The sequence below is a fragment of the Thermoactinomyces sp. CICC 10522 genome (genome assembly GCF_016055075.1).
In the GTDB taxonomy this organism is placed as follows: Bacteria; Bacillota; Bacilli; order Thermoactinomycetales; family Thermoactinomycetaceae; genus Thermoactinomyces_A; species Thermoactinomyces_A daqus.
Genome location: NZ_JAECVY010000001.1, coordinates 1 through 56,468, shown reverse-complemented (window position 1 = coordinate 56,468; position 56,468 = coordinate 1). Strand labels below are relative to the sequence as shown.

General features: G+C 50.2%; 57 protein-coding genes, 7 tRNA genes, 1 rRNA gene and 2 riboswitches (1 of these 67 running past the window's edge). Of the genes, 17 read left to right on the top strand and 48 right to left on the bottom strand.

What is annotated here, in order from left to right:
- From cbiB to cobT, 7 genes are all read right to left on the bottom strand, one after another.
- On the bottom strand, positions 1–691 hold the 5' portion of the coding sequence (gene cbiB / locus I8U18_RS00325) for an adenosylcobinamide-phosphate synthase CbiB (RefSeq protein WP_052153836.1). The gene continues 311 nt to the left of window position 1, outside the view; the window shows 691 of its 1,002 coding nt (coding positions 1–691); it begins with the start codon at positions 689–691; its stop codon lies beyond the left edge, outside the window.
- A gap of 19 nt (positions 692–710) precedes the next feature.
- A complete protein-coding gene (locus I8U18_RS00320; protein WP_052153837.1) occupies positions 711–1,403 on the bottom strand; it encodes an adenosylcobinamide amidohydrolase in 693 nt (230 codons plus the stop codon).
- Entirely contained in the window at positions 1,403–2,014 is a 612-nt protein-coding gene (locus I8U18_RS00315) for a histidine phosphatase family protein (protein WP_198064376.1), read from the bottom strand. Before I8U18_RS00315 ends, I8U18_RS00320 begins: the two co-directional genes overlap by 1 nt.
- Positions 2,002–2,757, bottom strand: a complete 756-nt coding sequence (gene cobS, locus I8U18_RS00310; protein ID WP_198064375.1) for an adenosylcobinamide-GDP ribazoletransferase — start codon at positions 2,755–2,757, stop codon at positions 2,002–2,004. The genes I8U18_RS00315 and cobS overlap by 13 nt, the downstream gene beginning before the upstream one ends.
- Positions 2,754–3,284, bottom strand: coding sequence for a bifunctional adenosylcobinamide kinase/adenosylcobinamide-phosphate guanylyltransferase (gene cobU / locus I8U18_RS00305; RefSeq protein ID WP_033099103.1), 531 nt, complete (start codon positions 3,282–3,284; stop codon positions 2,754–2,756). Before cobU ends, cobS begins: the two co-directional genes overlap by 4 nt.
- Positions 3,285–3,288: 4 nt before the next feature.
- Positions 3,289–4,404, bottom strand: a complete 1,116-nt coding sequence (cobD, locus tag I8U18_RS00300; protein WP_033099104.1) for a threonine-phosphate decarboxylase CobD — start codon at positions 4,402–4,404, stop codon at positions 3,289–3,291.
- A gap of 75 nt (positions 4,405–4,479) precedes the next feature.
- On the bottom strand, positions 4,480–5,529 hold the full coding sequence (gene cobT, locus I8U18_RS00295) for a nicotinate-nucleotide--dimethylbenzimidazole phosphoribosyltransferase (protein WP_033099105.1): 1,050 nt from the start codon (positions 5,527–5,529) through the stop codon (positions 4,480–4,482).
- A gap of 224 nt (positions 5,530–5,753) precedes the next feature.
- Here cobT and leuC point away from each other — a divergent pair, with 224 nt between their 5' ends.
- Positions 5,754–7,193: a 3-isopropylmalate dehydratase large subunit gene (gene leuC, locus I8U18_RS00290; RefSeq protein ID WP_198064374.1), complete on the top strand. Its 1,440-nt coding sequence runs from the start codon at positions 5,754–5,756 to the stop codon at positions 7,191–7,193.
- Complete coding sequence (leuD, locus tag I8U18_RS00285; RefSeq protein ID WP_198055171.1) at positions 7,180–7,788, top strand: 3-isopropylmalate dehydratase small subunit; 609 nt, start codon at positions 7,180–7,182, stop codon at positions 7,786–7,788. The genes leuC and leuD overlap by 14 nt, the downstream gene beginning before the upstream one ends.
- 77 nt (positions 7,789–7,865) lie before the next feature.
- On the opposite strand, the gene I8U18_RS00280 is transcribed toward leuD, so the two are convergent.
- Entirely contained in the window at positions 7,866–9,266 is a 1,401-nt protein-coding gene (locus I8U18_RS00280) for an amino acid permease (RefSeq protein WP_033099108.1), read from the bottom strand.
- Between the two features lie 15 nt (positions 9,267–9,281).
- On the bottom strand, positions 9,282–9,476 hold the full coding sequence (locus tag I8U18_RS00275; RefSeq protein WP_033099109.1) for a YqgQ family protein: 195 nt from the start codon (positions 9,474–9,476) through the stop codon (positions 9,282–9,284).
- 67 nt (positions 9,477–9,543) lie between these two features.
- Between I8U18_RS00275 and I8U18_RS00270 the strand changes: the two genes are divergently transcribed.
- On the top strand, positions 9,544–9,936 hold the full coding sequence (locus I8U18_RS00270; protein WP_033099110.1) for a hypothetical protein: 393 nt from the start codon (positions 9,544–9,546) through the stop codon (positions 9,934–9,936).
- A 28-nt stretch (positions 9,937–9,964) separates the two neighbouring features.
- On the opposite strand, the gene I8U18_RS00265 is transcribed toward I8U18_RS00270, so the two are convergent.
- Positions 9,965–10,534: a biotin transporter BioY gene (locus tag I8U18_RS00265; RefSeq protein ID WP_033099111.1), complete on the bottom strand. Its 570-nt coding sequence runs from the start codon at positions 10,532–10,534 to the stop codon at positions 9,965–9,967.
- 185 nt (positions 10,535–10,719) lie between these two features.
- Here I8U18_RS00265 and I8U18_RS00260 point away from each other — a divergent pair, with 185 nt between their 5' ends.
- On the top strand, positions 10,720–11,445 hold the full coding sequence (locus I8U18_RS00260) for a S1C family serine protease (RefSeq protein ID WP_198055170.1): 726 nt from the start codon (positions 10,720–10,722) through the stop codon (positions 11,443–11,445).
- 193 nt (positions 11,446–11,638) lie between these two features.
- On the opposite strand, the gene sat is transcribed toward I8U18_RS00260, so the two are convergent.
- The 5 genes from sat to I8U18_RS00235 are packed head-to-tail and all read right to left on the bottom strand — an operon-like array spanning position 11,639 to position 16,143.
- A complete protein-coding gene (gene sat, locus I8U18_RS00255) occupies positions 11,639–12,814 on the bottom strand; it encodes a sulfate adenylyltransferase (protein ID WP_198055169.1) in 1,176 nt (391 codons plus the stop codon).
- A gap of 13 nt (positions 12,815–12,827) precedes the next feature.
- Positions 12,828–13,574 carry a sulfite exporter TauE/SafE family protein gene (locus I8U18_RS00250; protein ID WP_052153841.1) on the bottom strand — a complete coding sequence of 249 codons (747 nt, stop codon included), beginning with the start codon at positions 13,572–13,574 and terminating at the stop codon, positions 12,828–12,830.
- Positions 13,574–14,320, bottom strand: coding sequence for a phosphoadenylyl-sulfate reductase (locus tag I8U18_RS00245; RefSeq protein ID WP_052153842.1), 747 nt, complete (start codon positions 14,318–14,320; stop codon positions 13,574–13,576). Before I8U18_RS00245 ends, I8U18_RS00250 begins: the two co-directional genes overlap by 1 nt.
- Positions 14,321–14,344: 24 nt before the next feature.
- A complete protein-coding gene (locus tag I8U18_RS00240; RefSeq protein ID WP_033099114.1) occupies positions 14,345–14,566 on the bottom strand; it encodes a DUF3906 family protein in 222 nt (73 codons plus the stop codon).
- On the bottom strand, positions 14,566–16,143 hold the full coding sequence (locus I8U18_RS00235; protein ID WP_198064475.1) for a nitrite/sulfite reductase: 1,578 nt from the start codon (positions 16,141–16,143) through the stop codon (positions 14,566–14,568). The genes I8U18_RS00240 and I8U18_RS00235 overlap by 1 nt, the downstream gene beginning before the upstream one ends.
- 111 nt (positions 16,144–16,254) lie before the next feature.
- Positions 16,255–16,352: riboswitch (SAM riboswitch) on the bottom strand.
- Positions 16,353–16,586: 234 nt separating this feature from the next.
- Here I8U18_RS00235 and I8U18_RS00230 point away from each other — a divergent pair.
- The gene (locus I8U18_RS00230) at positions 16,587–17,027 is read left to right on the top strand and encodes a YtoQ family protein (RefSeq protein WP_033099115.1); all 441 of its coding nucleotides are present in this window, start codon (positions 16,587–16,589) and stop codon (positions 17,025–17,027) included.
- A gap of 84 nt (positions 17,028–17,111) precedes the next feature.
- Here I8U18_RS00230 and I8U18_RS00225 read toward each other — a convergent pair whose 3' ends face one another.
- Both I8U18_RS00225 and I8U18_RS00220 read right to left on the bottom strand, forming a co-directional pair.
- A complete protein-coding gene (locus tag I8U18_RS00225) occupies positions 17,112–17,414 on the bottom strand; it encodes a spore coat protein GerQ (protein WP_198055168.1) in 303 nt (100 codons plus the stop codon).
- 12 nt (positions 17,415–17,426) lie between these two features.
- A complete protein-coding gene (locus I8U18_RS00220) occupies positions 17,427–17,852 on the bottom strand; it encodes a cell wall hydrolase (RefSeq protein ID WP_198055167.1) in 426 nt (141 codons plus the stop codon).
- A gap of 259 nt (positions 17,853–18,111) precedes the next feature.
- On the opposite strand from I8U18_RS00220, the gene I8U18_RS00215 reads away from it, so the two are divergent.
- On the top strand, positions 18,112–18,531 hold the full coding sequence (locus I8U18_RS00215) for an endonuclease domain-containing protein (protein WP_198064373.1): 420 nt from the start codon (positions 18,112–18,114) through the stop codon (positions 18,529–18,531).
- Positions 18,532–18,570: 39 nt separating this feature from the next.
- Here the strand turns inward: I8U18_RS00215 and I8U18_RS00210 are convergent, their stop codons facing one another.
- Complete coding sequence (locus tag I8U18_RS00210; protein ID WP_198055166.1) at positions 18,571–20,184, bottom strand: amidohydrolase; 1,614 nt, start codon at positions 20,182–20,184, stop codon at positions 18,571–18,573.
- A 158-nt stretch (positions 20,185–20,342) separates the two neighbouring features.
- On the opposite strand from I8U18_RS00210, the gene I8U18_RS00205 reads away from it, so the two are divergent.
- Both I8U18_RS00205 and I8U18_RS00200 read left to right on the top strand, forming a co-directional pair.
- Positions 20,343–21,572, top strand: coding sequence for a DNA polymerase IV (locus I8U18_RS00205; RefSeq protein ID WP_198055165.1), 1,230 nt, complete (start codon positions 20,343–20,345; stop codon positions 21,570–21,572).
- On the top strand, positions 21,569–21,919 hold the full coding sequence (locus I8U18_RS00200) for a YolD-like family protein (protein ID WP_198064372.1): 351 nt from the start codon (positions 21,569–21,571) through the stop codon (positions 21,917–21,919). Before I8U18_RS00205 ends, I8U18_RS00200 begins: the two co-directional genes overlap by 4 nt.
- 199 nt (positions 21,920–22,118) lie before the next feature.
- Here I8U18_RS00200 and I8U18_RS00195 read toward each other — a convergent pair whose 3' ends face one another.
- Positions 22,119–22,502 (bottom strand): hypothetical protein, encoded by a 384-nt coding sequence (locus I8U18_RS00195; RefSeq protein ID WP_033102400.1) that lies wholly within the window; start codon positions 22,500–22,502, stop codon positions 22,119–22,121.
- 688 nt (positions 22,503–23,190) lie between these two features.
- Between I8U18_RS00195 and I8U18_RS00190 the strand changes: the two genes are divergently transcribed.
- On the top strand, positions 23,191–23,817 hold the full coding sequence (locus I8U18_RS00190; RefSeq protein ID WP_198055164.1) for a YdbC family protein: 627 nt from the start codon (positions 23,191–23,193) through the stop codon (positions 23,815–23,817).
- Positions 23,818–23,960: 143 nt separating this feature from the next.
- Here I8U18_RS00190 and I8U18_RS00185 read toward each other — a convergent pair whose 3' ends face one another.
- From I8U18_RS00185 to I8U18_RS00175, 3 genes are all read right to left on the bottom strand, one after another.
- On the bottom strand, positions 23,961–24,449 hold the full coding sequence (locus tag I8U18_RS00185; RefSeq protein WP_052154465.1) for a GNAT family N-acetyltransferase: 489 nt from the start codon (positions 24,447–24,449) through the stop codon (positions 23,961–23,963).
- A 290-nt stretch (positions 24,450–24,739) separates the two neighbouring features.
- On the bottom strand, positions 24,740–25,276 hold the full coding sequence (locus I8U18_RS00180) for an SUKH-4 family immunity protein (RefSeq protein WP_198058920.1): 537 nt from the start codon (positions 25,274–25,276) through the stop codon (positions 24,740–24,742).
- Positions 25,277–25,471: 195 nt separating this feature from the next.
- Positions 25,472–26,884: an MDR family MFS transporter gene (locus I8U18_RS00175; RefSeq protein WP_198055162.1), complete on the bottom strand. Its 1,413-nt coding sequence runs from the start codon at positions 26,882–26,884 to the stop codon at positions 25,472–25,474.
- A 169-nt stretch (positions 26,885–27,053) separates the two neighbouring features.
- On the opposite strand from I8U18_RS00175, the gene I8U18_RS00170 reads away from it, so the two are divergent.
- A complete protein-coding gene (locus I8U18_RS00170) occupies positions 27,054–27,653 on the top strand; it encodes a TetR/AcrR family transcriptional regulator (protein ID WP_033102395.1) in 600 nt (199 codons plus the stop codon).
- A gap of 312 nt (positions 27,654–27,965) precedes the next feature.
- On the opposite strand, the gene rlmD is transcribed toward I8U18_RS00170, so the two are convergent.
- Positions 27,966–29,357 (bottom strand): 23S rRNA (uracil(1939)-C(5))-methyltransferase RlmD, encoded by a 1,392-nt coding sequence (rlmD, locus tag I8U18_RS00165; RefSeq protein ID WP_232330820.1) that lies wholly within the window; start codon positions 29,355–29,357, stop codon positions 27,966–27,968.
- A 494-nt stretch (positions 29,358–29,851) separates the two neighbouring features.
- Here rlmD and I8U18_RS00160 point away from each other — a divergent pair, with 494 nt between their 5' ends.
- Complete coding sequence (locus tag I8U18_RS00160) at positions 29,852–30,166, top strand: GNAT family N-acetyltransferase (protein ID WP_052154464.1); 315 nt, start codon at positions 29,852–29,854, stop codon at positions 30,164–30,166.
- Positions 30,094–30,390: a GNAT family N-acetyltransferase gene (locus tag I8U18_RS00155; RefSeq protein WP_370589359.1), complete on the top strand. Its 297-nt coding sequence runs from the start codon at positions 30,094–30,096 to the stop codon at positions 30,388–30,390. Before I8U18_RS00160 ends, I8U18_RS00155 begins: the two co-directional genes overlap by 73 nt.
- Positions 30,391–30,906: 516 nt before the next feature.
- On the opposite strand, the gene I8U18_RS00150 is transcribed toward I8U18_RS00155, so the two are convergent.
- From I8U18_RS00150 to I8U18_RS00120, 7 genes are all read right to left on the bottom strand, one after another.
- Positions 30,907–32,220, bottom strand: coding sequence for a homoserine dehydrogenase (locus I8U18_RS00150; RefSeq protein ID WP_198055160.1), 1,314 nt, complete (start codon positions 32,218–32,220; stop codon positions 30,907–30,909).
- 76 nt (positions 32,221–32,296) lie between these two features.
- Positions 32,297–32,409, bottom strand: a riboswitch (SAM riboswitch).
- Between the two features lie 76 nt (positions 32,410–32,485).
- Positions 32,486–33,493, bottom strand: a complete 1,008-nt coding sequence (locus I8U18_RS00145) for a fumarylacetoacetate hydrolase family protein (RefSeq protein ID WP_033102394.1) — start codon at positions 33,491–33,493, stop codon at positions 32,486–32,488.
- A gap of 97 nt (positions 33,494–33,590) precedes the next feature.
- On the bottom strand, positions 33,591–34,736 hold the full coding sequence (locus I8U18_RS00140) for an MGDG synthase family glycosyltransferase (protein ID WP_152568643.1): 1,146 nt from the start codon (positions 34,734–34,736) through the stop codon (positions 33,591–33,593).
- A gap of 77 nt (positions 34,737–34,813) precedes the next feature.
- Positions 34,814–35,095, bottom strand: a complete 282-nt coding sequence (locus I8U18_RS00135; RefSeq protein WP_033102392.1) for an alpha/beta-type small acid-soluble spore protein — start codon at positions 35,093–35,095, stop codon at positions 34,814–34,816.
- 113 nt (positions 35,096–35,208) lie between these two features.
- Entirely contained in the window at positions 35,209–35,901 is a 693-nt protein-coding gene (locus I8U18_RS00130) for a cell wall hydrolase (RefSeq protein WP_370589196.1), read from the bottom strand.
- Between the two features lie 258 nt (positions 35,902–36,159).
- Positions 36,160–36,774, bottom strand: coding sequence for a superoxide dismutase (locus I8U18_RS00125; protein WP_033102390.1), 615 nt, complete (start codon positions 36,772–36,774; stop codon positions 36,160–36,162).
- Between the two features lie 114 nt (positions 36,775–36,888).
- Positions 36,889–38,031 (bottom strand): HAD family hydrolase, encoded by a 1,143-nt coding sequence (locus I8U18_RS00120; protein WP_232330840.1) that lies wholly within the window; start codon positions 38,029–38,031, stop codon positions 36,889–36,891.
- 257 nt (positions 38,032–38,288) lie between these two features.
- On the opposite strand from I8U18_RS00120, the gene I8U18_RS00115 reads away from it, so the two are divergent.
- Positions 38,289–39,449 carry an SH3 domain-containing protein gene (locus I8U18_RS00115; RefSeq protein WP_198064371.1) on the top strand — a complete coding sequence of 387 codons (1,161 nt, stop codon included), beginning with the start codon at positions 38,289–38,291 and terminating at the stop codon, positions 39,447–39,449.
- Positions 39,450–39,613: 164 nt separating this feature from the next.
- Here I8U18_RS00115 and nadA read toward each other — a convergent pair whose 3' ends face one another.
- Genes nadA through I8U18_RS00100 form a run of 3 tightly spaced genes read right to left on the bottom strand, consistent with a single transcriptional unit; the run spans position 39,614 to position 43,095 of the window.
- Complete coding sequence (gene nadA, locus I8U18_RS00110; protein ID WP_370589358.1) at positions 39,614–40,720, bottom strand: quinolinate synthase NadA; 1,107 nt, start codon at positions 40,718–40,720, stop codon at positions 39,614–39,616.
- Complete coding sequence (nadC, locus tag I8U18_RS00105; RefSeq protein WP_198058922.1) at positions 40,720–41,568, bottom strand: carboxylating nicotinate-nucleotide diphosphorylase; 849 nt, start codon at positions 41,566–41,568, stop codon at positions 40,720–40,722. The genes nadA and nadC overlap by 1 nt, the downstream gene beginning before the upstream one ends.
- Positions 41,569–41,580: 12 nt before the next feature.
- Positions 41,581–43,095 carry an L-aspartate oxidase gene (locus tag I8U18_RS00100; RefSeq protein ID WP_033102387.1) on the bottom strand — a complete coding sequence of 505 codons (1,515 nt, stop codon included), beginning with the start codon at positions 43,093–43,095 and terminating at the stop codon, positions 41,581–41,583.
- A gap of 240 nt (positions 43,096–43,335) precedes the next feature.
- Here I8U18_RS00100 and I8U18_RS00095 point away from each other — a divergent pair, with 240 nt between their 5' ends.
- Positions 43,336–44,496, top strand: a complete 1,161-nt coding sequence (locus I8U18_RS00095) for a cysteine desulfurase family protein (RefSeq protein WP_033102386.1) — start codon at positions 43,336–43,338, stop codon at positions 44,494–44,496.
- Between the two features lie 18 nt (positions 44,497–44,514).
- Entirely contained in the window at positions 44,515–45,156 is a 642-nt protein-coding gene (locus tag I8U18_RS00090) for an Asp23/Gls24 family envelope stress response protein (protein ID WP_033102385.1), read from the top strand.
- A gap of 45 nt (positions 45,157–45,201) precedes the next feature.
- Here I8U18_RS00090 and pepV read toward each other — a convergent pair whose 3' ends face one another.
- From pepV to I8U18_RS00060, 6 genes are all read right to left on the bottom strand, one after another.
- Positions 45,202–46,617 carry a dipeptidase PepV gene (pepV, locus tag I8U18_RS00085; protein ID WP_198064370.1) on the bottom strand — a complete coding sequence of 472 codons (1,416 nt, stop codon included), beginning with the start codon at positions 46,615–46,617 and terminating at the stop codon, positions 45,202–45,204.
- Between the two features lie 271 nt (positions 46,618–46,888).
- Positions 46,889–47,884: an inorganic phosphate transporter gene (locus tag I8U18_RS00080; RefSeq protein WP_198055153.1), complete on the bottom strand. Its 996-nt coding sequence runs from the start codon at positions 47,882–47,884 to the stop codon at positions 46,889–46,891.
- A complete protein-coding gene (locus tag I8U18_RS00075) occupies positions 47,877–48,497 on the bottom strand; it encodes a DUF47 domain-containing protein (RefSeq protein ID WP_033102382.1) in 621 nt (206 codons plus the stop codon). The genes I8U18_RS00080 and I8U18_RS00075 overlap by 8 nt, the downstream gene beginning before the upstream one ends.
- Before the next feature lie 131 nt (positions 48,498–48,628).
- Positions 48,629–50,050: a basic amino acid/polyamine antiporter gene (locus tag I8U18_RS00070; RefSeq protein WP_198055152.1), complete on the bottom strand. Its 1,422-nt coding sequence runs from the start codon at positions 50,048–50,050 to the stop codon at positions 48,629–48,631.
- Positions 50,051–50,206: 156 nt separating this feature from the next.
- On the bottom strand, positions 50,207–50,536 hold the full coding sequence (locus I8U18_RS00065; protein WP_033102380.1) for a hypothetical protein: 330 nt from the start codon (positions 50,534–50,536) through the stop codon (positions 50,207–50,209).
- 27 nt (positions 50,537–50,563) lie between these two features.
- Entirely contained in the window at positions 50,564–52,147 is a 1,584-nt protein-coding gene (locus I8U18_RS00060) for a VWA domain-containing protein (RefSeq protein WP_052154460.1), read from the bottom strand.
- A gap of 460 nt (positions 52,148–52,607) precedes the next feature.
- On the opposite strand from I8U18_RS00060, the gene mnmA reads away from it, so the two are divergent.
- Entirely contained in the window at positions 52,608–53,696 is a 1,089-nt protein-coding gene (gene mnmA, locus I8U18_RS00055; RefSeq protein WP_198055151.1) for a tRNA 2-thiouridine(34) synthase MnmA, read from the top strand.
- Between the two features lie 218 nt (positions 53,697–53,914).
- The gene (locus I8U18_RS00050) at positions 53,915–54,529 is read left to right on the top strand and encodes a hypothetical protein (RefSeq protein WP_198055150.1); all 615 of its coding nucleotides are present in this window, start codon (positions 53,915–53,917) and stop codon (positions 54,527–54,529) included.
- Between the two features lie 38 nt (positions 54,530–54,567).
- Here the strand turns inward: I8U18_RS00050 and I8U18_RS00045 are convergent.
- The 9 genes from I8U18_RS00045 to rrf all read right to left on the bottom strand — a co-directional run.
- Positions 54,568–54,644, bottom strand: a tRNA-Arg gene (locus tag I8U18_RS00045).
- Between the two features lie 4 nt (positions 54,645–54,648).
- Positions 54,649–54,735: transfer RNA gene (locus I8U18_RS00040), tRNA-Leu, on the bottom strand.
- An 18-nt stretch (positions 54,736–54,753) separates the two neighbouring features.
- Positions 54,754–54,827: transfer RNA gene (locus I8U18_RS00035), tRNA-Cys, on the bottom strand.
- Positions 54,828–54,860: 33 nt separating this feature from the next.
- A tRNA-Trp gene (locus I8U18_RS00030) sits at positions 54,861–54,934 on the bottom strand.
- A 4-nt stretch (positions 54,935–54,938) separates the two neighbouring features.
- Positions 54,939–55,014: transfer RNA gene (locus I8U18_RS00025), tRNA-Thr, on the bottom strand.
- Between the two features lie 5 nt (positions 55,015–55,019).
- A tRNA-Phe gene (locus I8U18_RS00020) sits at positions 55,020–55,095 on the bottom strand.
- Positions 55,096–55,132: 37 nt separating this feature from the next.
- Positions 55,133–55,226, bottom strand: a tRNA-Ser gene (locus I8U18_RS00015).
- Positions 55,227–56,075: 849 nt separating this feature from the next.
- The gene (locus I8U18_RS00010; RefSeq protein WP_198064369.1) at positions 56,076–56,396 is read right to left on the bottom strand and encodes a hypothetical protein; all 321 of its coding nucleotides are present in this window, start codon (positions 56,394–56,396) and stop codon (positions 56,076–56,078) included.
- Positions 56,388–56,468 (bottom strand): 5S ribosomal RNA (rrf, locus tag I8U18_RS00005); the annotation flags it as partial. The genes rrf and I8U18_RS00010, both read right to left, overlap by 9 nt.

The following is a 56,468-nucleotide window of genomic DNA, read 5'->3' as shown; positions in this document are numbered from 1 at the left end:
GGCGCAAACAAAAAGCAGCTGCCAGCATGGGGATAACGGTCAGGCGGGCGGGCAGCCAGTTGGCCAGATCGTCAAGCCGGGCCGAAGCCCAGCCCAGATCGATGTACTTTTCATTTCGATAGCCCACCATCGCGTCCAGGGTGTTGACTGCCCGGTAGGCAAAGGCGAGCGGGGCTCCGCCGATCAGCGCATAAAACAAAGGTGAAATCACTGCATCGACAATATTTTCCGCCACCGTTTCCACCCCTCCGCGGACGATTTCATCACAGTCGAGATGCTCCGTATCCCGTCCGACCACCATCGCCAGTTCCCGGCGGGCCTTTTCCACATCTCCCTCCGCCAGCGCCCGGAAGATTTGATTCCCCGCGTCAGCCAGCCCTTTCGGCGCGATCGTCAGCCAAACCAAGACGATTTCACTCACCAGTCCGGCCAGCGGGCTCCAACCATCACACAGTTTTGTGATCCCCCATGCCAGTCCGTAGGTTCCTCCGGCAATCACCAGTGGAAACAGCAACCCGAGCAGGCGGACTTTCCGGCCGGTAACGGCAAGGCGGGAAATCAGGCGGAGAAGCCCTTTTTCCAGCCATGTGATACAGCGGCCGATCCCGGCGACGGGGTGGGGAAGCCAGCGGGGGTCCCCGAACATCAGTTCAAGCAGAAAAGCTCCGCAAATGATCCATATTTTCTCCATCCCGATCCTCTTTCTCCCCTTATCCTCCCGAACCGGCCACCGCCTGGCGAACGGATGCGGACACAGCCTGTCCAATCGCATTGCCGAGCGGTGTAGTCACTCCCGCATACACATGAGTATAACCGGCCAGTTCCATTTGCGTGGCGGCAATGATGACCGCATCAGTCGTTGTTCCTGTCGCCTGTTTTCCATGTGCATCCTTTACATGCAAATCCTGCAGGGCGGCCGCTTTCGCTTCCGTCGCCGTCATCACGGCATTGATCATGGCGGCTGCCGTCATCTTTCCATCGATCACGATCATCAAATTAATCGTTCCGGGTCTTAAGTCAGAATGATGCCAAAAAACGGGATACGCCTCTCCCGCCCGTGCGGCATTGCTCACACCGGCAGTAGCAAAAACAGCGAGGCGAAACGTTTTTTCTTCGATTACCCGCAGGCAGCCGCGATCAATATCGGCTGCGGTAAGCAACACAACCGACTCTTCGGGATCCAAGTTGCTGCGCAAAAGCCACCCGGCGATTTCCCCTTCCGGATCAGAAGCGGCATAGCTCAGCGGCACATGGCGGTTAATCAGGCGAAGCGCCGTTTTTTTCTCCCCTCCGTACACCGCGCTCGACAGTACGGTCAGCGGCCTTTCGGAGGCAACCATCACCCGCTCCGGCGTTTGCTCCCATGTCAATAACCAGCTTCCGTTTTGAAACAACTTTTGCATTATGACTCCTCCGCCCCGTTTCCGGCAAAAATCCGCTCGATTTCCCATCGCTCCTCTTTCACGGCAACCCATGCACCGGCATGAGGAATCTCCAGCCGCCAAAACTGATCCCAATCGCGAAAGACATGTTTCGCCAAAAACCAGCGGATCGGGCCACCATGGGAAAAGACGGCCGCCGTTTTCCCGACTGTTTTTTGTTCCGCTTCCTCCAGCCATGCAGTTAAACGCCGATCCAAATCCCTCAGGCTCTCCCCCTGCGGCGGAGCATGCCGGAACGGATCCCCCAGCCATTTTTGCAAGAGCTCCGGCTCCCGTTCGGCGATCTCCCGGTAGGTCCATCCTTCCCACCGCCCAAATGAGCACTCCCGCAAGTCCGGCGTGATTTCCATCGGGGCATTAGGCCAATGTTTGGCACAAAACCGGGCTGTTTCCCGACAGCGCCGCAAATCGCTCACATACATGATCTCCACGTCGAGATGGGCAAGGGAACGGGCCAGTCGCCCTGCCTGCTCAATGCCGCTGCCGTTTAAAGGCTCATCCAGATGCCCGATATATCTTTTCGCCCGGTTGGCCTCCGTTTCACCATGCCGAATCCAGATCAGACGAACCATTTTTCCACCCCCCTGAGCGACAGAATCAACAGCAGGCAAACTTCCGTGAGCTCAATCATGGCGCCATACAGATCTCCGGTGCAGCCGCCGATCCGCCGCTTGGCGACCAGACCGATGCCCCCGCTGACCAACAGTGCGACGACAGATAAAACGACACCCGGCCAGCCGAGCAAAATCACAGCCGGCAGCAAACAGCAAATCCAGGCGAACAGCATCCTGATCCAGGTTAAATGTTCTTTCATTCCGACTCCGATCCCGTCCTCGCGAATGTAGGGAAAAAAGAAAATCCCCCAGACCGCTCCCATTCGCCCCAGGGCACAGGCAACAACCAGGACGGATCGAAACAGTGAGGCCGGTCCCTGGGCCAGCGTCCAAACCGCTGCCGCTTTGAACAGGATCAAAAGAACGCCGGCAATCATCCCCATCGCACCAATGCGGGAATCTTTCATAATCGCCAGCATCCGTTCGCGATCCCGGTGGGAGCCAAAGCCGTCAGCGGTATCCATCAATCCGTCGAGATGCAATCCCCCCGTCATAAAAATCCAGACAGCCGTATCGATGAGGGCCCGGAGCGGCGGCGAAAACCAGCGGGCAACCAAAAAATCGATCACGGCCAGGAAAGCGCCCAATCCCACTCCGACCACCGGATACCACATCGCGCTTTTTTCCCAGCCCTCCGATTTCAATCGAACAGGAACCGGAAACCGGGTCAAAAAAGCGACGGCATGCCAAAAAGCGTTCATCCTTTCACCTTCCACGGAATTCCCGAAATAACCATCCAGACTTCATCTGCCTGCTCCGCCACCATTTGATTCACGGTTCCCAACGCGTCCTGAAATTGCCGGGTGACCGGGTGCATCGCCACGCCGCCCAGCCCCACTTCATCCGTGACCACAATCGCGTTTCGCGTTTTGAGCAAAGCGAGCCACTCTCCCGCCTCTTCGATGATCCGTCCGATGGCGTTTTTTTGTCCCGATTCCCCACCATGCCGTTCCAGGCGATTGCTCACCCAAGCGGTGATGCTGTCGAGCAGGATCATTTTTTCAGCCGGAATTCCGGCCAGCGCCCCGGCCAAATGATGGGGTTCCTCCAGCACTTCCCAATCCGCGGGCCTTCTCAGCTGATGGTTTGCGATGCGCGCCTTCATTTCCGCATCTGCCGGCTCACAGGTGGCCAAATAAATCACTTCCTCCCCTCTCTGCCTGCAAAGCGTCTCGGCAAAGGCGCTTTTCCCCGAGCGCACGCCCCCGGTTACCAGAACTAGTCTCATGTTCTCACCCCTCTTGCAAAAGCTCTCCCAACGCCTGAACCAACACCTGATTATCTTCTCTTTTTTTCACGGCGATCCGGAAATACCGCTCATCCAGTCCCGGATACATCGAACAATCCCGAATTAAAATCCCCCGTTTTCCCAGTTGCTGCTGAAGCTGTTCCGACGTCCTCCCGCGGATCGTCCGGATGAGCAAATAATTGGCCTCTCCCGGATAAACCTCGAGTGAAGCGAAACGGCGCAAGGCTTGGCAGAGAAACTTCCGTTCCGCCACGAGCCGGCGCCGCACCTCATCGACGTAGCCATGATAAAAATCCGGATCAGCCACCGCACAGCCGATACGATCCGCCAAACCGCTGACACTCCAGCATACTTGCATCCGTTTCATCCGGCGAATCAGATTCTCACCGGCAACTGCATACCCCAGTCGCAATCCGGGAAGAGCAAACATTTTCGTCAACGATCGCAGGACAGCAACATGCGGGAAACGGGAGAGGCGGGAGATGAACGAACGCGTTTCGCCCTGATCAACGAAATCGATGAACGCTTCATCAATCGCCAGTATCGTACCAAAGCGCTCTGCCAGCAGGGCCAACTCTTCCAATTGCCCTTCCGTGATGAAATGCCCGGAAGGATTGTTGGGCCTCCCGAGAAAGAGCAGTTCCACATCCCGGATCAATGTTTCCATCTCTTCTGTTTTTGGGAGAAAGTCCTGCTCCCAGCCGGTAATCACACTTTGGACGGGGATCTCTCTTTTCTGCGCCGCCAGGCGATATTCGGAAAAAGCCGGTTCCACCACGCCGACGCGCTTTGGCTTTAACGCCGCAACCAAAAGATCAATCAGTTCGGCTGCTCCGTTTCCGGGCAAGACCATCTCTTCGCTTACCCGGTGCAAACGGGCCAGCTTTTTCCTAAGCAGGCGCAGATCCGGATCGGGATAAACGGCGATCGCCGGCAAACCCGGTTCCCGAAGCACCTTCTCCATCGTCTCCATCACGACGGACGGAGGGCCGAACGGGTTGATATTGGAACTGAAATCAACAAAATCTCTCTGACAGCCAAACATCTCTGCGGCGGTGAGCAGATCGCCGCCATGGCCAAAACGCTCCAGTTTAGCCAAATGACACACTCCCTCTTTTTCCGATGCGATCGATATTGTGTCATGAATCCACCCTTTGCCTCTTGACCAATCACCTCAATCAGGTTCAGGAAGCCCGAGATCGGCAAAGGTGGCCATCCGCTCGGCGAGAGCCACGGCCGCATCGAACAGCGGGAAGGCCAGTGATGCGCCGCTCGCCTCCCCAAGCCTCATCTCTGCGGTGATCAACGGTGTCAGCTGCAAACGATTCAGCAGGATGCGGTGGGCGGGTTCAGCCGAGAGGTGGGATGCGAACAGATAAGACTTCACCTCCGGTTCCATTTCAACGGCGATCGCCGCAGCCACTGTGGAAATCAGGCCATCCATGACAGCAGCCATCCTCATTTGTGCCGCTCCGAGGTATAAACCGACCATGCCGGCAATCTCCAGCCCTCCTACACAAATCAGCGCTTCCATCGCATTCCCGGGTTGATGCAGAGCCAATGCCTGCCGGATCACCTCTTGTTTGCGCACCAGATTTTCATCGGTAATCCCTGTTCCCCGTCCGGTCAACGCCCCGACATCCTTTCCGGTAAGGGCAGCCGCCAGCGCTGAAGCCGAAGTTGTATTGCCGATGCCCATCTCACCGGGGGCGATGAGGCGAACTCCCTGCCCGCCCAGTTGATGCGCCAGCCGCACTCCGACCTCAACCGCTTGGATCACTTCAGAGACGGTCATCGCCGGCTCTTCCAGAAAATTGCGGGTTCCTTTGCGAACTTTACAATCGATCACCCCTTCCGGCACCGGTTCCAGCAAACTGCCGAGGTCGGCCACAATCACAGTGGCCCTGGCCAGCTCTGCAAGCACATTGACCGCCGCTTTGCCGCGAAGGAAATTTTCCATCATCAATCCGGTCACTTCTTGTGGATAGGCGCTCACTCCAGCCTGAGCAACTCCATGATCCCCGCACATCACAACGACGGCCTTTTTCCTGATATCCGGAATCGTCTCACCCGTGATTCCCGCCAGGCGAATAAAAATCTCTTCCAACATCCCGAGGCTCCCCACGGGCTTGGTTAACGAGCGCACCCGTTTGCGGGCCGCTTCTTCCATTTCCACATCCAAATCGGGTATCTCCCGCAAGCGCCACCACTTTTTCTCTCCCACAGCGATTCCTCTTTTCCTGTAAATATTCTTAGTTTTAAATAGCATGATTCTTCCCTTTATTATGTAGGCCAATCTGCCTGCTCCTCAACCTGTTTTTTCTCCCCTGACGAAAATTTACTATTGAAACAGGATGCAATTTTGTTAAAATAGTCTTCAATTATAACTTTTTCGCCAATCTAAATGGTTGATTCTGCTGAGCTGAGAAAAAAGTTGAGGTGAGCCTGATGAAACCACGGACGATGTTTGAAAAGATTTGGGAACGTCATGTGATTGAACAGCAGGAAGGAAAGCCTGCCATTCTGTACATCGATCTTCATCTCATCCATGAGGTCACGTCTCCCCAGGCATTTGAAGGTTTGCGCATGGCCGGGCGAAAAGTGCGCCGCCCCGATTTGACCATCGCCACGATGGATCACAATGTCCCCACAACCGACCGCCGTCTGCCGATCACCGATCCCATCGCCAAAAAGCAAATGGAAACATTGGCGAAAAACTGCGAGGAATTTGGAATCCCGTTGTTTGATCTGCACCATGAGCGCCAAGGGATCGTTCATGTGATCGGCCCCGAACTCGGACTTACCGTTCCCGGAAAAACGATTGTCTGCGGTGACAGCCATACCTCCACCCACGGAGCATTTGGCGCGCTCGCCTTCGGGATCGGCACGAGTGAGGTGGAGCATGTATTGGCAACGCAATGCCTCCAGCAATTGAAACCCAAAACGATGCGGGTTCACTTCCGGGGAAATCTCCCGCCGGGAGTGACGGCCAAGGATGCCATTCTCGCCTTGATCGCGGAAATCGGCACGGACGGAGCGACCGGCCACGTGATCGAATATACGGGAGAAACGATCCGGAACATGTCGATGGAGGAAAGAATGACCGTCTGCAACATGTCGATCGAGGCAGGCGCCCGAGCCGGCATGATCGCTCCGGATGAGACGACGTTCTCCTACTTGCGCGGACGCCCCTTTGCTCCGTCAGGTGAAGCATTTGAGCGGGCGGTGGAAGAGTGGAAGCAACTGTGTACCGATGAAGGTGCCGTTTTTGACAGTTATGTCGAAATCGATGCCGGAAAAATCGCTCCGCAAGTTACGTGGGGAACCAGTCCGGGAATGGGAACCGATATTACCCAATGCGTCCCCGATCCCGCCTCGTTTGCGACGGAAACGGAACAGAAAGCGGCCCGATTGGCCCTTGAGTATATGGGACTTACCCCGGGGGTTCCGATCAGCGAAATCAAAATCGATCGTGTTTTCATCGGTTCCTGCACCAACTCGCGCATTGAAGACCTGCGCGCCGCAGCCCGGGTAGTCAAAGGTTATAAGGTGGCCCCACACGTCCATGCAATGGTTGTGCCCGGCTCGCAGCTGGTCAAACAGCAAGCCGAAGCAGAAGGATTGGACAAAATATTTACGCAGGCGGGATTTGAATGGCGCGAAGCGGGTTGCAGCATGTGTCTGGCGATGAACCCCGATACCCTGAAGCCGGGAGAACGCTGTGCTTCCACCTCCAACCGGAACTTTGAAGGACGGCAAGGGCGCGGGGGGAGAACACACCTCGTCTCGCCGGCTATGGCCGCTGCAGCTGCGATCGCCGGACATTTTGTCGATGTGCGGGAATGGAAATACCGGGATCAGGAGGATGGGATTTATGCAACCACTTAAACAACACCGCGGAATTGTCGCCCCGTTGGACCGGGCGAATGTCGATACGGATGCGATTATCCCCAAGCAATTTCTGAAACGGATCGAACGGAGCGGATTTGGCCGGTTTCTCTTTTACGACTGGCGTTTTGACGAAAATGGAAACCCAGACCCCTCATTTGTTCTCAATCAACCGGAATACCAAAACAGCAGCATCTTGCTCGCCCGCAAGAACTTCGGTTGCGGTTCTTCCCGCGAACATGCCCCCTGGGCTCTCAATGACTTCGGAATCCGCGTCGTCATCGCTCCTTCCTTCGCCGACATCTTCTATAACAACTGCTTTAAAAACGGGATGCTCCCGGTCAAACTCAGCGAAGAACAGGTGGAAACGTTGTTTGAACGCGCCAGGAAACAGACAGGTTACCAGCTGACGGTCGATTTGGAAGAACAGCGCGTTTACGACGACAGCGGACTTTCTTATTCGTTTGCCATCGATTCCTATCGTCGCTATTGTCTGCTTGAGGGATTGGATGATATCGGCATCACTTTGCAATCGGAAGCGAAAATCGCCGCTTATGAGCGGAACCTGCCGGCCTTCTATTCGGCAAAACTTTAGCAGAAACCGTAAAAAAGCCCCGGGCTCCAAGTGATTTCACTTATCTGCCCAGGGCTTTGATTTCAGAGTCGGAAACATTACGGCTGATGTTCTTTTGCCAACTTACTGTTTCTCTTTCCATAGCCAAAGTAAATAATCAAACCGATCACCAGCCAGATCACAAACCGCTCCCAGGTAACGGCCGGGAGTTTGATGATCAGCCAGATGGAGAATAAAATGCCGACGATGGGGGTAAATGGAACCCAGGGAGTACGGAAAGTGCGTTCCAGGTTCGGCTGTCTCTTCCTCAGCACAATGATCGAGCTGCAAATCAGAATAAAGGCTGACAGCGTTCCGATATTGACCAATTCCGCCACCTCTGCAATCGGAGTAAGCCCGGCCACAAACGCCGTCAACACACCCAAAATCAGGGTCGGGCGATAAGGTGTCTGGAAGCGCGGATGGATTTTGGCAAACCATCCAGGCAACAACCCATCACGGCTCATCGCAAACCAGATGCGCGCCGCAGCCAGCATGAAGGAGAAGAGCACACTCAAAATCCCGGCCACCGCAGCAACGGAGATGATGACCGTCACCCACTTAAGTCCGAGTGCGGCAAATGCGTGGGCCACCGGAGCCGCGTTGTTAAGCGTCGAATATTTGGCGATTCCCGTCAAAACCAATGACATTCCCGCATACAAAATCAGTGCGACCACCAGAGACAGCACAACTGCACGCGGCAAATCGCGCTGCGGGTTTTTCGCTTCTTCGGCCGCTGTTGTCAGCGTGTCGTAACCGAACACGGCGAAAAAGACCAGCGACGCTCCGCTGACGACTCCTCCAAATCCAAACGGCATAAAAGGATGCCACAGCTCCGGTTTCACATAAAAGGCACCGATGCCGATGATCACGACGATAATCGCCAGCTTGATCGCCACCATGATGTTGTTGAAGCGCGCTCCTTCCTTTACTCCGAGCGTCAGAAGACCCGCAATCCCCAAGCTGATGATAAAAGCAAATAAGTCAAAATGATGCCCTGCGCCGGTTCCGGGTGCTCCTTGCGCCCATACAGGCAAATGAAGGCCAAACTGCTCCAGTATCGAATTAAAATAGCCCGACCAGCCAATCGCCACCACGGAAACGACCAAAGCATACTCCAACAGCAGATCCCAACCGATCATCCACGCGGCAAATTCACCGAGCACTGCATAACTATACGTATAGGCACTTCCGGCAACGGGAATCAATCCGGAAAATTCTGCATAACAGAGCGCAGCTGCCGCACTGGCCAGTCCGGCGATGATAAATGACACAATAACCGCGGGGCCCGCATGTTTCGCCGCTGCAACACCGGTCAGAACAAATATTCCGACACCGATAATTCCACCCAACCCGATCGCTGTCAGGGTGGGCAACGATAATACCCTTTTTAAACCGGTTGATTTCAATCCTTCCTGTTGCAGCTGTTTCAGCGATTTCCTTCTTGTAAGCGCATTCAAAAATATTTACCTCCTTTATCCCTTGCCCGACTGAAGCCGCCTTTGCAAGATTAAGGCCGCCTTGAGATAGGTCTCGGAATCGATGGCCCCGATCTCCTTCAATTCTCTGATCTCGTCCTGCATCAACTCGAGATCTCCCTGGCGATCGCCGGTGTAAATCACCGTCCCAAACCTTTTCAATAACTTCTGAATATCAGTTACAGTTTCCATAAATGTCCCTTCCCATTTCATGATACAATAAATTTTAGCATAAATAAAATGAAAGGTGCATATTCTTATGTTTCATTCCGATTTTATTCCCATCAAAGGCCTGGCCGGCCATTTGCTTTTTTCGCAGACAAAAAAAAATTGGAAAGCGACGCTGACCACGAGAGAAATGGTTTTTCAAAAACCGCATCTCTCTTACTATATTCTGTTGAGTGATATTATCGGCCTTATGCCTTATTCTCTTCCACAAATGAACCAAATGCACAAGCCGGAATGGCCAATTGAAATCGAAAGACATGGAAAGCAATATTACAAGCTTTCCGTAGCCCGGTTAAACATCATCAACCGGCACGGGGTACATTCCATCGGAGCAACTGATCTGGTCGTTCCCATGAATGACCGCTTTTTACAGTTTATCCAAAGTCATACCGATCTCATCCCGCTTGCGGTCGATAAAAAATAAGCGCCCCGGATGCAGGGCGCTGCCGCACTCATAATACAGATTGTCCCCGTCCGGGCCTTAACGCGGGCAATGCCCGGTAAACCGCGGATGCCACGGGAGAGGCCACCACAGCTTTTACCAGATCGCCCGGCAGGAAAATAAACAGGGAAGTGATGAAGGTTTTCATGTTTAATGGCAGATGCAGATAAGAGACAACCCACGTGAATCCTACCAAATGAATGAAGGCAACCCCTCCGACAACGTGTGCCACCATTAATTTCCAAACACTGTCTCCCCATCGTTCAATGATCCAGCCGATCAAAAACGCAGCAAACGGCCAACTGATAATATATCCGCCGGTCGGGCCGAGCAAGTGGGCGATTCCTCCCCCGCCTCCGCTCAAGACCGGTGCCCCGACAGCTGCGAGTAAAATAAAAACAACCATGCTGATAAACCCTCGTCTGGCTCCCAACACGGACCCGGCCAGCATCACCACCAGCGTTTGCAACGTGATCGGCACAGGCCCGACCGGAATGGAAAACATTCCGCTGATGGCGAGCAGTGCGACAAACATGGCCATCCATGTCATGTCACGTACGCGTAAAACCGATTTTGTCATGATTCCTATCCCCTTATTGATTCATGATGTCCAACTAAAGTGTAAAATCTTGGCTGTTTAATGTCAACTTAAAATAAAAATTAGGTTTACAAACCCCAGGTTCCTCCACGCCCGCCCGGTCTTCTCCTGTCTCTCCGGCATAAGATATAGCGCCCTTGATCTGTCAGGGCGGGGGAGTGATGAAGATGTCCCGAGGAAAACTGCGCGTTTATCGAGGTGGAACCCAGATTGCCTCCATGCATCCGGCCAACGTCTTTGTCTCCGTCTTCCGGCGCATAAAAAAGAGCATCGTTTCCATTGAAGCCGACCGCCGCCTGACAACCGGATCACTGCAAAGGAACCTGTTCGACTTTCTGTTTCCCGAAACCCATGACTTCCAAGCGAATCGGGAAGGACAGTTCGGTTCCGGATTTGTCATCCATCCGAAAGGATATATTTTAACCAATGAACATGTGATCCACCAGGCATCCCGCATCCGAGTCAAAGTGGAAGGAATCAAACACCCGTTGCCGGCCACACCGATTTGGGCTGATGAAAGAAAGGATTTGGCAGTGATCCGCATTCCCTTGCCCCATCCGCTGAAACCGCTGCCGCTCGGCACATCGGCAAATACCCAGGTGGGGGAATGGGTGCTGGCAGTGGGCAATCCATACGGTTTGGAACAGACCGTCACCGTCGGCGTAATCAGTGGAAAAAACAGACCTCTGCGCGTGGGCAACCGTTCATATGAAAATGTCGTGCAGACGGATGCAGCCATCAACCCCGGCAACAGCGGCGGGCCACTGGTCAACATATTGGGAGAAGTGATCGGAATCAATACATTGATCATTTATCCCTCACAATGCATCGGATTTGCCATTCCAATCGAGGATGTCCGTCCCCACATCCAGCGTTTTCTGGCACGGCCCTGAAAAAAACGAAGGCGAGAAAGGAGTTATCCTTCCTCGCCGTCAGCATGTTGACAAAATCCCTAAACGTAAGTTCGCCGGGCCGGGTGCTTTTTCTTTGCTCCCGGTTCCTTCGTCACAAAGGTCGCTGCAGAAAAAACACCCATCCCCTCCTATTGAATTTTGTCATCATCCTTCTCGCCTTTTTCATGTCCCCTTACAAGCTCGTTTTCGCTTTTTCCCTCATTCCTTCGATTAACACCTTCACCACTTCCGGACGGGAGAATTCCGGAGGCGGATAAATGCCTTCGCTCAACATTTGGCGCACTTTTGTCCCGGACAGAATGACCCGGTCTTCATCGCTGTGGGGGCAGGTTTTGTAGGAAGCCATTCCCGCACATTTTTTGCAATAGAAGCTGTGTTCAAAAAAGAGAGGGGTAATCCCCAGTTCCGTTTCGGTAAATTGGGTGAAAATTTTTTGGGAATCATAAGTTCCGTAATAATTCCCCACTCCGGCGTGATCCCGTCCGACAATAAAATGGGTACACCCGTAATTTTTGCGGGCGAGCGCATGAAAGATCGCCTCACGCGGTCCGGCATAGCGCATGGCCGCCGGATAGACGCCAAACAGAACCCGATCCTGCGGATAGTAATGCTTTAAAATCACTTCATAGCTTTTGACACGGACATCCGCAGGAATATCATCTGCCTTCGTTTCCCCGACCAACGGATGCAAAAACAAAGCATCAACCGTTTCCAGGGCGCATTTTTGCAGATATTCATGGGCGCGGTGCACCGGATTGCGGGTTTGGAATCCGACCACTTTGCGCCAGCCGCGTTCGATAAACATCTGTCTCGTCTCCGCGGGATCATACGTATATCGGGCAAATCGGCCGCGGTCCGGGCGATTGACAAGCCAGATGTCACCGCCAAGGTAATACGGAGACTGTCGCAATAACCGGGCCACCCCCGGATGTTTCTCATCATCCGTGCGATATACCTTGCGCGCCTCTTCCCGTTGGTCCACCCGGTAAAGGCTGTGGACTTCCTGTACGGCAATCACCGTTCCTTCCGAATCAGTCAACGTCACATAATCCGCTTTTTTGATTTCTTCGACCTTTTCTTCCGGCACCGGTAGGGTGATCGGGATGCTCCAAACCGTTCCATCACTTAAACGCATCGAATCCCGGACCGATTTGTAATCCTCTTCGGACAAAAAGCCCGTGAGAGGCGAAAAGACCCCTGTCGCGATGCATGCCAAGTCTGACAGTGTCACTTTTGATACGGTGATTTGCGGAAAAGAAGCCGCCCGCTCCAGCCATTCCTGCTTCTTTTCTCCTTCCAGGATGCGATTGATTAAACGTCCGCCGTGAGGGGCGATTGTATATTCCATGACGCTTCTCCTTTCATATCATTTTAATGCCGGTGATGAACAGGACGAGAATAATCAAAAAACGCAGCCATAGATCGGGAACCTTTAAGGTAAGACGTCCCCCGATGAGAATGCCCGGAATCGACCCGAGCAGCAGCCACAGCACAAATGAAACATCCACATGCCCAAACGAAGCATGCACCAGACCCGCGCTCAATGTCAGAAAAAAAGCATGAACGACATCCGTTCCAACCAATTTCGAGGCCGTCAGGCCCGTGCTGGATAGCAGGACGACCATAAACATGGAACCGCTTCCCACCGAGGTAAGACCCACCAGGAGTCCGCCGGCCAGCCCCACCAGGGTGAGCGGGGCGTTAAAGCGGATTTTCGGGCCATTTTTCCGGTTCAGCAAAAGTTGCGCAAACATCAGAATCGCCACAAAAACAAAGGTAAAACCGATCACTCTTCCCAAAACATCTTCAACCGGAAATGGTGTGAGCCGCTTGAGCAATTGGATCAGCCACACACCGATGATTCCGCCCGGAATACTGCCGATCGCCAGCTTTCGGACAATCTGCCAATCCAGTGTTTTTTGCTGGATATGTTGCCAGCTTCCAACCGCTTTTGTCACCGCTGCATAAATCAAATCCGTTCCAACGGCCATGGTGGGCGAAAAACCATAAAAGAGAATGAGGAGCGGAGTCATTAATAATCCGCCGCCCATCCCGGTCAACCCTACCAGCAAACCGACGACAAAACCGGTGAAAACGATGGAAATCATCAGCGTACCGGGCTGTTATGAAGCCCGCATTCCGTTTTGTCTAAACCTGCCCAGCGTCCGGCACGCGGATCTTCTCCCGGTTTGACGGGACGCGTGCAAGGCTGGCAGCCAATGCTGGGATACGATTGATCATGCAGTTTATTGTACGGAATGTCATTGCTGTAAATATATTCCCAAACTTGCGCATTGGTCCAATAAGCAAGCGGATTGATCTTAACCAGGCCAAACGCCCGATCCCACTCGACCACTTCGGTATGGGCCCTGGTTGGGGACTGCTCACGCCGGATCCCCGTGATCCAGCCTTGATATCCGCGCAAAAATTGTTTGAGCGGCTCCACCTTCCGAATGCGGCAGCACTGGTCGGGATTCACTTTCCACAATTCATCCCCGTATTTTTCCGCCTGCTCCTCCAGTGTAAGCGCCGGGGATACGCGGATAAAGTCTTTCTGGTAACGCTCTTTCAACCGATCGCGCACCTCATAAGTTTCTGCAAAGTGAAGATCGGTATCCAAATAGAAAATATCCACGTCTTTATCCACTTTTAACAGCATATCCACCAGGGCCACATCTTCCGCCCCGAAGCTGCAGGCCAATGTGATCCCGGAAACGCCCACTTGTTCAATGCCAAAGCGAATGATCTCAATCGGATGTTCATTTTTCAACTGATGAGCTGCTTCCTGCAAAAATTCGAGTTTAGCCTGTTCGGACTCGACCAAAACCGATGACTTTCCGTTTTGATTAGCCATACGACTTCCCTTTCCTTTCTATCTCTAGCTGCATGATTCCAAAACATAACCGCTGCCTGGACGGATCCGCTTCTTCTCGATCAGGTTCCATTCGCTGATCACCGGCGTTACGAGAACCTGGCGTTCCAGTTCCTTTTCCGCATCTTGAAACGCCTTTTCATCCGTCGGGGAAACAACTATGATCGTATACTGTTTTCCTTCCCCGCCCGCTGCCGTCAACCGGTACAGATAGAGTTCATTTTCCATTATGAGGAGACCACCTGCCCCAAAATCCGATCCAATTCCGTTTGAAAGACTTCTATGCCAACGCGTTCCACAAATTGCGTAAAACGCTCTTGTTCGTTGCGATTTTCCTTGTAAAAGAGAATCAGCTCTTTCAGCACAAACGGTACGTGATCCTTGACCACTCGTCCTTTTAACTGCGTATTGAATCTTCCCTCTCCCAAAAGATGGCCGCCGACGGAAATCGTATAAGACTCCACCATCCCCCGAGCCGTTTTGCTTTTCCCCCCCATTAAGCCAATATCCGCAATTTGCTGCTGGCCGCATGAGTTGGGACATCCGTTAATATGGATACGTACGGGACTGTCCAGTTGAACGTGTGCATCTAAATAATCCACTACTTCTTTCATCAGCCCTTTTGTTTCTGTTAAGGCCAAATTACAAAATTCGTTTCCCGTGCAGGAGACCGCATAGCCTTCAAATGTTTTTGGAAATGGAGTCAAACGCTTGAGCAGCGGCTCTTTTAACAGCTCTTCCACTTTTTCATCCGGAACATCCGAAATGATGATATTTTGCGTATTGACGGTGCGCAAAGTTCCTGAACCGTAGCGATCAGCCAGGTCGGCCAAGGCGAAAAACTCTTCCGACGACGTGCGCCCGACCGGCACATTCAAGCCGACATAAGAAAAACCTTTTTGCTTTTGCGGATGAACTCCGGTGAAATATCCCGCATTCCACCCGATGGTTCGGTCTTCTCCCCGCGAGGGATAGGGGCCGATCACCTCAGTCAGCACTTCCAAAAACTTCTCTGTTCCCCAGTCCGCCACCAAAAACTTCAGACGGGCGCGATGTCTTTTTTGCCGGTAGCCGTAATCGCGGAATACCTTGGTCACACCAATCGCCACATCCACCACTTGCTCGGGCCGCACAAACAGATCCAGCTGCCGGGCGAGATGAGGTCGGTTCGACAGCCCGCCGCCTACCCAGACATGGAACCCGACCACTTCTTCTCCATTGATGTTTTTTACTGCCGGAGTGAAGGCCAGATCGTTAATCTGGGCATGGGCCGGATTATAGACACTGGCCGATATCGAAATTTTGTACTTTCGCGGGAGGTTGGAAAATTCTTTATTCAAACGGAATTTTTCATCCAGTTCCTTTACGATGGAAGACGTATCGACCAATTCGTTGGGATCAATCCCCGCCAGCGGATTGCCGATGATCGTCCGGGGGCAATCGCCGCATGCTTCGTAAGTATAAAGTCCTACTTCATTGAGCCGCCGAAAAATATCGGGCAAATTTTCCACGCGCAGCCAATGATATTGAACCGCCTGCCTGGTGGTGATATCGATCAAGCCGCGCCCGTACTCCTGTGCCAGCTCGGCGATCACGCGCGCTTGCCCGCTTGTCAAAATTCCCGTGGGAATTCTTATACGCAACATAAAATAACCATCTTTTTTGGGACGTTGTTGGTAGACGCCAGCCCATTTAAACAGAGAAAATTTTTCTTCCGGAATGGACTCAAAGCCTTTATTAGAATAGATATGAATAATCTCATCAATAATGTCTAATCCATCCTGTTTTAATTTAAGTTGTTCCATCTGGTTCAACTGCTCGGGATTTTCCGCCCATTTCCACTGTTGGCCCACCTTTTTCACTCCTTATAATAAAATCCCCTTCCGGAGAGAAAGGGGCTGATTTCCATGCTTCTCTCCTCATCTTTGAACAAACGTTCTCTGGACTTGGCACCAAGCATCCGCCGGTTGCCGAGAGTTCATCGGGCCAGTCCCTCCCTCTCTCTTCATGAGGATTATAATTTTATCCACTTTAAAAAAACACAAATTCCTATAAATTAACTCGGTTTAATGGTTGTGTTTAGAATAGCAGAAAATAATATCAATTGTCAACTCCCTGTCACATTAACCGATTAAAGCGGCAAAAGCTTGCTATATTGTGCTCGATGACCCTGTTCGGGATGTTTTTCTCATGTTAAAATAAAAGGAGAAATGTGTCCAAATATCGAACATTTAGAAAGGGGAACCTGATGGAACTCGTTGTATACCTGGCAGGTCAAATCCATGATGATTGGCGCGACAAACTGCGCCAAATGGCAAAAGAACGCAATCTGCCTCTCATTTTCAAAGGTCCCCAGGAAGACCATGATCTTTCCGATGACATCGGGGAGCGTATTAAGGGAAAACAGCCAAACGCCGTCTACCGTGACCAGGCTGCTTCTGAAGTGAATAATCTGCGGACGCGGATCTGGATGCAGAAAGCAGATGTCGTCATCGCTCTCTTCGGCGAAAAATACCGGCAATGGAACACGGCCATGGACGCAGCAATGGCCATTGCTGCCCAGAAACCCCTGATCCTCATCCGCCCCGAAAGCCTGCATCATCCTTTAAAAGAATTATCACAGAGGGCGCAACTTGTTGTGGAAACACCCGAACAGGCACTCGATGCGCTCGCATATGTACTTGAATAAAAACGGAATCAGGGTTCCCGAATTCATCAGGGAACCCTGACCAGACCCAAGACCGGGAATTTGTTTTTGTGACGGTATGCGTGATCATCTGCCTTCCGGAATCAATGTCGCCGGCTGTTCCTCAAAGACAATATAGTTCAGATTGATGTTCAGAAGCATAATATCCTTGCCGGTCTTCTGGTCTCTCAGCACAAAAAAATCCCGTCCGACTTGTCGCAATATTCCTGTAAAAATACGGTTGCGCCAGTGCTCGCTTCCTTCATAGGTCAGATAGGCCGTCACTTTCTTTCCGACATTGGCCTGCATCAAGTCTTCGGAAAAGCGGCGCTCTTCCCTCTGCGAAATCTGGATCGGATATGAAGCGGAATAAGGATAAGACCAGTACATCGCATCGCCTCCTCAATGGTAAACTGACGGACAGTCGCTCTGACGGGGAATGTAGAAACAATGGCTTTTGTAGCGGCCGCTGTTGGTCTGGTTAAACCATGTTCCCGGGCATTCTGCCGGCGGTTTGAAAAACCACAAGGCATTCCGGGCCGGATGAACAAGTCTCCCCCGGATCACCTGCCTGGCCAGCCTCATGTCCTGCGCTCTGGCCGGCTGGTAAAAATACGGCTTTTGCACCGCTTCAAACCCGCCCGGTGACTGAAAAACCATCTGTCGAATATTGCGAATCCCTTCAAAATCGAGGCAGTTTCCCCGCACCCGGTTGACTCCGACATTGCCGACGAGAATCATGCCCATCTGCCCATCTCCTTCGGCTTCGGCTCTCATCAGGCGCGCAAGCAAACGCGTCTGCTCCGTTGTCGTATTAATCACCGGCATACGATCCCTCCTCTAAAGTAACGTATGTAGGGTAACCATAAAAAAGAACCAATCGGCTTTGCCTTTCCTTTTGACAGGTTCTATTTTTATAATTTTGATACTAAATATATTGAAATATAAAAATATTATGTTGTATCTTTAAAGTAAGAGGTGATGGCTTTTGTTTTTATTCATCTCAAAAGCGTTTTCTTCCATAGAAATAAAATTTCGCCTTCTTCGGTGGAGGTATATCAAATTCAAGCGAAACATGAGCTGGCGGGTGAAATTAATCCTGCTCCCGCTTGTGATCCTCAAATATATGGTGGAGCAAGTATGCCTCGGGCATTTCCCCGGCTTCGACTTCGGGATGCTGAAGACAAAAAGCCGGTTGGAACGCCGGCTTTATTACGCGATTCGCCACAAATACAAAGGAAAAATCAAGGCACAATATCCCTGCGGTCCTTACTCGATCGATTTCGCCCTGCCCAAGTACAAACTGGCTCTCGAATGCGATGGCAACGGGTATTTTTCCCAAAAGCGGGTCAAATACCACCGCAGGGATGAATATCTGAGAAAGCATGGCTGGAAAGTGATGCGCTTTACGGGAAACAGGCTGAAACACCAGCTCGATGAAACGGTCAATGAAATCACCGAGTATACGACGAAAATGGATCTTTATAAATGGCCTTTTACCCGCTGACGCAAAATGCAAACGCTTTCCAGGAATAACGATCCATCGTTAAGGAGCAGCGTAAGCGATTTTGCCATTGGTGATCGTGCAGATGGCTTTCGTTTGCAACAGCTCATCCGGATTCACCTTCAAAAGATCCCGGTCAAACACGGTCATGTCGGCATATTTTCCGACGGCAAGGGTGCCGCGCTCATGTTCTTCCCCTGCGGCAACCGCGCTTCCCGCAGTAAAGAGCCGCAAGGCTTGCTCCGCCGTCAGCTTTTGTTCGGGAAAATACCCTGGATGATCCCCTGCCTCTTCCGGATGACGACGCGTGACAGCCGCATGAATGCCGAGAAGCGGATGCAAGGGCTCAATCGGAGAATCACTTCCCCCGGCCAGACGAACTCCTGCATCGAGCAGGGATTTCCATGCATAGGCATAACGAGCCCTTTCACTCCCCACCCGCTCCAATACCCACGGAAAATCGCTGGCGACAAAGCGGGGTTGGACATCGACGACCACATCCATCCCGGCCAGGCGCCCAATCAGATCTTTTCGCAAAAACTGCCCGTGAATCAGGCGGTGCCGAAGCCGCCGATCCCCGCGTACGGACAAGGGATGGTGCTCCATCACGCCGATCACCCGATCTGCCGCTTCATCGCCGATCGCGTGAACGGCAATGGGCATGCCGCGCTTTACTGCCAGCCGCGCCAATTCATGCAGCTCTTCATCTGAATGGATCAGCAATCCCCGATTTTTCTCGTTATCCGCATACGGCTCAGACAGACGCGCCGTTCCGCCCCCGATTGATCCGTCAGCAAAGATCTTCATGGCTCCGATGCGAAACCACTCATCACCGTCTCCCGCTTTTAGCCCGATCTCATCCAACTGCCGCAGATACGGATGGTAAATCAGCTGATGCGTCCGCAAAAAAAGCCCCTCTTCGACCAGATCGCGCCAGACTGCCACCATTTCCTCCACACTTTCAAAAAAGCGCAAGTCTTCCGTATGTACTGCTGTCAAGCCGCTGGCCAGCGCCGCTTTGACCGCTTGGCGAATGGTATCCTTTTTTTCTCTGAGATCGGGTTTTGGCATGGCCGCATAAAAGGCGTTGGATGCATTTTCATAAACCCAACCGTTCAGCTTCCCTGATTCATCCCGGCCAAATGCGCCATCCTCGGGATCGGACTGATCTTCTCCGATCCCCGCCAAGCGGTAGGCAGCGGTATTGACGAGATGAGCATGAAAGCAGACCCGGGTCAGGAACACCGGATGCCCTTTGCTCACTTCATCCAGTTCCTTCAAGGACGGAACATCCCCCTGCAATCGGTTTTCGTCCAGCCCCAATCCCAAAATCCACTCCCCGTCTTTCGCTTCTCTCGCCCGCTTTTGAATCTCCTTCAACATCTCTTCTCCGGTTTGGCAGAGGCTTAAATCGAGCATACGCATCTTTTGTCCGACACCGGAGAGGTGAATATGGCTGTCCGTCAATCCCGGATAAACATATCCTCCCATCAAATCCACTTTCTGATGACCGGCCCGTCCGAAGTCCAGCAACAGTTCCTCCTTCGTTCCCACTGCCACAATGCGTCCGCCTTTGCTGACAATCGCCTCCGCATACGGACAGGCGGGATCGAGTGTCGCAATCTGCCCGTTGTAAAAAATGACCGTTTGCTCCATCCCCGTTTTCTCCTTCCCGAAAATTTGCTCTTCGTTTTCATCTTATCCGGATCAATTTTTCAGGGCAAACTGGAAACATTTTTCGGTGTTACCCGAACATATATTTGCATATAATCTTATCAGAACCAATCATATGTTCGCATTTCAGGTGAAGGACTATGGAATCTGTGGTTTTTCTCGTCGATATTCAATCGTTTTATGCCAGCATCGAAAAAGCACTGCGCCCTGAACTGGAGGGAAAACCGGTCGTCGTGGCCGGCGATCCCGAGCGGCGCGGGGGCGTCATTCTCGCAGCCTGCCCGCTCGCCAAATCATACGGCATTCAAAATGCAATCACCTTGAGCGAAGCGACCAGACTCTGTCCCCATTTGACTGTGGTACGTCCGCGCATGGGGCTCTATCTCAAAGCCTCGCTTTCCATCACGGAAATTCTGGAACGTTTCAGCGATCTGGTTGAACCTTATTCCATTGATGAACAATTTGTTTCCATCAGCGGAAGCGAAAAGCTGTTTGGCGACCCGCTGACGATCGCACGCAAAATCCAGGCGGCGATCCGCACGGAACTGGGAGTTTACGCCCGGGTGGGCATCGGTCCCAACAAAGTGCTGAGCAAAATGGCTTGCGATCAATTCGCCAAAAAGAGGAAGACCGGCATTTTCTCCCTGACGCATGACAATTTGCAGAGAGATTTGTGGCCGCTTCCCGTGGAAAAACTGTTTGGAGTGGGAAAAAGGATGGGACGCCATTTGCGTTCGATCGGCATCCGCACCATTGGTGAACTGGCGCGTTTCCCGCTCGAACGCCTGAAGCGGAAATGGGGCGTGAACGGTCATGTGCTCTGGATGACCGCCAACGGATTTGACCTCTCTCCAGTCACGCCGCAAACCTTTCACAGCCAAAAGGCGATCGGCCACCATATGACCTTGCCGCGGGATTACCGGACAGCGGAGGAGATTCAGGTCGTCCTGTTGGAACTGTGCGAGGAAGTATGCCGCCGCGCCCGCCGTCACCATTTGCTCGGGCAGACGGTAAGCGTCGGCTGCCGCGGTGCCGACTTTGACTTTCCCACCGGCTTTTACCGCCAGATGAAAATGCCGGAGGCGACCAACCAGACCATGGATCTTTTTCATCATGCCTGGAATCTGTTCCTCCGTTTCTGGGACGGCCAGCCGATTCGCTCTCTCGGCGTCAGCCTGGGCGGATTTGCATCCGATGACGCCATCCAGCTCCATCTGTTTGACGACCGTGAAAAAAAATGGAAGCTCGGCTATGTCATGGATGAAATCAGGCAGCGCTTTGGCCCGACTTCGATTGTGCGCGCCATCTCCCTAACCCCGTCCGGCCAGGCCTATGAACGGGCACAAAAGATTGGAGGTCATTACCGATGAGTGAAATTCTCGATCGTAAAAATATGCTGTGGGAAGGAAGCCGCATGTTTTTGCCGGAACATCGTCAGGCGCTGGCCGAACAGCGGGCCCGTGCCGATGATTTCATCCCGCCGGAACTGGATAACGACCGGTGGGATGAAATCAACAGGCTGATTTTGGAGGCCCTTCACAGCGATTTCCCCTTGCTCATCCGTTATGTGGAAAACCGCCGGCCCCGGGAACGATGCGGCTTCATCCAAAAAATCATCCCTCACGAACGCCGCCTCTGCCTCGCCGACGGGCGTCATCTTTACACCATCTCCTTTGCAGACATCTACGACGTTGAACCGGTTTCCGGAGGGGATTAAACCGCAGATCACATCGGTTACAATTTTTATCATAAAGATTGAGCCCGCCTCTAATATGCCTGTTTGAATCCAAGCCCGCTGAAAAGACCTGCACAGGCAAAAGAGGAGCCGCTTGTCGAAAGCGGCTCATTGAAAACAATGATAACCATTATGCCTGCGGCGGTTCGCCGATGAAGATACGCATAAGGCCTCACCTCCTTTAAAGCATTGACTTCAATCGCAAAATCGCCTGCGTGATCGCTTCAAATTCCAATGCATTCCGGGTGGTGGAAACGGGCAATTGCTGCTCCTCAATGCACTGAAAGCAGGCAGGCAGTTCGAGATCGGTGTCGAGATCGAGCACCAGTTTCAGCCCGGTTCTGCTTTTGCGGCTCCCGCAGAAGCGGCAATATCCCGTTAAATCGGTTAAATACGGCTCCGGTCCCCCATGTTGAATCGTTTGCAAAATATTTTTTTCGTAATAGTCGATCAATTGCTCAAATTCTTTATCCTTGCTCATAACCATCCCTTTCTTAATCCCTTCTTCTTTCTTCCGGTATTCTTTCCGGTTTGGCCGGCAACAGGCAGATGATCTTCCGTTCAAATCAGGGACAATCCAAACTTTTCATCTGATCACCTCCGGCCGCACACCGTCTTTCCAATGATTTGGATTCCCTGATTCCGACAAAAACATCCAGGGCCAAAAACGGCAAGATGATCGGTTTGCGATTAACTCCGAGAAGGATCATCTCACAGACTTTTCATAGAATATTTTTTATATCTCTGTCTCACATTCCTTCTAATCTGATTTGTTGTTTTGTTGCCTCAACCGAAACAATCCATTTTTCACCATACCCGCGACTGCGGACGAGCATTTGTGGCAATAGACCAGGGGATCAAGGCATTTGCAGAAAACAGGGAACGACGGAAATTCAAAATCATGTTCACCTCTCAGAGGTTATATTTCTTGCATATGTGCCAGAACATCCCCATAGCCGGCAGGAACAAAATCCGGCCCCCGTCCGGAAGACCCGAAAGCCGGTGAGAAAGCAAGGAAAGTATTTTTGCCCGTACAAACCTTTGGTAAAATTAATGAAAGAGTTCAATGGATGAAACATCGCATCAGACTGACTTCCGTTCGCACCCTGAATATCAAAGCTCCCGCTTCCTTCGCAGCACAAAAACACCCATTCCCTCCTATTGAACTTTGTCCACATCCTCCCTTTTCATTTGGAAAGACTTTTTCTCTTTTTGAAATGCGCGATTCCGATCGGAAAGGAGGAATAAAGCACATGCTGATCAAATGGATCGTCTGCCAAGTGCCTGAAGAAAAGCGGGCTGACTTTTCCAGAGCACAGGAGTCCTGGAAGGATCTGGCGGGCGCAGACGGATTTTACTGGCAGCGGGGCGGCTGGAACCGACATCGTCCCTCTGAGGCTTGCATCCTCTCCTGCTGGCGGGATCAACACGCTTATGATCAGTTTATGGCCTCACTTCATGACACCATTTTTCAGGCGAACCACCAGCAACAGACGTACGAATCCATTGCCGTCACCTTGGCCGATATCATCATGGAAATCCCGGACAAAGGCAGCATCACCCGCACCTTAAAGGGAAAATGGCTGCGGGCCGCTGACTGCATGATTGCCCCTGGTCAGGAGACACACTTTCTCAACGTCCAGCAAACGGTTTGGAATCCGGCGCTCGCCCAAAGCGCAGGCATGTTCGGCGGAATGGTGGCAAAAGCGATCCATCCCCCTGTCCGTTACCTGATCTTCAGTTTCTGGGAAGAAGAAGCCCAGCGGACATACACAAAAAAAGTTGCCCAGCTGCGGCAACAAGCCGAAACAGACCGAGATACAATCACGATCACCGGTTATTTGGTTGAAGAAAATGAACGTTGGCTGGTGACAGGCTAGCATCCCCCGCCTGCCGACTGCGAACGATGCAGACGAATCCCGCCGGCAAAGCGGTTCAGACCCCCGTTTTGCCAGCGGGATTCGTTGACCACCGACGTCTGGCCGTTCCTGCAACCGGCTGAACGTTTCCTCTATTTTAACCTTCACCGAAACGAACGAACCATCACCTGATAATTGCCTTCCTCACGCTTCACTTTAAAATCAAGGCGGTCATACAAACCCTTGGCCGGGTTGTTTTTATGAACCGTCACAGACAATCCCGGATACCCTTCGAGCCGTGCCTGGTCAATCAGACGGGTGAGCAGTTGCCGGCCCAGCCCCTGATTTTGATATTCCGGCAACACAGCCAGAATCAGTTCGGGAATTGCCTCGTCAACGAAGCCGAACCCGGGTTCCTCTTTGCTGAACTGACGAAACCAGACAGCCCCGATCGGCTTTTTCTCCTTTTTCAAAGCAACAAAAAAACCCAAATCTCCCGGTTGTCCCCAGTTGTCCAAATACCGCCGATGCTCCGGTTTCTCAAGCAAACTCTCCTCTGCGGCTCCATCCCCGGGAACAGTGAGCGCCATAGTCAAAAAATCCTTGAGAAAGGGGGCGTCTTTCGGTCTGATGATGCGAAATACAAGCTCCAAGGTGTTTCATCCCCTTTTGTCATGATCAGCCACATTGTAAGCCAAAGTGTGAGCTTCGGATAAGAACCTATATTCGACCGTCACCGACAGTTAACCTGCTAAACATTTAAATATTGTAGAAAAAAATGTGAATAAAAACAGCGGTGCGCGTTACATAACCGTTTTTTGAAAACAAACCTGCTTTGCTCGCTGCCAACAATTTTGACAATGAAAATAATTTGAGCAACACCGTAAAGATCCCCGTCGCAGGCGCGTTGATTTGCAAACCAGCTATGTACAGCTGTTGTGTGTCAACAGGACAATCCCTCTTCAACCTGTTCAAGTATAACAGACCAATATGACTCTTCATCCGATAAAGCTTTTGAATCCGCTTGATTAAATTGCCGTTTAATCTCATTCACTATTACTGATCTCTTTTCTTCATCATCTTCGCACTCCATCGCATTCACCAACTGAGGGCGGTAACGCAAATAGATCTTTAAAAACATAAGGAATTTCCCTATATCCGAATTAATAAATCTCCTTTGTACAGAAACTGGATCAGCACTTAAAAAATAGAGTTCCCCTGTTTCAACATATATTCCTATCTCGCTTCCTTCATTATCACCTAGAATGATATAATCACCGCCTTGAGCTAAACGGGGTTCGTTATAAAAATGGATATAAAAAGGATCTTCTTTCATTTCTTCTGCATTCATCGGTAATCCAACCGTTGCAAGAATTTCTTTGGTTTGCTGTGTCAGGTCAAACGGATCAAGTGTTCCATCATTGATTGTCACCAGATCCTTATCCCAACCATTCATGATTTCGTCCCTTAAGAAATCCATATAACCTTCTTCCTCTCAGATTGATGTCTTGGGCCGATTTTCAAATCCTGTGAATGCGAAAACATGTCGATCAGTTTTTTGTTGTTTTGGAGAAACTGAAGTACGAGGGAACATATCTACATTTAATTAATATTAAAAGCAAAACCTGCCACGAAAAAATCGGACAGGTTTTGTATATAAGCTGATCCTATTGCTTTAGCATCCTTTAGACTCCATAGGTTTGCCCATCAGTTTATTTGTCAAAAACAGTGCGGGCAGAATGCTAATCACCATGAAGATTAAGCTCGTAATAAATCCTGTGTGGTAAGCATCAGTAATGTTAACTGCCGTAACATCCTTCACATATTGAGCGTTACTGACTACTGTTGCCAAAATTGCGGAGCCAAAGGCGGCCCCAACGTTTTGGATAATGCGGGTGGCAACGCTGGCTGCCGGGACCTGCGGCTTCTGAAGTCCTACGTAAGAATCACTCATCACAGGGATCGTGATTCCTCCAACGCCTATTCCGCGTACGAACAGTACAAGCCATATGAGCCACTGCGCTGTTCCGGCATCAAAATATACAAATGGAAGCGTAGCAATGATGGTTATGCCGATTGAAGGCAATACGACAAACCTGGCTCCGAACTTATCAGTCATTTTGCCGACCAAAGTCCGTATTACCAGCGTTCCCACACCTTGGGGAATCAGCCAAAGTGCCGATGTAATGACGTTCAGGCCGCGTACATTTTGAAAAAACATCGGAAAGAGAAGCATAGGCCCATTGGTGGCGAATCCGGCTAAAAATAAAGAAAGAAACGATGCGCTGAAATTTTTTGATTTGAACAAATCCAGCGGTATCAATGCCTGATCCTTTCTCTTCCATGCATAAAGCAAGTATGCAATCAGCGAGACGGTGCCAATCACAAATGCAAGGATGCCTGTTGCTCGCATGCTCTGTGTCCTGATCTCCGTCACTCCAAAGACAAACATCCCCGATAACATTGCCAGCAACAGAATACCAAACCAGTCCAGTTTTGCAGATTTATCCACAGCCTCGAACTTCGGCAGCTTCCATTTTGTAATAAATATTGCAATAACCCCAATAGGAAGGTTTACAAAAAACAACCATTGCCACTGTAGGTGCTGTAAAATCAATCCTCCGATGACCGGCCCGACAATCGGGCCAAAAACAATCGGAAGCCCGACAATGGACATGATACGCCCCAAGTTTTCACTGCCGGCGGCTTGCACAATCAAGGCGGTAAGCGTTGGAATTATGATGCCTGAAGCAAAGCCCTGCAGCGCGCGAAATGCGATTAAGCTCTGCATATCCCATGCAAGGCCGCATAGCAGAGATCCTGCCAAAAACAAGCCCATTGCGCTCATATATACTTTTTTGCCGTCAAACCTTCGCATCATCCAACCGGAAAATGGAACGGCAATTCCCAAAGCCAAGACATATCCGGTCACAACCCATTGCGTAACGACAAAGCTGGCAGAGAACACTTTTGCCAAATTATTTACTGCAATATTGACAATGGTGGTATCCAGCATCGGCGGGAGTGCACCGAACACTAAAATCCACGCGATGCTGATAATTCCTTTTGGTAATTTTTCTTTTTCCAATATCTCCACCCCTTAAGGTACACTTTGCACCTTATAAGTATACACGCTTTTAAAATAAGGTGCAACATGTACCTTATTTTAATCCCGACAAAATGGTATAATGTTTTAGAACCAGTTGCAAAACTTACTTGTATACTTAATTATTGCTGGAAAGAGGTTGGACACAGGAATGAACAATTCAGGCAGGAACATGCGCAGGCGCGGAGACGCACTGAGTGAAAGCATTTATGATGCCACTATAGAAATGATCCAAAAAGTTGGCTATACCAATCTTACATTTCAGCAAATCGCGCAAGCCGCAAAAACAAGCCGTACCGTAATGTACCGCCGCTGGAAAACCAAATATGATTTGATTCGCGAAATAATGGTATATAAAATGACGAACATACTGGGCGGTGAATTGATTGACAGGATTGAGGACACAGGAAGCCTGCGTGGTGACTTGCTACAGTTGCTTACACTTTATCAAAGCATTTATGCAGAGATTGGACCTGAAATAATGAATGCGATTTTATTTGAGATAGGGCAAGACCGCAAAAAAAAGATTGAAATTGAAGTTAACGCCACAAATAAAAATATCCTGGTCATGCGTAAATTGCTCGGGTTCGCCAAAAACAGGGGTGAAAAAATAAAAGAGGTCAGCGATGCGACACTGACCCTGCCTTTTGACTTGATCCGTGTAGAAAATCTTCTGCGGAAAGATGTGATTGACAGAAACCGGCTTGAGTTATTGGTTGATGAAATACTGCTTCCGGTTTTTCTTGCATAACGTCCATTCCCAAGGAACCGGAAAAGTTCGATGAACGACTGGCACAATTTATGGAATGATCTAAATATGTTTTTGAAAAAAACCAGAATAAGCTCCGGAAGAAGAATAAAGCACATACCAAATCAGCAATCGGGAATAAACAATGAACTTTCGTGATACTCCCAGGCAGGTACCGTTTATGTAAGTATATTATAAAAATTTCATTTATCTGATAATAATCATCCGGGTTTCCTGACATTGTCACTGCCAACACAGTGATTCCGCAAAAGCTCAATGCCTGGAAACCCTTTATTTACAAGTTTTTCAGCCCTTCTATTGATCCTCCCTTGTCATCAATGTCACACTCTCGACATGTGCCGTTTGCGGGAACATGTCAAGCGGGACCACTTTTTTCAGGCTGTAGCCCCCGCGCAGCAAACGGTCGCAATCTTTGGCCAGCGTGGCCGGATTGCAGGAAACATAGACGATCCGCGGCACTTTAAGGTTGAGAAGGGTGTCGATCAAAGCATCATGCAGACCGGTTCGGGGCGGATCGACGACCACGACGTCCGGCCGCAGCCCTTCTCCGGCCCAGACAGGCAAAAGCGCTTCCGCTTGCCCTGTGTAAAACTCGGCATTTTCAATCCCGTTTCGCTTTGCATTCTCTTTCGCATCAGCAACCGCATCGGGAATGACTTCCACCCCGATCACCCGTTTGGCTTTTGCCGCCAGCCAAAGCCCGATCGTTCCCACACCGCAATACGCATCGACAACCGTTTCCGTTCCGGTAAGGTGAGCCACCTTGGCCACTTCATCATAAAGCTTTTCCGTCTGCAACGGGTTTAATTGAAAGAAAGCACGCGGGGACAGCAGAAAAACCAGATCACCGATGCGTTCTTCCAGTTTTTCTTTCCCCCACAACAGGCGGTTTTTCTCACCCAAAACCAACGAGGTTCGGTTCGGATTGTGATTGAGGATGATGCTTTTCACCTGCGGAGCCTGTTTGCACATTTCCGCAACAAAGGCTTGTTCCTGCGGGAAAGTTTTCGTCCTGGTCACGAGAACCAGTTGTATTTCCCCGGTTGCAAAGGAAATTCGCGCCACCAGATGACGCAAAACCCCTTCATGCTTCTTCTCATCATAGATGGAGATTCCCAGTTTCTCCGATATATCCCTGGCGGTTTGCAACGTTTTGTTGATAAGAGGATGCTGCACCAAGCAATCACTCACATCGACCAAACGCCGGGATGAGGCAGAATACATCCCCATCACGACCTTTCCCGCGATCATGCTGACAGGAAGCTGTGCTTTATTGCGGTAAAACCAGGGATCATCCATGGTAATCGTCGGCTCGATCGGAATCGTGGAAAGCCGGGTGTATTTGGCAAATGCCTCCTCAAGCAACTCCCGTTTCAAACGTCGCTGCATTCTCCGATCGATGTGTTGCAGTTGGCAGCCGCCGCATTGATGGTAAACCGGACAACGCGGCTCGACCCGGTAGGCTGACTTCTTTTTCCATTTGATGAGCTTCGCCCGGACAAACGAAGGTTTCACCTGAGTGACGCGGGCGCTGACGATTTCTCCAGGGATAGCGCCGTCAATAAACACTACTTGTTGCTGATGGTAACCGATCCCTTCGCCGTTGATGCCGATGCGGCGGATCGGAACTTCAATCACCTGTCCTTTTTTCAAGCGAACTTTATGCTGATACTCCGTTTTTCCCATCTGACTTATCCCTTTCCCATATGATCTCATAACGATTCCTTGAAGAGCATGGACTGCCTTTTTGAACAGCTCCGGAACCTCATCCCCGCCCCGTCCCCTCTTTGCGGCAGAGCCCCTCTCCTCTTTCATTACTCCGTCCCGCACTCCTGATCCCAAACATTTTACCATTTTCCCCAAGGCATGGGACAGCAAGTCAAAGAAAACAAAGATTGTTGAAAGAGTTATTAAAGCGGAGTCTGCCGGATCCGGGCGTTTCTCTTTGCCCCCGGTTACTTTCCATAAAGGACGCGGCTGAAAAACACTCCCCCGCTTCACCTGAACATCTGCCAACTTTCAGCCATCGCTTTCCGATGGAGCATCCTTCTTCCTCTCAAATCTTTTTTCCGCTATGATATATTAAAACGAAATAAGCCCGGAAGCTTCTGTTCCTTCCGGGCGATGAAACAATGACGGCTGATGGGTGGCAATGTCATTCCTTTCAAGGGGGGGTTCTTATGAATATTCGCCCTGCGATGATCGCAGATGCCCAGGAAATCGCCAAAGTGCATGTGAAAAGCTGGCAAACCACGTACAGAGGCATCGTGTCAGAGGATTATTTGACCAGTCTCAATCCGGAAGAGAGCGCAGCCCGCTGGGAAAAACATCTGCGCAGTGACAGTGTGACGTATGTGGCAGAAACACCGGAGAAAAAATCGCCGGATTCATCTGCGGCGGCAAAATCCGAAGCCAACAGCCGGTGCAAACCGGAGAGGTTTATGCGCTTTACCTTTTGCAAGAAGTACAGAGACAACAACTCGGAACCCGGTTGATGCGGCAGCTCGCCGAATCGTTACAAAAGCAAGGATGCAATTCTCTCGTGGTCTATGTAATAAAAGACAATCCTGCCAGGCGCTTTTATGAAAAGCTCGGTGCCATCCCCGTGAACTCGGAAACCTCTTGGATCGGGGATCAGGAAGTAGAAGAAATCCGGTATGAATGGGTCTCGCTTGATTCACTTTTAAAAAAGGCTGAGCAATCGACCACACATCAATGACAAAAACTCCCTCTTGCAGTCCACCGTGCGACAGGCCGCTTTTCACGGGATCAGGTCAAGAGCCGGAGAAAAGGCTGGACGGGGTAAGAACGGAAACAAATTTGTCACAAATTTCTATTTGATATAATAATCAAATCATTCGATAAACCATTTATAACATCTATTGATAAAAGCATCGGACAAACAACAGAACCGTTTAAAATTCCGATCCTTTTCTATCGAATTCATTCTGACAGTCGGAGGAGGAAAGGAGTATAATAAAGAAAGGCAGCACGACAACTTCGTATCCCTCCCTCCCCCTCGTTGGCAGGGGGGCTTTTTGTCACCCAATCTATTATTCGCATCCAAACTTCGTTTTTTGTCCCCGTCGGACGATTTTTTTGTAAAAAAACAGACGAACATGCCGAAGATGTCCGTCTCAGCCTCGTAACGGAGTTTCAAAAAAAGTCACCGGATCTTGGTGCTGTTCTTTGCTCCCGGTTCCTTCGTCACAAAATACCGTAATCCCCCGCAGTTTTATCCAACTGTCAATCGCGCCATTTTTTCTTCTTTGCTTTTCACTGATCCTCCCAAAAAGACCGGACGCTTGGTGACGATTTGTGCATTCCGTCCCGTTTTTGTGATCAAATCCGCCTCTGTCTCTTCATTCCATCCCGATACGATGCAGCCGATTTCCGTTTCCCTCTCCTTCTGCCTGAACGCCCAGCCGTGGAACTCCATTCCCCGACCGCTCCAGCGCTTTACCTGCTCCTCCCAGTCAGATTCCGTAACCGCATCTCCCGAGCGCAAGTAAATAAACTGTGTTCCCGCTTCTGCCGCCCCTTCGACAATCCAGGGTTCGGCCTTTTTGACCCGTCGGAAGGACTGCCAGCGTTCGATGTTGCACAAATCTTCGACCATGGCACTGGCAGTCGGATTTTCACCCGCTCCCTGCCCGATCAAGGTGAGATCCTGAATCCGGTCACCCTCGAGGTAAACGGCATTGTATACATCATTTACCTTTGACAGCAAATGCGATTTAGGAATGAGCGTCGGACAGACAGAACAGGCGATCGGCCCGCTTTCGCCAAATTGCTCCGCCTGGGCCAACAGTTTTACCGTATAGCCGAGCCTGTCCGCCAGTTCCAGCTCACCTGAAGTAACGTCGGTAATTCCCCGGCAGCGAATTTGCTCGACGGGAACATCGGCATCAAATGCCAGCCGGATTAAAATGGACAATTTATAAGCCGCATCACGCCCTTCGACATCGGAGGAGGGGTCAGCTTCAGCATATCCTTTTTCCTGCGCCTCCTTCAGAATTTCTGTGTATTCGCGTTTTTGCTCACTCAATTGCGACAGGATATAATTCGTCGTTCCATTTAATATCCCGCAAATCCGATAAACATGATTTGCCTTCAGGAAATGTTCCAGGGTGCCGATCACCGGAATTCCGCCGCCGACACTCGCTTCATACAAGAGCCGTACCCCATGCTGTTCCGCCAGTTCTTCCAGCTCGCGGCCGTGTTTGGCGATTAACTCCTTATTGGCTGTCACGACATGACACCCTTTTTTGATCGCTTCGATCAGATAGGTGCGGGCTGGTTCAACACCTCCTATCGCCTCAATGACAACATGGATCTGCTGGCGCAAAATCTGGTTATAATCGTCGGTCAACAGATGATGGATCTCCTGTATTTCCCGCTTTTTCTCGAGGTTTTTGACCAGAATGGAACGAATATTGAAAAATCTGCCCGTGCGCCGGGCGATCACATCCTGATTCTGCTGAATCATCTTAAAAACTCCGCTTCCCACTGTTCCCAAACCGAGAAGTGCCACCTGAACTTGTTCCACGCTCTTCCCCTCCTGATCCAAAATAAAAACCCCCTTCAGATAAGAAGAGGGTTCTGTTCCAAGAAAAACCTTTGCCTTCTTATCTCTCAGTGCCAGATGCACTGCAGGAATTAGCACCTTGTTTGCCCATACGGGCAAAACGGTTGCCGGGCTTCATCGGGCCAGTCCCTCAACCACTCTTGATAAGAAATGAAGGATATTCTCTTTATCGTGACATAGTTGAAATTATTATGGAATGGATAACCCTGATTGTCAAGATCCAATGTCAAATAATTTCGTTTTTCAAAACGCCGAGCCTCTCGATCTCCAGTTCAACCTGATCACCGGGTTCCAGCCAGCGATGCACTTCTTCCCCCAATTCCAAGATACAGCCGGTGCCCACCGTGCCGGAGCCAATCACATCACCGGGGGCCAATACACATTCGGACGAGGCCCGTTCAATCATTTGCGCAAATGTCCAATAGAGATCCTTGACATTGCCCCTGGAGACTTCGCGGCCGTTGATGCGCGCGGTCATCTGTAAATCCCAGCGCTCGCCCTGCCTACGGTCCTCCAGTTCATCCAGAGTGACCAGATACGGACCGAGCGATGTGGCAAAATCTTTTCCCTTGGCCGGGCCCAGACCTACCGCCATTTCCTGCCGCTGCGCATCCCTGGCGCTCCAGTCATTCATGATCGTAAAGCCGGCGATATACTCCAGTGCCTTGTCACGGGCAATATTTTTTCCTTTTTTCCCGATAATACAGGCAATTTCCAATTCAAAATCGAGGCAATGGGTATACGACGGCTTCTTCACTACATCTTGGTGGCCGACAACCGCATGGTGATTGGAAAAATAAAAGACAGGAATCTGGTACCATTCCGGAACCATATCAAGGCCGCGTCGGGCCCGGCAGGTTTTCACATGCTGTTCAAAGGCGTAAAAATCACGGACGCTGGGTGGAACCGGAAGCGGGGAAAACAATTTTACCTCTTGCAGGGGAATGGTGACAGGTTCCCCCTCGACAAACAATCGCTCAAGCGGCTGCAAACGAATCAGCCGATCCAGTTCCTTCAGTAAAACAAGTTCCCCCTCCCCTCGTTTTAAACAAGATAGCAGATCGGTGGCCAATTCGTACGGAAGGGAAACACCTTTTTCTACTTCCAGCCACTTTTGCGCAAATCCGACATCAACCACATGCCGGCCGATAATCCAACCGAACCTCGCCCCGGCATCATCGCGGGTATGAATGTTCAGGTCGTCCTCTTTCACTTTGTATGTAACCAGTTTCAAACCGTATCCCCCCTTAGCTTAAGCATATTCGCGCCAAAATATCTTTTGCAAGTGCCTGAAGAAAAACAGACTTTATCAAGATCGGCTCGCACGATCTTCATAAAGTCTGTACAACAGGCTCTTTCGCCGTCAGTGTTTCGCGCACGATCCGCCGGCTTGCTCCCGGTGAGAGAAGCGGCGTAAATCTCTCACGAATCCGCTGGCGATTAAAGCCGGGCGAAAAAAATTTTTCAATCTGAATGCGAATGGTGGAGGGACGTGTAATCATCGCCACCCGATGATGCAATAAATACTGCTGGTTTGCTTCTTCCTGGCCGGGAAAAGCCTCAAAAAGAAACATCGGTAATCGCTTGGCAATCGCTTCACTGATCGTCAGGCCACCCGGTTTTGTCACAAGCAGATCAGCAGCCGACATGAACAAGGCCACATCGCGCCGGAACGCTTCAATGAGAATATGGGGACAATCGTGTTTTTTCTTGAGACGTTGGTAGAGATTGTGGTTTTTTCCGGTTAAAACGACAAACTGAATCCAGGTGAATCCCTTCAGCTCTTCGACAATTTGTTCCAGCGGACCCAGGCCTGTACCGCCGCCCATGATGAGCACCACGGGCCGGTTTGGATCAAGCCCCAACTGCAAGCGGGCCTCCAAAGCGGAAACTTCTTCATAAAACGCGGGATTGATCGGGATGCCCGTTTCCAGCAATTTCAATCCCGTTTTCCATTGAATGCGTTCCAGATCCCCGCGCCTGAGCAACTGTTTCGGTACACACAAAACATCCGGAACCCTGGCGAGCCAAATCGGGTGCAACTCATAATCGGTAACCACGCCGACAGTAAGAACGTTTTCCCAGTCAGCCGGACAGAGCAGTGTGCCGAAGGGATGGGTCGTCACAATGCGCGCCGGTTCATCCGGAAAGAGCTGGCTCAGTTTTTTCCGGATCGTCCAACCCATTTTTTCGATCATCTCGCTCGAGACATAGCGAATAATTTTATTGTGATGAGTCCAATCATAAAGGTAATGATACAGGGTTGGAAATTTATTCAACATACCCTGATAACCGGATTGCAACAGGGGATGGAAGGATCCAGGAATCAATTTTAAAAGGTCGACCACTTCAACCGAAAGATGCGGCCGTTGTTTTGCAAATTGGCATTCTAACGCTTTCGCAGCAGCATTATGGCCTGTCCCAAATCCCATTGAAAGCAGCAATATGCGTTCGATAGCGATTCCCCCCCTTTGCACCGTTCATCCCCATTATACTTTTCCCGTCCCGTCAATGGATAAAATCCACATTTTTTATGAGCAATATTAACCATCTTTCAATCTTTCCGAGCCATCGACCGTTGCGCCAAGCGGACCATTTCTTTTACCATGTTTCCGCCGATGAACCCGCCGATTTTCCCTGCATCTTCTGCCCGGATGTCTCCATTTCCTCCTCTTTTCCGGAGGGGGATATCAAACTGTTTGGCCACTTCCATTTTTACGTCTTCCGGATTGGTTATATTCGTCCCGAGCACCTGGTTTACCACTTCTTTTTTAAAGCGGTTCACCCCTTCTTCAGCACCCGGAACCAACAGGCGATTTCTCCCCCGCCTCGGCATGCAAACCACCTCCTTGAAGGTAGTGTGCGAGTTATGGACCGTGATTATGAGGGGAAGCCGTATTTTTATATTCTACACTATTTTAAACACCGAGCAAAAGAAAAAGGAGATGGTTATTTCAGAAACAGATGATTGCCGATGTGAATCGCTTTTCGGTGCTTCGCCTTTTTCTCCATCCAGGTGGAGGTGGCAATTTCAGGGTTGTAATAATAAAGGGCTCCATGCGTCGGATCCGCCCCTGCCAGCGCTTCTTTTACCGCCCGATACGCTTCCTGATCCGGTTTTAAATGAATCTGCCCGTCATCGACCGCAGTAAAAGCGTTGGGCTGGTAGATCACCCCGCGAATGGAATGAGGAAATTCATCGCTTTGGACGCGGTTGAGAATGACGGCGGCCACAGCCACTTGTCCCTTAAACGATTCTCCGCGCGCTTCCCCGTAAACGGTGTGGGCCAGGAGGGCTAATTCCTCCGGCGAAACACGCATCTTGGGGCGATGCCGTTCCGGATGATGTTTCACTTTGGGTTCCCTGCGCATATCCCTGTCGCTCTTGCTGACTTGTCGTAAATGATATTTCCTCGTCACGTATTGAACCGCTGCGTCCGCAAACGTGGTCTTATTTGTCCAGTCTTTATAGTTAAAACCCGCTTGTAATTGCTGTTTCATTTTCATGGCAACACTCTCTTGTTTCATCTTGACCAGTGTGATCTTCTTCTCCGCTTCAGCCTGACGCTGTTGAAAGGGCAATATCCCCAGCGTCAGCAAGAATGAAACGACAAGCGGGAAGGTTATTTTCGCAATATTCACTCAATTACCTCCCCTATTGTTTATTCCCTTTCACACCGCCGTTTTATGAATGAACCTGCGCCTGAAAGGGGTGAAATTAAATACAAGTATTTTAATTTTACATCAGTCATTCTATAGCAATCCTCTGTGCACCTCAATAGTAAGTTCCTGCCAGTTAATCCGGACAAACGCGTACTCTGTTCGATTCGCCCCCGGCACCCGAAAGATGCAAAAAACCTCCAGCCGGGAAAGGCTGAAGGTTTTTTTGTACCTGATATATTAGCCGCGTGCAGCGAGGAAGCGTTTGTTTACTTCTTCCCAGTTGACCACGTTCCAGAATGCTTTAATGTATTCCGGACGTTTGTTTTGATATTTGAGGTAATAAGCATGCTCCCAAACATCGAGCCCGAGGATCGGGGTTCCGCTGCCGTCCATCAGCGGATTGTCCTGGTTCGGGGTGCTGAGGATTTCCAGTTTGCCGTCTTTGACAACGAGCCAAGCCCAGCCGCTTCCAAAACGTTTGGCCGCAGCATCGGCAAATTTTTCTTTGAATGCGTCAAAGCTGCCGAAGGTTTCGTCAATGGCTTTGGCTACTTCGCCGGTCGGTTGTCCGCCGCCGTTCGGGCTGAGAATTTGCCAGAAAAGGCTGTGGTTGGCATGACCGCCACCATTGTTGCGGACAGCGGTGCGAATGCTTTCCGGCAAGGCATTCAGGTTGGAGATGAGCTCTTCCACCGTTTTTTCCCCTACGTTTTGCCCTTCAATCGCAGCATTCAGATTGTTGACATAGGTTGCATGATGGCGATCATGGTGAATTTCCATGGTTTGCGCATCAATATGCGGTTCCAGAGCGTTAAAAGCATAGGGTAAAGCCGGCAATTCATATTTAGCCATATCAAACCCTCCTATGTAATCATTAAAAATAGATCCTTGGCAAAGGCCAAGGGAGTTAAATCAAATTGTTACACCTCTTTATTATTATGCTAAAAATCGATTCTTATAGTCAACCTAAACGGACCCGTTCGCAAAAATCTTCTCCAGGCAAGTCACATCTTCCAGGATAAAATCAGCACCCAACTCTTCAAATTTCGCCCGTGCCGCCTGCCCCGTCAACCCGGTCAAGGTGGCGGCAAAATCGCACCCCATCTTGCGGGCGGCCAGGAAATCCGCAACCGAATCTCCGACGATCAAAATTTGTTTTCCATCGGCAAGCGGTAAAGCTTCCCGCAGGCATGCAGAAATTTCAGCTTCTCTGCCCAGATACGCTTTCACATAGGTATACGGCTCCGGCTTTCCCAGCGGGGCAAACTCCGGATAAGCCTCTTCCGCAGCAATGACATCCGTGGCCGTCGCAATATGATTTTCCGCAAACAGCGGGAAGAGATCCAACTGTTCAAACGGAACCTTTGTTTCCAGGAAGGACCGTCCCGTCCCGATGCCGATCGTAATCCCTTGCTCACGCAAACCGGTCAACAGCTTGCGGATCTTCTCCGGCTGTGCCAGCGGAATCTCCTGATATAAAAAACCTTTTTTGCCCGATTCCCTCGCGTCTCTCCCTTCGGTCTGCCTGTAAAGCTCCGCTCCGAGATACCATTCCTGATAAACCGAATATCCCAGTTCCCATAATGAGCTGTTGCGGGAAAACTGGGTGACCGGAATGGAAAACCACTCGGAAGCGAGTTCATTGAAATAGGTGAGTAACTCATGTTTGCTGATCGCTTGCTTCCCTTTGAAAAGTTGGGGAAATGCCGCAAATGATGGCCGGAACGAGGCGATTTCCGCTTTGCCCCAGCCGGCCAAGGAACGAAGGGATTCTTCGGTAATCGGTTCAAGCAAAAACCGTTCCACCTTTTCTTTATGCCGGGGTACCAGAGTTTTCAAAAGCTGCAAAAGCTGTGCGGAAAATCCCAAAAAAACCATATCCCAATTGGAATTGATTCCCTTTGACTTCATCCAGTCCAAAACGCGGTCATGATCAAACACGGTCTCCCGGATGAATCGAATCTGCTCTTCCCCGGGCTGCGTCGTATGCCTGTCTTTTTCCGCCGCCAAAAAATGCGGAGCGTAGAGCAGTTCCCAAATCGACAAGGCCGAAGCATCAAAGCAGCGTTCTTCACTTAAAAAAACTCCATCGACATCAAATAATATCATCTTGTACAAAGCCGGTTCCTCCTACCGATGTGCAATTTGCTTTATTGTAATAAAGGAAACAGAATACTGCAAGGCTTCCGTCATCGTGATGTGCATAAATTTGGATGACCGCATCTTTAATAATTTACTAATCTCGTAAAAAACAATACTTCACATCGCATAATGAATAGATTATGATCGAAATAGACAGAAGAAATTTGCCATTTTTTGTCCGTTGCGAGCATAATTCCCAAACATAAATGGGAGGGGAAGACTCATTGCCAAAGAATAAATGGCTCCGCTATCTTTCCTGTCTTGTCGCGCTCGCGCTGATTGTGATCCTGTTTCCTGACAACACGCACGCGGCCGCTTTTCCCGATTACAAGATCGAAGTGAACAAAACCACCAATAAACTCTATCTCTATCAAAACGGAAAAGTGATCCGGTCCTATCCCGTTGCCACGGGGCGAAGCAAGAATCTGACGCCGGAGGGAACTTTTCCGATTGTTGTGAAAATCGTAAACCCGGGATGGAAAAACATTCCCGGCGGACGGGCCGACAACCCTCTCGGGGTTCGTTGGAACGGAATCAGCGTTAACGGCGACCGCGGACGTACTTATGGCATCCACGGGACAAACAATCCCCATTCGATCGGAAAACATGTTTCCAATGGATGCATCCGCATGAATAACAAAGATGTGATCGCCTTATACAACACGATTTATGAGGGAACCCCCGTCTGGATTCACTCCGGCAAAAGCGATAACCATTGGCGGGGTGACAGTCGCGTCGGCTTAAAGCCTGCCACGGGTACGGCCATCATTACCGGACAAAATGTGAATGCGCGCACCGGCCCTTCCACAGGGTCATTTGTTCTGACCACCTTAAAAAAGGGAACGCGTCTGTCGTTGACCGGGATCTCCGGTGACTGGTACCAGGTGAAATTGCCAAACGGGCGCACCGGTTTTGTCTACAAACCCTACGTAAAAGTCTCGGGCGTTAAGACCGGACCGGCACCGACTCCGGCTCCGCAGTTCCATTCGGCGAACGGCCAGATTGCCATCACGGTTAACAGGGCCAATATCCGCACAAGTCCCAGCTTGAATTCAGCCATTTTCACGCAGGCCGGCAAGGGAAGCAAATTTACATTGACTGCCGACAGCACGGAATGGTATCGGATTCGCTTGAGCAGCGGAAAAACGGCCTACGTCCATCATTCCGTGGCAAAGGTTGTTTCAACCGCAAAGCCATCTGCATCCAAACTGACGGTCACGGCCTATCTTGCCAATATCCGTTCTGCTCCCTCGCTTTCCGCATCGGTTCTGCAACGCGTAAGCAAGGGCACCATACTTACGAAGACAGGGTCTGCAGGCGATTTCTTTCAAATCCGCTTAAAGAGCGGGCAAACTGCTTATATTCATAAGTCCTGTGTAAAATAATTTCATGATACTCGCAACGGTTTATCGGGCGCCGGGGAATGCGCCCGTTTTTCTTTTTGCCTCCACTCCTCAGGGGCTGTCGGCACCATGTATCTCTCTTTTTCCGGCTCGTGGTCGCTGCCCGATAAATAGAAAGGAGTGGAATATCTCCACTCCTCCACATTTCATTTTAACGACAGCATGCGATCCAAAGCTACTTTGGACCATTTTTTCGTTTCTTCATCCACTTCGATTCTGTGAATCGGGCGGCCTTCCAGGATACTTTCCAATGCCCACAGCAAATGCGGACGGTCGATCCGGTTCATCGTCAGGCAGGGGCACATGGTGGTGCTGAGCAATACGATTTTCTGTTCCGGATGCTCCTCCGCCAGGCGGTGAACCAGATTCACTTCGGTTCCGATCGCCCATTTGCTTCCGGGCGGAGCGGCTTCAATCGTTTTAATGATATAGTCCGTTGAACCCGCCTGATCAGCGAGCTGCACCACTTCAAAAGAACATTCGGGATGGACAATCACTTTCATCTCCGGATCCTGTTTGCGGATGCGGTGAATCTGCTCGGGGGTAAATTTTTGATGCACGGAACAATGCCCTTTCCACAAAATCATCCGCGTATCCTGCAAACTCCCTTTGTTCTCTTCAAACTGGCCGCTTTGCGGATTCCATATGACCATTTGCTCCAGCGGAATGCCCATTTTGTAGGCTGTATTTCTTCCAAGATGCTGGTCCGGCAAGAAGAGGATGCGTTTTTTCTGTTTAAAGGCCCACTCCAGAACGAGATGCGCGTTGGACGAAGTGCAGGTCGTTCCCCCGTGCCGTCCGACAAACGCTTTGATCGCCGCGGTGGAGTTCACGTAAGTGACCGGAATGATCGTGTCCCCAAACTTCTCCTGCAACACTTCCCATGCTTCTTCCACTTCTTCAATATCAGCCATGTCCGCCATCGAACAGCCGGCCCTCAAATCGGGCAAAATGACCATTTGCTCATCCTGCGCCAGCGTATCCGCTGTTTCGGCCATAAAATGGACGCCGCAGAAAATAATATACTTGGCCTCTTTCTGCTCTGAGCCAATCCGGGCCAGGCGCAGGGAATCACCGCGAAAATCGGCAAATTTGATCACATCATCCCGCTGATAATGGTGTCCCAGGATCACAAGATCTTTGCCCAGCCGCTCCTTGGCGCTCCGGATTCGCGCATCCAATTCTTCGCTTCCCATCGTACGGTACTGTTCAGGCATTTCCATATCGACATAGCCAAGCAGATCCATCGCCATCAGGCATCCCCCGTTCCTTTTTCAAAGTCCAAACTGATATCGAGTGAGGTGACCGAATGTGTTAACCAGCCGAGCGAAACGGCATCCACACCTGTTTCGGCAATCGCGCGAATCGTCTCCGGTGTGATTCCCCCCGACGCTTCCGTCCACACTTTTCCATCGATCAGCCGTACGGCTTCCCGCATGGTCTCCAGATCCATATTATCCAGCAAAATGGCGTCTACATCGTATTTCAAAATCTCTTTAACCTGATCCAGCGTGTCCGCTTCCACTTCGATTTGCACCATATGACCGACATAGTTGCGCGCCTTTTCAATCGCTTTGGCCAGACTGCCCGCCATCGCAATATGATTGTCCTTGATCATCACCCCGTGGCTTAAGCCAAAGCGGTGATTGCTCCCCCCGCCGACGCGGACTGCATACTTCTCCAGCTGGCGCAAACCCGGTGTCGTTTTGCGGGTATCCAGCACTTTGCAATTCAAACCTTCCAGTTTCTTTACCAACCGGCGGGTGATGGTGGCGATGCCGGACATGCGCTGCAACAGATTGAGGGCAACCCGTTCCCCGGTCAAAATGGCACTCGTCGGACCGGAGATTCGCGCAACCGGAGTCCCTTTTTCCACTTCCGCCCCTTCCTCGACCAATGCCGTCCAGGCAATCTGCGGCTCCAGCTCTTCAAACACCATCTTCGCCACGGGCAAGCCCGCAATGACGCCGGGTTGTTTGGCGATAAAGACACAAGAGCTTTGATGCCCGGCAGGAACGAGCGCTTCGGTCGTCAAATCCCCGACTCCCAGGTCTTCGTTCAAAGCTTCACGAATAAATTGCCGTAACGCAACTGTGTTCATCCTTGGTCCCCCTTAAATCACATTGTGCCTTTGCACCCAATCCGGACTTGGATCAGGATAGTCAAAGCGATAGTGACCTCCGCGGCTCTCTTTGCGCCACAATGCTGCTTTCATGATGATTTGTGCAGTTGTTAACATATTTAAACATTCCAGCATCCCGGGTCTCACTTGTTTTTTTACTTCATCCAACAGGGAAAGCCCCTGTTTAAGCCCCTCGGACGAGCGAACAATTCCCGCGTGATCCCACATGATCTCCCGGATGCGGTCTTTGATCGTTTCCTCAGTTTGCTTATCACTGCACAAAATTGGAGATACAAATTCTCCGTCAAACGCCGCTCCACTCCGCTCGCTGTAGGATGAAAGCTCTGCCGCCACTCTCTGCGCGAAAACCGCCCCCTCCAAAAGCGAGTTGCTCGCCAGCCGGTTGGCTCCATGCACTCCGGTGCAAGCGACTTCCCCACAGGCAAACAACCGCGGAAGCGAAGTCCGGCCTTGGAGATCGGTACGAATTCCGCCCATGATAAAATGAGCCGCCGGTGTAACCGGGATCAGGTCATGTTCGGGATCGATGCCGCAAAGCACCGCCTGGCGATGGATTTTGGGGAACCTCTCCTTAAATGTCCGTCCCAGCTTCGTCGCATCCAGATAAACGGATCTCCCTGCTTGCATTTCCATATAAATCGCCCGGGAAACCACATCACGCGGCGCCAAGTCTTTCCAAGGGTGAACCCGCTCCATAAATGCTTCACCCTCATCGTTTACCAGAACCGCTCCTTCTCCCCGAACCGCTTCGGAAACAAGAAACATCGGGTTTTGCTCGACTGCCAGCGCGGTCGGGTGAAACTGGATAAACTCCATATCCATCAACTTGACTCCGGCACGGTGAGCCATCGCAAATCCATCGCCCGTCGTGACAAGGTGATTGGTCGTATACCGGTAGATTTGACCGCAGCCACCGGTCGCCAGGACAACCCCTTTTTTTGCAAAATAACCAATCGGTTCCCGATCCGGATCCGCGACGACCACTCCGGCACAAACTCCGTCTTTTACCAGCAAATCGGCTACCATCGTATGCGTTTCAAGAGTGATGTTTGCATGCGCGACGGCCTGCTTCAACAACGCGGATGTGATGCCGGCGCCGGTTGAATCTCCCATCACGTGCAAAATTCGGGAAACGGTATGCGATCCTTCCCGACCGAGGGCAAACTGATCTCCTCTTTTGTCAAAGGGAGTTCCCCAATCCGATAACATCCGGATGGTTTCCGGAGCCATTTTTACCATGCATTCCACCGATTTCGGATCACAAAGTTCCACACCGGTACGCAAGGTGTCCTCGAGATGCAATTCAGGCGAATCGTCTTCCCCGATCGCCGCCGCAATCCCCCCCTGGGCCCGGTAGGAATTGCTGTCGGCTTTCTGCGACTTGGTCAAAACGGCAACTTTTCCCGTTTCAGCCAAAGAAAGCGCTGTCACCAATCCTGCAATACCGCTCCCTACCACCACGTAATCGGTCATTTCTCGGATCATGTTTGTTTATCCTTTCACAAATTCTTAACAAATTGCTCACCTTTATTTTCTCAGGATTGTTCAGAAAGTCAACCACCAAAATTATCTTTTTCATTTTAAATCAGAAGGTAACAGAGAAAAATGTGATTAATCTCACTTGCCTCTCGATTGGTTTTTTGACAGATTGGCAAAGTGAGACCTATCTTTTTCTTTTTTCGCTATAATAATGAAAGAACAATTTCAGGAAGCGGAGTTGGGTGTATGAAAACCATTTATCTCGATTATGGAGCCACCAGTCCGGTCAGGGAGGAAGCGCTTCAAGCCATGCTCCCTTATTTCAGGGAAAAGTACGGCAACTCCGGCAGCATTCACGACTTCGGGCAAGTCAGCCGCGAAGCGATCGAACACGCCCGCCGGCAAGTGGCTGAAGCGATCGATGCCGACTCTCCGCGCGAAATCATTTTTGTCGGCAGCGGCACCGAAGCCAACAATCTCGCCTTGATCGGAGCAGCTCGCAAACACAGAAACAAAGGCAACCACATCATTACTTCTTCCATCGAACATCCGTCTGTGCTGGAAGCCTGCCGTCAACTGGAAAGAGAAGGATTTGAGGTGACATACCTCCCTGTCGACCGGTTCGGGCTTGTCCGCAGCGAAGATGTGAAAAAAGCCCTTACGGATAAAACGATTCTCGTCAGCATCATGGCGGCCAACAACGAGGTCGGAACGATACAGCCGATCGCGGAAATCAGCCGGCTGCTGAAGAGAAGTTCCATTTTGTTTCATACCGACGCCGTGCAATATTTCGGAAAAGTCCCCATGTCCGTGGCCGATCTGGGCGTGGATCTGCTCTCGATCGGCAGTCACAAGATCGGAGGTCCAAAGGGAATCGGCGCTTTGTACATCCGTAAAGGGGTGCGAATCGAACCCCTTTTCCACGGCGGCGGTCAGGAACGGGGATTGCGTCCGAGCACGTTAAATACCCCGGCCATCGTCGGGTTTGGTGCAGCCGCCTATTTGGCCGCACAGGAAGCGGAAGCGGAATCCGCGCGCTTAACCCGATTGCGGGATGCTTGTTGGCAGCGCATCCGTGATGAAATCGGCGAAGTGGTGTTAAACGGTCATCCCACCCGGCGCTTGCCAAACAACCTTAATCTGAGCTTTCACCGCGTGGAGGGGCAGGCCGTGTTGTTGGAGCTTAGTCGCAATAAAATTTATGTTTCCAGCGGTTCGGCTTGCAGTGCGGGAAAACATGCCGCTTCCCATGTGCTGATGGCCATGGGCACAGATGAAGAAACAGCTTTTCAAAGCCTGCGAATCACGTTTGGAAAAGAAACGACCGAAGCTGAACTCCAGCGTTTTATCACCTGTTTGAAAAAGGTGATGGATGAACTGCGCTCTCTTTTAATCAATGAATCCTAAAGATGGAGGATCGACTCATTGGGTAAGTTTTTCTCCGTTATACTCAGACTGATCGTCATTTTCGCTGTCGCCTTTGCCGCCTGGATTTTGTTCTTCACCCTGCAACAGATGAACTATACGGAGCCTGACCAGGTATACTTAAGCGGAACACCGATCTCACACGCTTTTGTGTTCGCCTTTTTTTGCCTGGTCGCCCTTTTTATCACCATGTTTATTCAACAACGGAAAAATCCGGGCCGTCTCAAACGGCTGTTCTTCCTTTTTTCGGCCTTTTATCTGCTCTGCAGCCCGTTTGTGGTTCTCTCCTTTGACAACTATCTGCTGGTCACCCGGCGTGGTATCGCCTACAACGAATTTTGGAATATGGAAACCATGAAAGCCAAGCGCTGGCAAGATATCGATCACATCGAGCTGGATTATCGTCCGGAACGTTGGCCGTTCAATCCAGGCCCTTACCGTTTGGTCTACCTCGTTTTCTTTAAGGACGGGCAAACAGTGGATTTGAACAATTATAATTCTCCCCTGTACGACGCCAGGGAGTTTGAGGCGATTCACCGGACAATGATCAAGCAAGGGATTCCGATCGAGATCGCGCGGCAACTGCCCGGCGATACCAATCCGCACTCTTTTCTCTACAAGATCTATAAGATGGAACCATGAGAAACCCCCCTCTCACCGGAAGAATCGAGAGGGGGGTTTTGCATGTTATTTGGCCAGTTCATAAATCGCCTGGGCATAGATGGCCGTCGCTTTTAACAAGTCTTCAACCACAATGTGTTCATCCCGCTGATGTGCCGTTTCTTCCCGTCCCTTGAACAATGGCCCAAAAGCGACTCCGACATCGAGGACGCGCGCATAAGTGCCTCCGCCAATCGCCAACAGTTCTGCTTTTTCTCCGGTTTGCTCCTCATAAACCTTGGACAAGATCCGAATCAGGGAATGATCGGGTTCAACAAAGTGGGCGGGTTTATGGTCGATCTCCGTGATGCGGAAATGATCGTCCGCCAGTTTTTCTTCAATCGCCTCGCAAATTTTTTCTCCCTCACCCGATTTCGGATAGCGGACGTTCAGGCGAATCATCCGTTCACCTTCCGCTTCATAGCTGAAAATGCCGGCATTCACCTTCAAACGGCCTGTAAACTCGTCTTCCATGGCAATCCCCAGTTTTTCTCCGAAGAAGCTATCCACCAGATAGCGATTGATTGTCTCAATGAATTGCCGCCCTGCGGAATCGAGCGGAATTGCAGCCAGGAGCCGGGCCATTTCCAATGCGGCATTCAACCCTTTTTCCGGTTCCGATCCATGATGGGCACGCCCTTTGATCGAGATGGTAACTCCTTCATTTCTTTCTTCGGCATATCCCTGTATTCGATGGGTCAGCAAAAAGTCCTGCACTTTCTCTTTCAGTTCAAACACATCGCCTTCGCCCGCCAGCTTCACTTCTGCCAGGTCAGGAACCACATTGACCCGCTGTCCCGCTTTGAATTGCACCAGTTTCCATTCGCCGTCTTTCGCTTCGCTCTTTTCATTGGTTCCCGCAAAACGAAGATCCAAAAGTCCTTTTTCCGCCGAGATAATCGGAAAGTCAGCATCGGGAGAAAATCCCATTGTCGGCATCTCTTCACGCTCAAAATAATGTGCCATACAACGCCACTGCGATTCTTCATCTCCGCCCAAGATGAGACGAACGCGTTTGGACAGCGGCAAACCGAGTTCCTTGACGATTTTGAGGGCAAAATAGGCCGCCATCGCAGGTCCCTTATCATCGATGGCTCCCCGTGCATACAATTTTCCGTCACGAATCTCCGGGGCAAAAGGAGGAGAGGTCCATCCGTCACCGGCCGGAACGACATCGACATGAGCGAGCACGCCGATCAGTTCTTCTCCTTCCCCGTATTCGATATGCCCTGCATAGCCATCGACATTTTTGGTTTTAAAACCGTCCCTCTCGCCCAATTTCAGCATATATTCCAGCGCTTCGGCAATTTTCCGGCCAAACGGGGCTCCCAATCCGCTGTCGGCCTCATCTAAAACGCTTTCAATCGCCAGGAACTCTTTCAGTTCTTCCAGCATCTCGTCTTTGCGTTTGAGGACTTCATCGTACCATGCCACCTCTGTCATCAACGACTCCTCCTGCTTTTTCCATATCATATGCCGTTTTTCTCCCCTTCCCTTATGTATCAGCCCAAACCGGGATTCATACTTTAAATTTAAAATAATTGGAGGCATTTGAGCCTTTAGCTTGGAAATTTTTGCTTTATTTTTTCACTGCTTTTACTATATCACGCCTGTCCTGTTTCCGCCAAATCAGCAACGAAAAAATCGTTCCTTCATGCCGTGCCAAAAAGAAAAAACAGCCTGTTCGTCATGATGAACAGGCTGTTGCCGCAGCTTAGGGTTCAAGGAATTTCAAGGCCATATACAGTAAGTACGACATCACGGCTGTTCCCGGCAAAGTGAGCACCCAGGCGTAGATAATTTTGCCGGCAACGCTCCAGCGGACACTGCGCAAGCGTTCCGCCGCTCCCACCCCGATGATCGAGCCGGTGATGGTGTGTGTCGTACTGACGGGCACTCCGATTTTCGCCACCGTGGTCAGCAAAAAAGCAGCTCCCGTCTCTGCGGCAAAACCTTGCGGGGTTTCCAGGCGACTCAGACGCGATCCAATCGTATGAATCACTTTACGTCCTCCTGCCGCTGTTCCCACCCCCATGATCAGTGCCGATGCAGCTGTGGCCCACCATGGAACCGTAAATTGCGAGTGCGAACCGAAAGCGAAGAGAGCCATCCCAATCACTCCCATCGCCTTTTGCGCATCAGACGCACCATGGCTGAACGCCATAAAAGCGGAGGAAAGAATCTGCAAATACTTGAAGATCGTTTTCACCCGCGAACGGGGGATATTGCTGAAAAATCCGCGAATCAATTTGATGATGGCAGCACTGACGATCCCGCCCAGAACGGGAGAAATGAGCATCGCAATTAAAATCGTAATAATGCCGTGATATTGCAGGATCGAAGGACCCTTGTAAGCCAGGGCGGCACCGATAATGCTGCCGATCAGGGCGTGGGAAGAGCTGGTCGGCAATCCCATTAAAACCGTAATCACATTCCAGACGATCACGGCGATTAACGCGGAAAGAAGCACAATTAAAGTAACATAATGGATGTTGACAATATCTTCCCCAATCGCTTTGGCCACTTCCGTTGAGAAAAACGCACCCGCCAAATTGAGAACAGCTGCCAGCAAAATGGCCATCCACGGCGACAGCGTCCGCGTACCGACCACCGTCGCAATCGCATTGGCGGTATCGTGCCAACCATTGGTAAAGTTAAAAACCAGAGCAAGCGCGATCACAGCCACCAATATCCAAAAAGGATCAAGCATACTTCATGACCACGCTTTCCATGATATCCATCACGTCTTCAAAGGTATCTGTCACGTCCTCCAGTTTTTCGTAGATTTCTTTCATCTTGATTAACTGGATCAAGTCGACCGGCTCCTCAAACAGAGAGCTGATTCCTTCACGCATTAATTTATCCGCTTCATTCTCCAGCATATTGATTTCAATCGAGATCTTGCGAATCCCGGCATAGTCCCTTTTTTCCAAAGCCCTGAAGGCGTCTTGCAGGTACACGGCCGATTTTTCAAAGATCTCCCCAAATTTGCTGAGATACGGGGTGGGATTGTCAACATGCATATAAACGAAACGGGCGGCACACGCTTCGATCCCGTCGATCACATCGTCCAAGGTTTGTGCCAATTTTAAAATATCTTCATGATCGAGCGGAGTCACAAAGGTTTGATTCAACTCTTTGATGAGCAGGTGAGTATACTCATCCCCTTTGCTTTCCAGCTCTTTGATTTGCTCCGCATATCTTTCTTTCTCTTCGAGTGTTTCCACATTCTCACGGAACAATTGCACAGCTTCAATGATATTGGCTGTGGCATCCACCATCATTTGATAAAAAAGGCGATCCTTAGAGCGGTTAAAAAGCACGTGATTTCCTCCCAGTCAACCAAAATTCAACCAAGAATATATTAATCTTTAATATTGTGTACTGAAAACCGGTTCAACACACTTTTTATAAATCCTTTAATCTTGATTAACAAAAACTTTACAATGGTAAATTATGGGGATAAGTTGCCAGTGAGGATCATCCCGATCGCTGCGATTCCCGCACCGGAAATGGCCAAGGCGACCAGCCAGTCCTGGCCTTTGAACAGCTTTCTCTTCCTGGACAGTTGCATGGGGATGTAGAGCACAAATCCCGCCAGATAAAGAGAAGAGACCATCAGCAAATAATCCAGGCCCGCGGCATACAGGAGCCAGCAAGAATAAAGTGCAGCCAGAAATCCGATCAGACCATCCCGCACTTTATCTTTATCATTAAGATAAGTTTCCCCCGTTTTTACCAACTTTAATTGATATAGTGTTGACAGGAGGTAGGGAATTAAAACCGCCACACTGGCCATCGAATAAACCGCCTGATAAGTGGATGCGGAGAAATGAACGATAATGACGAATGCTTCCGTGATCAGGCTTGTCCACCACAGGGAAACGATCGGCGTATTTTTGCGGTTTTCCCGCATAAAGCTGCGGGGAAACATGCCATCCTGCGCAGCCACATAGGGAATCTCAATCGTGAGCAGAATCCAGCTCAACATCGCTCCCGCAATCGAAATGATCAACCCGACATTGATAAGAACAGCCCCCCACGGTCCGACGATCTTAGCGAGAACATAAGCCATGGACGGCTCCGGCAACGCCTGCAGTTGCTCTCTGCTCAAAACCCCCAAGGACAAAATGGAGATCAGCATATAGACCAACAATGTGCCCAATAAACCGAATACGGTCGCCGTGCCGACATCCCGATGCCGTTTGGCCCTTCCGGACAAAACAACGGCTCCTTCAATACCGACAAATGCCCATAAGGTAACCAGCATCGAATCCTTTACCTGTTTCATGATAAGAGTCCAGGAAAACGAACCGTTTCCCCAGAAGTCCGTGAAAAAGATTCCGCGGTGAAAGGCAAAGACCAGGAAGATGATGAAAATGAAAATAGGCATCAATTTTCCAATCGTGGTGATAAAGTTGACAAAAGCCGCCTCTTTCACCCCGCGCATGACCAAAAAATGAAAAGCCCAGACAAAAAGGGTTCCGCCCAGCAGAGAAGGAAGATTGTTTCCCTCTCCAAAGATCGGATAAAAATAATTCAGGGTGCTGAACAAAAGCGGAATAAAGGAAACCAGTCCCAAAATCGAGGCAATCCAATAACCCCACGCGCTGTTAAACCCGATAAACGCTCCGAATCCCGCCCGCGCATAGCTGTAGATTCCCCCGGTCAGTTCGCTTTTGCGCAAGGTCAAATTTTGGAATACCAGGGCCAGCATCACCATTCCCGCCCCCGTAATCAGCCAGGCGATCATCACCGCTCCGCTGTTGGCGGCTGATGCCATATCCTTGGGCAGATTAAAGGCTGCTCCCCCGATCACCGAACCGATGATGGCTGCCATCAGCGCCCATAAACCCAATTGCCTTTGTTGTCCCATTCTTCATTCACTCCATTGATGAGCTTTATATCGATATAAATGACAATTTATCGCACACATTTATGTATACTATATTAATTCGTTAATTTAGTAAAGTGATAAAGATTGGAAGCAACATAAAAGGCGCCAAGCTCCTTTTCGGCTTGGCGCCTCCGTTCAGGCGTGAACATTTGCGGCCAGATAGGTTCCTTCAATATGTAAGTATAGGATATTCAAATCGCAAATTCGCCTTGACAACTCATTCATTTCCTCCGTCAGCCGCAAAAATGAAGTTTCGTCGTCCATTTCCTTCAGATCATTGAATTTCTGCATATACTCCCTTTCCAACATCTTGACCCGTTCAGGAATTTGCGAACAAATCTCCTGGCATTTCAATTCAAATTCATCTTGAAGTTCTTTAGACAACGCCTCATATTCCTGATGTAAAAAGGGACGCTTGATCCCCAGCCGCTGGTCGTATCGAAACTCAAACGGCACCGTATCCATCGATGATTCTCCCTTGCCTTTTTGTCACTAGTGCACGTCTGCTTGATTTTGTTTCAGTTTATACAAATCCATTTGTTTTTTCAACAGATCGTTTTGCAACAATTGCTTGGCCTGTTTAATAATCTCGGTTTTATCTCCGCCTTCTTTGCTCCAGTCATCAAGCAGAACGTTCGCCTGATTTTGCCAGTTCTTATCCAGCTCCATAGAGATTTCCTGCTGGCGCCGATCGGAATAATCCTTCAATTGGGATTTGCGTTCATGAATCCAATTATTAATCGTGTCGAAGGTTTCCGTATCGACTTTGCCTGTCTTTTCAACGAAATGGTTCGCCTGATCCAGGCGGTTGTATTCTTGCTCGATCTTGCCGACCAGATTGTCATGAAACTGCTCCAGCCGATTTTCATCCAAACGGTGCTCTTTGATGATCGAATCAAGCGCTCTCATTTGCCATGGAGAATTGGCCATTTTCAAAGAGAGCTTTCGCTCTTGAAAGGCTTGATCCAATTTTTTCGGATCGTCAACCGCTGTATAGTCGCCACCTGTGACATCGGTCACTTGCTTCAGTTTGGTTTCCGTTTTCGGATCGACATCGATGCCGATGACATGAACATTGGCCAGCGCGTTGGAGAGGTGGAGATTCTCAGCCGCCTTAACCGGATCACCGCCACAGTTTTCATAGCCGTCGCTGACGATGATCAACTGATTTTCCGCTTGCGTCGGAGCCCCCGGCATCATGTCCTGCTTGCTGGTTAGAATCGCGAGGGCCATGGGAGTATAGCCGGTCGGTTTGATCTTGTCCAGCACTTCCTTCCATTTGGACTGATCCGGCACGGCACCCGAAACCAATTTGGCGGTGCTTTGGCAAGAAAGCGGTTTGTCCTTTTCCTCGGCACTTCCCTGATTGCCGTAAACCCTCAACTGAAAAGCCGTCTTATCCTTGGGCAGGGAGTCGGCAAATTTTTGGATCGCCTCTTTGGCATAATCCATCTTCGTCTTTCCATTTATTTCCCCGTCCATGCTCTTGCTTGTATCCAAAAGGACGACAAAATTTATTTTTTTCGGAGCAGTGGGTTTTGCCGGCAACGTGCTGGCTGAAGCAGATGAATTCGCACCGGATTTTTGCGTTGTGTCTGCCTTCCATCGGTTAGCGACCTGCTGCCATGCATTCACTTTATCTTCATAGCTGGTTTTACCCAATTCATCAAAAAACTGAACATCATTTTTATAATTTTCGCCAACCAACCCTAACAGATAAGCATACGCTTTGTCATCCGACAATCCTTTCGGCATCTGCTTCAACGCCTTGATCACCCTTGATTGGTTGTACTTGTCGCCGGCGTATTCTCCTTCTCCCCGGTCTGCAAGGATATCCGGCAAGTCCGTATGTGGAGCCGGGCTTCGCGGAAGATCATCTTGTTCGATTTCCTTTTCCTCCTGGGTTGATTGATTGTCTTTGATCGCCAGTTGATCCAAATGATTTAATTGGTCCGGCTTATCAATTTGGCTTCCTGCCGTCTGTTTGATTTGCTGGAGCACCGGAGAGCAACCACTCAGAGAAAAGGCAGCGACAAGCATCCCGAATAGCAGAAAACAAAACTTTCTTTTTTGCATAAGCCCTCCTTCTGAGTCGGCTTTTTGGTTGAAGGGATGCCCCTTCACCTTCTGGTGTACCAGTTTGATTTTAGCTTACTTGAACTGTACTCATTTGACAACATCCGGCCGGCGGAGCGATTGACAATCTTGCGGCATTTTTCATTTCCCATCCACGTTTTTCACTTGCACCGCTGTTAAGGAAACTTCCTCCCGGGCGCTACGACAGCCGATGGCTCGCTCCCCTTCAAACATGGACGGGGATGATGTAAATCCAGTTTATTCAATGTTTCCGGCAAAATGAACCGTTCACCAAGATCGTTCTCCTTCAGGGGCAAATGCAGGCGCTACGATTGTGCCATTTGGTTCCATTGATTCCTTTGTTTGTTGAAATAAAAGGATTTCGGTATAATAACGGTTAGGGACAAGTTGCCCTGACAGAGGAGAGCTGTTAAGAATTTTTCACATAGGACGGATCGTTATGAGCAAAAACAACCAATTGCGTGTCGTAGTCGGCATGTCCGGTGGTGTCGATTCATCGGTCACCGCTCTGCTTTTAAAAGAACAAGGCTATGATGTGATCGGCCTGTTTATGAAAAACTGGGACGACACGGATGAATTCGGACACTGCACGGCAACGGAAGACTTTGAAGATGTGCGGCGTGTCTGTGCGCACATCGGCATTCCCTATTACTCGGTTAATTTCGAAAAAGAGTATGAGCAAAAAGTCTTTCAGTATTTTTTGGATGAATACCGCAAAGGCCGCACGCCGAACCCCGATGTGATGTGCAACCGCGAAATCAAATTCGGGGAGTTTTTAAATAAAGCCAAACAACTGGGTGCTGATTATATCGCCACGGGCCATTATGCTCAAATCATTGAACGGGACGGTCAAAAATATCTTGCCCGCGGTGCCGATCCAAACAAAGACCAAACCTATTTTCTTTATGCTGTGCACAAACCCCAGCTGATGCAGGCCATCTTTCCCATCGGACACATGCAAAAGAAGGAAGTGCGGAAACTGGCTGAGGAAGCGGGTTTGCCTACTGCCAAAAAGAAAGACAGCACAGGCATTTGCTTTATCGGCGAACGGAATTTCCGTGAGTTTTTAAGCCAGTATCTCCCTGCACAGCCAGGTGAAATTCGGACACTGGACGGGGAATATAAAGGAACTCATGATGGTTTGATGTATTACACGCTCGGGCAGCGCCAAGGTTTGGGCATTGGCGGCAGCGGAACCGGTGAACCCTGGTTTGTCGTAAAAAAAGATTTGTCCACCAATACCTTATATGTTGCCCAGGGGCATGATCATGAAGCTCTTTATTCGAGCGGACTGATTGCAACGGATATCAACTGGCTGGGCGATGGAACCCCGCAAAGTCCGTTTGAATGCACGGCCAAATTTCGCTATCGCCAACAAGATCAGCCCGTTCTCGTCACCCCGCAAGCGGACGGCACATTTCGCGTCGAGTACAAAGAGCGGCAACGTGCAGTAACTCCCGGTCAGTCCGTGGTCTTTTATCAGGATGAAATCTGCCTTGGCGGAGGAATTATCGATCAGACCTTTTAAATATAACTTGGAAAAGGGCTCTTTCAGTAAAAAACTCGAAAGAGCTCCTTTTAAATTTCATCCTCGCTCTGTGGAAAAAGTTTCTTTGGATACACCGGAATCATGGAAGGAATTTCCGCGCAAGGTTGCGAATTTATTCTATTACCATCGACATAATCTTTTCTTTATTCCCTCTATTTTTAAATCCGTCGAAACCGCGAGGCAGGGAGGTTTCCTCAATGAAAGGTAAACAGAATACTCCGGTTCGCAAGCCGGACGATTTGTCTCCCGAAGACTTCAGCTTACAGATCAGACGAAAAGCGATTGGGTTTATCAGTGCCGGCGTTGCATGCTCGATCATGTCATTCGGCGCCTACTGTCTCACTTCCACCGCTGCGGTCAGAAATCAAACCGATGCTGCACCAGTCATCCAGAATCCTGAACCCAAAACAGAAGTGATCCAAACAGCCACGGATCACAAGACTGAAAGCCCGTCACCCCGTCAAATCGCTTCCCGAGGCAATCTACAAACGGAAAAAAGCACATCACTCCCCGCAAATGAAACCGATTTGGCAACGAACCAGGAACGGATCAGCACGCATGTGCCCCATTTGAAGGAGAAAAGCCCATCCACCCATTCGACTTCCCAGCTTTCTCCTGTCGTGGCTCTCAATGATTCCACAAAAGATTCCACAAAAGAAAAAGAGGAACCCGTCTATGAAAGTGATAAGAAGGCAGCAGAGAAACAGCCCAAGCCGATCGATTATTTCGATTTTGATCAACCCGGTCTGATCCAGGAACTGGAGAAAAACGTTAAATGGGCCCAGCCAAAATCAGATTATGCGACCAAATAAAAATAAAAAGGATCGATCAAAACGACCGATCCTTTTTTTGGCGTGCCCTGGAAGATTCGAACTCCCGACCTTCTGATCCGTAGTCAGACGCTCTGTCCAGCTGAGCTAAGGGCACATATTGGTGCGGACGAAGGGACTCGAACCCCCACAGCCTTGCGGCCACAAGAACCTGAATCTTGCGCGTCTGCCAATTCCGCCACGTCCGCACGATTATCAATTTTTCATGGAGGCGGCACCCGGATTCGAACCGGGGGTAAAGGTTTTGCAGACCTCTGCCTTACCACTTGGCTATGCCGCCATATGAATCGATTCATCAGCAATACGATCATACTGGCAGGGGCGGTAGGAATCGAACCCACACTGGAGGTTTTGGAGACCTCTGTTCTGCCATTAAACTACGCCCCTTCAATGGTGCTGGTGAGAGGACTTGAACCCCCAACCTACTGATTACAAGTCAGTTGCTCTACCAATTGAGCTACACCAGCGAAAGTGGTGGCTCGGGACGGAATCGAACCGCCGACACGAGGATTTTCAGTCCTCTGCTCTACCGACTGAGCTACCGAGCCTTATTCAGTCCTCTTTCCTCGATCATCATTTGTTAAGTGGCGGAGAGAGAGGGATTCGAACCCTCGAGACGGGTTTTGCCCGCCTACACGATTTCCAATCGTGCTCCTTCGGCCAACTCGGACATCTCTCCATGTTATTTAGCAAATCATTTGTCTCAATCGAGGCATTTTTTACTTCGTATCGCATCGACAAATATTATATTACACAGGTTCAATTATAATGTCAACAGGAATTTTGATTTAAATTTATTCTGAAATTTTGTTGCCCATGTTTGTATTTTTACGTTTTTTGGAGCGTCATTCTTTCTTTCTGTAAAAGTGTATTGCAGGTACGGGTTGCGTTGTCCCTGCAATCTTCCCGTATTTCCAAATCCCTGTCTGCGACGGATCATTCCCCGCCCCGCTTTTGACAGCTTTCATGCCCTTGTTGTCATTGCCAAAACGCGGGAGGTTTGTCTTTGCTTCTTTTCCCGTAGCAAGAACGGTGAAAGGAAAAGTTTTGCTAACCCTTGCCAAAACTTCTTCCAAACCAATTTTGCCTTATGTTCCAACATGGCGTCAAACTCAGCCCATCGGCATCCGTGATGGATTTTTCCGGCTTATGTTTCCTTACCATGTGCTTGACTTGAGAGCCTTCCAAATTGTTCCGCCGAGAGCACCACTGGATATCCTGGTGCAGATTCTTTGATCTTCGCGGATCCATTTGGTGAACGTGCAACGGTGCAACTAACTGAAGGGGCACATTTGGAGGAATCAATACACAATCCATCCTTCTCCTGCTCTTTTGCATACCATTAACATCTCTTCCATCTGATCTCCCTCACAGAGGAAAACAGCGCTCTTCATCGATATTTGAGAAGAACAGCAGAATCCTTGCAGTCGATCATAACATCCGGATTGCTTTGAACCGTTTCCCATGTATCATCTGTTCCAATTTCACCACGATCCCAGAGAGTTCAAAAAAAGAGTGCAAGACCAGCTCATCCCCTCATCTGACGCCCACTCCCATCTAGCTGGAAGAACTGAAAAAGTTCCTGGCGATTGAAAGCGTTTTGGATGACGCCGACAGCGGATTGGGAGCCCCGTTTGGCCGGAAAATTGCCGAAGCGCTGGAATATATGCTCAAATTGGGCGAGAGGGACGGTTTTAAAACCAAAAATGTCGATGGCTATGCAGGGCATATCGAATACGGCATAACTGAAGTCAGAGGTTGGTTTTCTCGATCGTTTCTTGACCCACTGGCTTTTACAGAATACAAAAAAACCACCTCCAACGAGGTGGCTTGTATCTTTGCCTGGCAACGACCTACTCTCCCAGGGGTGAACCCCAAGTACCATCGGCGCTGGAGGGCTTAACTTCCGTGTTCGGGATGG

Excerpts from the sequence above, each read along its gene's own strand:
- I8U18_RS00270 (WP_033099110.1), top strand. The coding sequence starts at position 9,544 with ATGTTTCATTCCGATTTTATTCCCATCAAAGGCCTGGCCGGCCATTTG.
- I8U18_RS00315 (WP_198064376.1), bottom strand. The coding sequence starts at position 2,014 with ATGGTTCGTCTGATCTGGATTCGGCATGGTGAAACGGAGGCCAACCGG.
- sat (WP_198055169.1), bottom strand. The coding sequence starts at position 12,814 with ATGGAATATACAATCGCCCCTCACGGCGGACGTTTAATCAATCGCATC.
- I8U18_RS00190 (WP_198055164.1), top strand. The coding sequence starts at position 23,191 with ATGCTGATCAAATGGATCGTCTGCCAAGTGCCTGAAGAAAAGCGGGCT.
- I8U18_RS00080 (WP_198055153.1), bottom strand. The coding sequence starts at position 47,884 with ATGCTTGATCCTTTTTGGATATTGGTGGCTGTGATCGCGCTTGCTCTG.
- rlmD (WP_232330820.1), bottom strand. The coding sequence starts at position 29,357 with ATGGGAAAAACGGAGTATCAGCATAAAGTTCGCTTGAAAAAAGGACAG.
- I8U18_RS00205 (WP_198055165.1), top strand. The coding sequence starts at position 20,343 with ATGGAATCTGTGGTTTTTCTCGTCGATATTCAATCGTTTTATGCCAGC.
- mnmA (WP_198055151.1), top strand. The coding sequence starts at position 52,608 with ATGAGCAAAAACAACCAATTGCGTGTCGTAGTCGGCATGTCCGGTGGT.
- I8U18_RS00065 (WP_033102380.1), bottom strand. The coding sequence starts at position 50,536 with ATGGATACGGTGCCGTTTGAGTTTCGATACGACCAGCGGCTGGGGATC.
- I8U18_RS00220 (WP_198055167.1), bottom strand. The coding sequence starts at position 17,852 with ATGCCGGTGATTAATACGACAACGGAGCAGACGCGTTTGCTTGCGCGC.
- leuC (WP_198064374.1), top strand. The coding sequence starts at position 5,754 with ATGAAACCACGGACGATGTTTGAAAAGATTTGGGAACGTCATGTGATT.
- nadC (WP_198058922.1), bottom strand. The coding sequence starts at position 41,568 with ATGAACACAGTTGCGTTACGGCAATTTATTCGTGAAGCTTTGAACGAA.
- I8U18_RS00235 (WP_198064475.1), bottom strand. The coding sequence starts at position 16,143 with ATGGAACAACTTAAATTAAAACAGGATGGATTAGACATTATTGATGAG.
- I8U18_RS00275 (WP_033099109.1), bottom strand. The coding sequence starts at position 9,476 with ATGGAAACTGTAACTGATATTCAGAAGTTATTGAAAAGGTTTGGGACG.
- I8U18_RS00265 (WP_033099111.1), bottom strand. The coding sequence starts at position 10,534 with ATGACAAAATCGGTTTTACGCGTACGTGACATGACATGGATGGCCATG.
- I8U18_RS00245 (WP_052153842.1), bottom strand. The coding sequence starts at position 14,320 with ATGGCTAATCAAAACGGAAAGTCATCGGTTTTGGTCGAGTCCGAACAG.
- I8U18_RS00210 (WP_198055166.1), bottom strand. The coding sequence starts at position 20,184 with ATGGAGCAAACGGTCATTTTTTACAACGGGCAGATTGCGACACTCGAT.
- nadA (WP_370589358.1), bottom strand. The coding sequence starts at position 40,720 with ATGGCGATGGATCTGCTTGGCTATGTCGATATGGAAATGCCTGAACAG.
- cobS (WP_198064375.1), bottom strand. The coding sequence starts at position 2,757 with ATGAACGCTTTTTGGCATGCCGTCGCTTTTTTGACCCGGTTTCCGGTT.
- cobU (WP_033099103.1), bottom strand. The coding sequence starts at position 3,284 with ATGAGACTAGTTCTGGTAACCGGGGGCGTGCGCTCGGGGAAAAGCGCC.
- I8U18_RS00320 (WP_052153837.1), bottom strand. The coding sequence starts at position 1,403 with ATGCAAAAGTTGTTTCAAAACGGAAGCTGGTTATTGACATGGGAGCAA.
- I8U18_RS00050 (WP_198055150.1), top strand. The coding sequence starts at position 53,915 with ATGAAAGGTAAACAGAATACTCCGGTTCGCAAGCCGGACGATTTGTCT.
- I8U18_RS00230 (WP_033099115.1), top strand. The coding sequence starts at position 16,587 with ATGGAACTCGTTGTATACCTGGCAGGTCAAATCCATGATGATTGGCGC.
- I8U18_RS00170 (WP_033102395.1), top strand. The coding sequence starts at position 27,054 with ATGAACAATTCAGGCAGGAACATGCGCAGGCGCGGAGACGCACTGAGT.
- I8U18_RS00225 (WP_198055168.1), bottom strand. The coding sequence starts at position 17,414 with ATGTACTGGTCTTATCCTTATTCCGCTTCATATCCGATCCAGATTTCG.
- I8U18_RS00180 (WP_198058920.1), bottom strand. The coding sequence starts at position 25,276 with ATGGATTTCTTAAGGGACGAAATCATGAATGGTTGGGATAAGGATCTG.
- I8U18_RS00120 (WP_232330840.1), bottom strand. The coding sequence starts at position 38,031 with ATGATATTATTTGATGTCGATGGAGTTTTTTTAAGTGAAGAACGCTGC.
- I8U18_RS00060 (WP_052154460.1), bottom strand. The coding sequence starts at position 52,147 with ATGCAAAAAAGAAAGTTTTGTTTTCTGCTATTCGGGATGCTTGTCGCT.
- I8U18_RS00070 (WP_198055152.1), bottom strand. The coding sequence starts at position 50,050 with ATGGGACAACAAAGGCAATTGGGTTTATGGGCGCTGATGGCAGCCATC.
- leuD (WP_198055171.1), top strand. The coding sequence starts at position 7,180 with ATGCAACCACTTAAACAACACCGCGGAATTGTCGCCCCGTTGGACCGG.
- I8U18_RS00135 (WP_033102392.1), bottom strand. The coding sequence starts at position 35,095 with ATGCCGAGGCGGGGGAGAAATCGCCTGTTGGTTCCGGGTGCTGAAGAA.
- I8U18_RS00095 (WP_033102386.1), top strand. The coding sequence starts at position 43,336 with ATGAAAACCATTTATCTCGATTATGGAGCCACCAGTCCGGTCAGGGAG.
- I8U18_RS00125 (WP_033102390.1), bottom strand. The coding sequence starts at position 36,774 with ATGGCTAAATATGAATTGCCGGCTTTACCCTATGCTTTTAACGCTCTG.
- I8U18_RS00240 (WP_033099114.1), bottom strand. The coding sequence starts at position 14,566 with ATGGAAAATGAACTCTATCTGTACCGGTTGACGGCAGCGGGCGGGGAA.
- I8U18_RS00100 (WP_033102387.1), bottom strand. The coding sequence starts at position 43,095 with ATGATCCGAGAAATGACCGATTACGTGGTGGTAGGGAGCGGTATTGCA.
- I8U18_RS00200 (WP_198064372.1), top strand. The coding sequence starts at position 21,569 with ATGAGTGAAATTCTCGATCGTAAAAATATGCTGTGGGAAGGAAGCCGC.
- I8U18_RS00160 (WP_052154464.1), top strand. The coding sequence starts at position 29,852 with ATGAATATTCGCCCTGCGATGATCGCAGATGCCCAGGAAATCGCCAAA.
- I8U18_RS00250 (WP_052153841.1), bottom strand. The coding sequence starts at position 13,574 with ATGATTTCCATCGTTTTCACCGGTTTTGTCGTCGGTTTGCTGGTAGGG.
- I8U18_RS00260 (WP_198055170.1), top strand. The coding sequence starts at position 10,720 with ATGTCCCGAGGAAAACTGCGCGTTTATCGAGGTGGAACCCAGATTGCC.
- pepV (WP_198064370.1), bottom strand. The coding sequence starts at position 46,617 with ATGACAGAGGTGGCATGGTACGATGAAGTCCTCAAACGCAAAGACGAG.